At 71.3% G+C, this 56746-nt stretch carries 54 protein-coding genes and 1 riboswitch (2 of these 55 only partly in view); of the genes, 45 read left to right on the top strand and 9 right to left on the bottom strand.

The window, feature by feature from the left end:
• The 10 genes from carB to ACIBW9_RS36205 all read left to right on the top strand — a co-directional run.
• Nucleotides 1-1051 carry the 3' portion of a carbamoyl-phosphate synthase large subunit gene (carB, locus tag ACIBW9_RS36250; protein ID WP_398961326.1) on the top strand. 2258 nt of this gene lie to the left of the window's left edge, so 1051 of the gene's 3309 nt are visible here — the last part of the coding sequence; its start codon lies beyond the left edge, outside the window; it ends in the stop codon at nucleotides 1049-1051.
• A 52-nt stretch (nucleotides 1052-1103) separates the two neighbouring features.
• Complete coding sequence (locus tag ACIBW9_RS36245) at nucleotides 1104-2210, top strand: quinone-dependent dihydroorotate dehydrogenase (RefSeq protein ID WP_398961426.1); 1107 nt, start codon at nucleotides 1104-1106, stop codon at nucleotides 2208-2210.
• Nucleotides 2207-3052, top strand: coding sequence for an orotidine-5'-phosphate decarboxylase (gene pyrF / locus ACIBW9_RS36240; protein ID WP_398961324.1), 846 nt, complete (start codon nucleotides 2207-2209; stop codon nucleotides 3050-3052). The genes ACIBW9_RS36245 and pyrF overlap by 4 nt, the downstream gene beginning before the upstream one ends.
• A 310-nt stretch (nucleotides 3053-3362) precedes the next feature.
• On the top strand, nucleotides 3363-3686 hold the full coding sequence (locus ACIBW9_RS36235) for an integration host factor (protein ID WP_003977346.1): 324 nt from the start codon (nucleotides 3363-3365) through the stop codon (nucleotides 3684-3686).
• A gap of 59 nt (nucleotides 3687-3745) precedes the next feature.
• Nucleotides 3746-4339, top strand: a complete 594-nt coding sequence (gene gmk, locus ACIBW9_RS36230; protein ID WP_266953461.1) for a guanylate kinase — start codon at nucleotides 3746-3748, stop codon at nucleotides 4337-4339.
• Nucleotides 4340-4392: 53 nt separating this feature from the next.
• Nucleotides 4393-4665 carry a DNA-directed RNA polymerase subunit omega gene (gene rpoZ, locus ACIBW9_RS36225; protein WP_003977348.1) on the top strand — a complete coding sequence of 91 codons (273 nt, stop codon included), beginning with the start codon at nucleotides 4393-4395 and terminating at the stop codon, nucleotides 4663-4665.
• Nucleotides 4666-4765: 100 nt separating this feature from the next.
• Entirely contained in the window at nucleotides 4766-5968 is a 1203-nt protein-coding gene (gene coaBC, locus ACIBW9_RS36220; RefSeq protein ID WP_398961322.1) for a bifunctional phosphopantothenoylcysteine decarboxylase/phosphopantothenate--cysteine ligase CoaBC, read from the top strand.
• Between the two features lie 248 nt (nucleotides 5969-6216).
• Nucleotides 6217-7425 (top strand): methionine adenosyltransferase, encoded by a 1209-nt coding sequence (metK, locus tag ACIBW9_RS36215; protein WP_398961321.1) that lies wholly within the window; start codon nucleotides 6217-6219, stop codon nucleotides 7423-7425.
• A 396-nt stretch (nucleotides 7426-7821) separates the two neighbouring features.
• Entirely contained in the window at nucleotides 7822-8394 is a 573-nt protein-coding gene (locus ACIBW9_RS36210) for a GNAT family N-acetyltransferase (protein ID WP_398961319.1), read from the top strand.
• Nucleotides 8395-8614: 220 nt separating this feature from the next.
• A complete protein-coding gene (locus ACIBW9_RS36205) occupies nucleotides 8615-10768 on the top strand; it encodes a primosomal protein N' (protein WP_398961317.1) in 2154 nt (717 codons plus the stop codon).
• Between the two features lie 448 nt (nucleotides 10769-11216).
• On the opposite strand, the gene ACIBW9_RS36200 is transcribed toward ACIBW9_RS36205, so the two are convergent.
• Complete coding sequence (locus ACIBW9_RS36200) at nucleotides 11217-11759, bottom strand: hypothetical protein (RefSeq protein WP_398961316.1); 543 nt, start codon at nucleotides 11757-11759, stop codon at nucleotides 11217-11219.
• A 245-nt stretch (nucleotides 11760-12004) separates the two neighbouring features.
• Here ACIBW9_RS36200 and fmt point away from each other — a divergent pair, with 245 nt between their 5' ends.
• The 14 genes from fmt (at nucleotide 12005) to ACIBW9_RS36130 (ending at nucleotide 27567) form a co-directional block, all read left to right on the top strand.
• Complete coding sequence (fmt, locus tag ACIBW9_RS36195) at nucleotides 12005-12937, top strand: methionyl-tRNA formyltransferase (protein ID WP_398961314.1); 933 nt, start codon at nucleotides 12005-12007, stop codon at nucleotides 12935-12937.
• 56 nt (nucleotides 12938-12993) lie between these two features.
• Nucleotides 12994-14412: an RsmB/NOP family class I SAM-dependent RNA methyltransferase gene (locus tag ACIBW9_RS36190; protein ID WP_398961312.1), complete on the top strand. Its 1419-nt coding sequence runs from the start codon at nucleotides 12994-12996 to the stop codon at nucleotides 14410-14412.
• A 152-nt stretch (nucleotides 14413-14564) separates the two neighbouring features.
• A complete protein-coding gene (gene rpe, locus ACIBW9_RS36185; RefSeq protein ID WP_398961310.1) occupies nucleotides 14565-15251 on the top strand; it encodes a ribulose-phosphate 3-epimerase in 687 nt (228 codons plus the stop codon).
• Between the two features lie 78 nt (nucleotides 15252-15329).
• A complete protein-coding gene (locus ACIBW9_RS36180; protein WP_115909369.1) occupies nucleotides 15330-16373 on the top strand; it encodes a sugar-binding domain-containing protein in 1044 nt (347 codons plus the stop codon).
• A 46-nt stretch (nucleotides 16374-16419) separates the two neighbouring features.
• Nucleotides 16420-16731 (top strand): barstar family protein, encoded by a 312-nt coding sequence (locus ACIBW9_RS36175; protein ID WP_398961308.1) that lies wholly within the window; start codon nucleotides 16420-16422, stop codon nucleotides 16729-16731.
• 131 nt (nucleotides 16732-16862) lie between these two features.
• On the top strand, nucleotides 16863-18305 hold the full coding sequence (locus ACIBW9_RS36170) for a GuaB1 family IMP dehydrogenase-related protein (protein WP_398961424.1): 1443 nt from the start codon (nucleotides 16863-16865) through the stop codon (nucleotides 18303-18305).
• Between the two features lie 72 nt (nucleotides 18306-18377).
• Nucleotides 18378-18872, top strand: a complete 495-nt coding sequence (locus ACIBW9_RS36165) for a GNAT family N-acetyltransferase (RefSeq protein WP_398961306.1) — start codon at nucleotides 18378-18380, stop codon at nucleotides 18870-18872.
• A gap of 216 nt (nucleotides 18873-19088) precedes the next feature.
• Nucleotides 19089-20591: an amino acid permease gene (locus ACIBW9_RS36160; protein WP_398961305.1), complete on the top strand. Its 1503-nt coding sequence runs from the start codon at nucleotides 19089-19091 to the stop codon at nucleotides 20589-20591.
• A gap of 10 nt (nucleotides 20592-20601) precedes the next feature.
• Nucleotides 20602-21054, top strand: coding sequence for an Lrp/AsnC family transcriptional regulator (locus ACIBW9_RS36155; protein WP_030946804.1), 453 nt, complete (start codon nucleotides 20602-20604; stop codon nucleotides 21052-21054).
• Nucleotides 21055-21189: 135 nt separating this feature from the next.
• On the top strand, nucleotides 21190-22398 hold the full coding sequence (locus ACIBW9_RS36150) for an MFS transporter (protein WP_398961304.1): 1209 nt from the start codon (nucleotides 21190-21192) through the stop codon (nucleotides 22396-22398).
• Nucleotides 22399-22455: 57 nt separating this feature from the next.
• A complete protein-coding gene (locus ACIBW9_RS36145) occupies nucleotides 22456-24393 on the top strand; it encodes a nitrate- and nitrite sensing domain-containing protein (RefSeq protein WP_398961302.1) in 1938 nt (645 codons plus the stop codon).
• Complete coding sequence (locus ACIBW9_RS36140) at nucleotides 24390-24767, top strand: DUF742 domain-containing protein (RefSeq protein ID WP_398961300.1); 378 nt, start codon at nucleotides 24390-24392, stop codon at nucleotides 24765-24767. Before ACIBW9_RS36145 ends, ACIBW9_RS36140 begins: the two co-directional genes overlap by 4 nt.
• Before the next feature lie 263 nt (nucleotides 24768-25030).
• A complete protein-coding gene (locus ACIBW9_RS36135) occupies nucleotides 25031-25819 on the top strand; it encodes a carbon-nitrogen hydrolase family protein (RefSeq protein ID WP_398961298.1) in 789 nt (262 codons plus the stop codon).
• Between the two features lie 47 nt (nucleotides 25820-25866).
• Nucleotides 25867-27567: a flavin monoamine oxidase family protein gene (locus tag ACIBW9_RS36130; RefSeq protein WP_398961296.1), complete on the top strand. Its 1701-nt coding sequence runs from the start codon at nucleotides 25867-25869 to the stop codon at nucleotides 27565-27567.
• Here ACIBW9_RS36130 and ACIBW9_RS36125 read toward each other — a convergent pair.
• Together ACIBW9_RS36125 and ACIBW9_RS36120 are read right to left on the bottom strand one after the other, a co-directional pair.
• Nucleotides 27564-28493, bottom strand: a complete 930-nt coding sequence (locus tag ACIBW9_RS36125) for an LLM class F420-dependent oxidoreductase (RefSeq protein ID WP_398961294.1) — start codon at nucleotides 28491-28493, stop codon at nucleotides 27564-27566. The two genes, ACIBW9_RS36130 and ACIBW9_RS36125, sit on opposite strands and share 4 nt — an antisense overlap.
• A gap of 34 nt (nucleotides 28494-28527) precedes the next feature.
• On the bottom strand, nucleotides 28528-29214 hold the full coding sequence (locus tag ACIBW9_RS36120) for a DUF5995 family protein (RefSeq protein ID WP_398961292.1): 687 nt from the start codon (nucleotides 29212-29214) through the stop codon (nucleotides 28528-28530).
• Between the two features lie 162 nt (nucleotides 29215-29376).
• Here ACIBW9_RS36120 and ACIBW9_RS36115 point away from each other — a divergent pair, with 162 nt between their 5' ends.
• The 3 genes from ACIBW9_RS36115 (at nucleotide 29377) to ACIBW9_RS36105 (ending at nucleotide 32477) form a co-directional block, all read left to right on the top strand.
• On the top strand, nucleotides 29377-30492 hold the full coding sequence (locus tag ACIBW9_RS36115; protein ID WP_398961422.1) for a glycoside hydrolase family 6 protein: 1116 nt from the start codon (nucleotides 29377-29379) through the stop codon (nucleotides 30490-30492).
• 168 nt (nucleotides 30493-30660) lie between these two features.
• On the top strand, nucleotides 30661-31920 hold the full coding sequence (locus ACIBW9_RS36110) for an alginate lyase family protein (protein ID WP_398961290.1): 1260 nt from the start codon (nucleotides 30661-30663) through the stop codon (nucleotides 31918-31920).
• A gap of 98 nt (nucleotides 31921-32018) precedes the next feature.
• On the top strand, nucleotides 32019-32477 hold the full coding sequence (locus tag ACIBW9_RS36105; RefSeq protein WP_398961289.1) for an acyl-CoA thioesterase: 459 nt from the start codon (nucleotides 32019-32021) through the stop codon (nucleotides 32475-32477).
• Here the strand turns inward: ACIBW9_RS36105 and ACIBW9_RS36100 are convergent.
• Nucleotides 32437-33648, bottom strand: coding sequence for an MFS transporter (locus ACIBW9_RS36100; RefSeq protein WP_398961288.1), 1212 nt, complete (start codon nucleotides 33646-33648; stop codon nucleotides 32437-32439). The genes ACIBW9_RS36105 and ACIBW9_RS36100 overlap by 41 nt on opposite strands.
• 140 nt (nucleotides 33649-33788) lie before the next feature.
• Here ACIBW9_RS36100 and ACIBW9_RS36095 point away from each other — a divergent pair, with 140 nt between their 5' ends.
• Nucleotides 33789-35396, top strand: a complete 1608-nt coding sequence (locus ACIBW9_RS36095) for an ROK family transcriptional regulator (RefSeq protein WP_398961286.1) — start codon at nucleotides 33789-33791, stop codon at nucleotides 35394-35396.
• A 57-nt stretch (nucleotides 35397-35453) separates the two neighbouring features.
• Here the strand turns inward: ACIBW9_RS36095 and ACIBW9_RS36090 are convergent, their stop codons facing one another.
• Both ACIBW9_RS36090 and ACIBW9_RS36085 read right to left on the bottom strand, forming a co-directional pair.
• A complete protein-coding gene (locus ACIBW9_RS36090; RefSeq protein ID WP_398961284.1) occupies nucleotides 35454-36194 on the bottom strand; it encodes an SDR family oxidoreductase in 741 nt (246 codons plus the stop codon).
• 89 nt (nucleotides 36195-36283) lie between these two features.
• A complete protein-coding gene (locus ACIBW9_RS36085; RefSeq protein ID WP_398961282.1) occupies nucleotides 36284-37174 on the bottom strand; it encodes an RNA polymerase sigma-70 factor in 891 nt (296 codons plus the stop codon).
• A gap of 231 nt (nucleotides 37175-37405) precedes the next feature.
• Nucleotides 37406-37536, top strand: a riboswitch (FMN riboswitch).
• A 152-nt stretch (nucleotides 37537-37688) separates the two neighbouring features.
• Here ACIBW9_RS36085 and ACIBW9_RS36080 point away from each other — a divergent pair.
• The 9 genes from ACIBW9_RS36080 to ACIBW9_RS36040 all read left to right on the top strand — a co-directional run bounded on the left by ACIBW9_RS36080 (nucleotide 37689) and on the right by ACIBW9_RS36040 (nucleotide 45007).
• Nucleotides 37689-38294, top strand: coding sequence for a riboflavin synthase (locus ACIBW9_RS36080; protein ID WP_398961280.1), 606 nt, complete (start codon nucleotides 37689-37691; stop codon nucleotides 38292-38294).
• A complete protein-coding gene (gene pnuC, locus ACIBW9_RS36075) occupies nucleotides 38291-38932 on the top strand; it encodes a nicotinamide riboside transporter PnuC (protein ID WP_398961278.1) in 642 nt (213 codons plus the stop codon). The genes ACIBW9_RS36080 and pnuC overlap by 4 nt, the downstream gene beginning before the upstream one ends.
• Nucleotides 38929-40218, top strand: coding sequence for a bifunctional 3,4-dihydroxy-2-butanone-4-phosphate synthase/GTP cyclohydrolase II (locus ACIBW9_RS36070; protein WP_398961277.1), 1290 nt, complete (start codon nucleotides 38929-38931; stop codon nucleotides 40216-40218). The genes pnuC and ACIBW9_RS36070 overlap by 4 nt, the downstream gene beginning before the upstream one ends.
• Before the next feature lie 30 nt (nucleotides 40219-40248).
• Entirely contained in the window at nucleotides 40249-40734 is a 486-nt protein-coding gene (gene ribH, locus ACIBW9_RS36065) for a 6,7-dimethyl-8-ribityllumazine synthase (RefSeq protein WP_030946752.1), read from the top strand.
• Between the two features lie 34 nt (nucleotides 40735-40768).
• Nucleotides 40769-41041 carry a phosphoribosyl-ATP diphosphatase gene (locus ACIBW9_RS36060; RefSeq protein ID WP_030946750.1) on the top strand — a complete coding sequence of 91 codons (273 nt, stop codon included), beginning with the start codon at nucleotides 40769-40771 and terminating at the stop codon, nucleotides 41039-41041.
• Nucleotides 41042-41105: 64 nt separating this feature from the next.
• Complete coding sequence (hisG, locus tag ACIBW9_RS36055; protein WP_398961275.1) at nucleotides 41106-41954, top strand: ATP phosphoribosyltransferase; 849 nt, start codon at nucleotides 41106-41108, stop codon at nucleotides 41952-41954.
• Nucleotides 41955-41978: 24 nt separating this feature from the next.
• A complete protein-coding gene (locus ACIBW9_RS36050; protein WP_398961273.1) occupies nucleotides 41979-42422 on the top strand; it encodes a PH domain-containing protein in 444 nt (147 codons plus the stop codon).
• A 177-nt stretch (nucleotides 42423-42599) separates the two neighbouring features.
• The gene (locus tag ACIBW9_RS36045) at nucleotides 42600-43925 is read left to right on the top strand and encodes a hemolysin family protein (protein ID WP_351466748.1); all 1326 of its coding nucleotides are present in this window, start codon (nucleotides 42600-42602) and stop codon (nucleotides 43923-43925) included.
• Nucleotides 43922-45007, top strand: a complete 1086-nt coding sequence (locus tag ACIBW9_RS36040; protein WP_398961271.1) for a hemolysin family protein — start codon at nucleotides 43922-43924, stop codon at nucleotides 45005-45007. The genes ACIBW9_RS36045 and ACIBW9_RS36040 overlap by 4 nt, the downstream gene beginning before the upstream one ends.
• A gap of 105 nt (nucleotides 45008-45112) precedes the next feature.
• Here ACIBW9_RS36040 and ACIBW9_RS36035 read toward each other — a convergent pair whose 3' ends face one another.
• Both ACIBW9_RS36035 and ACIBW9_RS36030 read right to left on the bottom strand, forming a co-directional pair.
• The gene (locus tag ACIBW9_RS36035; RefSeq protein ID WP_030946739.1) at nucleotides 45113-46978 is read right to left on the bottom strand and encodes an AAA family ATPase; all 1866 of its coding nucleotides are present in this window, start codon (nucleotides 46976-46978) and stop codon (nucleotides 45113-45115) included.
• Between the two features lie 427 nt (nucleotides 46979-47405).
• Entirely contained in the window at nucleotides 47406-48059 is a 654-nt protein-coding gene (locus ACIBW9_RS36030) for a uridine kinase (protein WP_398961269.1), read from the bottom strand.
• Between the two features lie 219 nt (nucleotides 48060-48278).
• Between ACIBW9_RS36030 and ACIBW9_RS36025 the strand changes: the two genes are divergently transcribed.
• The 6 genes from ACIBW9_RS36025 to ACIBW9_RS36000 all read left to right on the top strand — a co-directional run bounded on the left by ACIBW9_RS36025 (nucleotide 48279) and on the right by ACIBW9_RS36000 (nucleotide 54878).
• The gene (locus tag ACIBW9_RS36025) at nucleotides 48279-49229 is read left to right on the top strand and encodes a hypothetical protein (RefSeq protein WP_398961268.1); all 951 of its coding nucleotides are present in this window, start codon (nucleotides 48279-48281) and stop codon (nucleotides 49227-49229) included.
• 69 nt (nucleotides 49230-49298) lie between these two features.
• Nucleotides 49299-50753 carry an amino acid permease gene (locus tag ACIBW9_RS36020; protein ID WP_398961420.1) on the top strand — a complete coding sequence of 485 codons (1455 nt, stop codon included), beginning with the start codon at nucleotides 49299-49301 and terminating at the stop codon, nucleotides 50751-50753.
• 205 nt (nucleotides 50754-50958) lie between these two features.
• The gene (locus ACIBW9_RS36015) at nucleotides 50959-52332 is read left to right on the top strand and encodes a peptidase C39 family protein (RefSeq protein WP_398961266.1); all 1374 of its coding nucleotides are present in this window, start codon (nucleotides 50959-50961) and stop codon (nucleotides 52330-52332) included.
• Between the two features lie 135 nt (nucleotides 52333-52467).
• The gene (locus ACIBW9_RS36010; protein ID WP_398961265.1) at nucleotides 52468-52608 is read left to right on the top strand and encodes an SCO1431 family membrane protein; all 141 of its coding nucleotides are present in this window, start codon (nucleotides 52468-52470) and stop codon (nucleotides 52606-52608) included.
• Between the two features lie 122 nt (nucleotides 52609-52730).
• Nucleotides 52731-53390: a TetR/AcrR family transcriptional regulator gene (locus ACIBW9_RS36005; RefSeq protein WP_398961263.1), complete on the top strand. Its 660-nt coding sequence runs from the start codon at nucleotides 52731-52733 to the stop codon at nucleotides 53388-53390.
• Between the two features lie 315 nt (nucleotides 53391-53705).
• Entirely contained in the window at nucleotides 53706-54878 is a 1173-nt protein-coding gene (locus ACIBW9_RS36000) for an acyl-CoA dehydrogenase family protein (RefSeq protein ID WP_398961261.1), read from the top strand.
• On the opposite strand, the gene ACIBW9_RS35995 is transcribed toward ACIBW9_RS36000, so the two are convergent.
• Nucleotides 54841-55089 carry a hypothetical protein gene (locus tag ACIBW9_RS35995; RefSeq protein WP_398961259.1) on the bottom strand — a complete coding sequence of 83 codons (249 nt, stop codon included), beginning with the start codon at nucleotides 55087-55089 and terminating at the stop codon, nucleotides 54841-54843. The two genes, ACIBW9_RS36000 and ACIBW9_RS35995, sit on opposite strands and share 38 nt — an antisense overlap.
• A 139-nt stretch (nucleotides 55090-55228) precedes the next feature.
• Here ACIBW9_RS35995 and ACIBW9_RS35990 point away from each other — a divergent pair, with 139 nt between their 5' ends.
• Complete coding sequence (locus ACIBW9_RS35990) at nucleotides 55229-56329, top strand: hypothetical protein (protein ID WP_398961257.1); 1101 nt, start codon at nucleotides 55229-55231, stop codon at nucleotides 56327-56329.
• Between the two features lie 12 nt (nucleotides 56330-56341).
• A protein-coding gene (locus tag ACIBW9_RS35985; RefSeq protein WP_398961255.1) for a phosphotransferase family protein crosses the window boundary here: on the top strand, nucleotides 56342-56746 show its 5' end (the start). The gene runs 693 nt beyond the window's last position; only the first 405 of its 1098 coding nucleotides appear in the window; it begins with the start codon at nucleotides 56342-56344; its stop codon lies off the right edge, out of view.

Genomic DNA, 56746 nt, shown 5'->3' with positions numbered 1-56746 from the left:
CCTCGTCGACCGCTTCCTCGACGACGCCATCGAGATCGACGTCGACGCGCTCTACGACGGCCACGAGCTCTACCTCGGCGGTGTCATGGAGCACATCGAGGAGGCCGGCATCCACTCCGGCGACTCGGCGTGCGCCCTGCCCCCGATCACCCTCGGCGGCTTCGACATCAAGCGGCTGCGCGCCTCCACGGAGGCCATCGCCAAGGGCGTCGGCGTCCGCGGCCTGATCAACATCCAGTTCGCGATGGCCGGGGACATCCTCTACGTCCTCGAGGCCAACCCGCGTGCGTCCCGCACCGTCCCCTTCACCTCGAAGGCGACCGCGGTGCCGCTCGCGAAGGCCGCCGCCCGGATCTCGCTGGGCGCGACCATCGCCGAACTGCGCGCCGAGGGCCTGCTGCCGGCGAACAGCGACGGCGGTGAGCTCCCGCTCGACGCGCCGATCTCCGTCAAGGAGGCCGTCATGCCGTGGTCCCGCTTCCGGGACATCCACGGCCGCGGTGTGGACACCGTCCTCGGCCCGGAGATGCGCTCCACCGGCGAGGTGATGGGCATCGACTCCGTCTTCGGCACGGCGTACGCCAAGTCGCAGGCGGGCGCCTACGGTCCGCTGCCCACCAAGGGCCGCGCGTTCATCTCGGTCGCCAACCGCGACAAGCGCTCGATGATCTTCCCGGCGCGCGAACTCGTCGCCCACGGCTTCGAGCTGCTCGCCACCTCCGGCACCGCCGAGGTCCTCAAGCGCAACGGCATCCACGCCACCGTCGTGCGCAAGCAGTCCGAGGGCACCGGCCCGAACGGCGAGAAGACCATCGTCCAGCACATCCACGACGGCGAGGTCGACCTCATCGTCAACACCCCGTACGGCACCGGCGGCCGCCTCGACGGCTACGAGATCCGTACGGCGGCCGTGGCGCGGTCCGTCCCGTGCCTGACGACGGTCCAGGCGCTCGCCGCAGCCGTCCAGGGCATCGACGCCCTCAACCACGGTGACGTGGGCGTCCGTTCGCTCCAGGAACACGCGGAACACCTGACCGCGGCCCGCGACTAGCAGCCCTGAGGGGGACACCGGAAACGGTGTCCCCCTCTTCGTGAGGACCACCATGTACAAGATCTTCTTCAACCTCGTCTTCAAACGGATGGACCCGGAGCAGGCCCACCACCTGGCCTTCCGCTGGATCCGCATCGCCGTCCGCATCCCCGTGCTGCGCACCTTCGTCGCCGCCGCCCTCGCGCCCCGCTACCAGGAGCTGCGCACGGAGGCCTTCGGGCTGCGGATGCACGGGCCCTTCGGGCTCGCCGCCGGCTTCGACAAGAACGCGGTCGCCATCGACGGCATGTCGATGCTCGGCTTCGACCACGTCGAGATCGGCACGGTCACCGGGGAGGCCCAGCCCGGCAACCCCAAGAAGCGCCTGTTCCGGCTCGTGAAGGACCGTGCGCTGATCAACCGCATGGGCTTCAACAACGAGGGCTCGCTGGCCGTCGCGGCCCGTCTCGCGTCCCGCGAGCCCGTTTTCAGGACCGTCGTGGGCGTCAACATCGGCAAGACCAAGATCGTCCCCGAGGCGGAGGCCGTCGGCGACTACGTGAAGTCGACCGAGCGGCTGGCACCGTACGCCGACTACCTGGTCGTGAACGTCTCCTCCCCGAACACGCCCGGTCTGCGCAACCTGCAGGCCACCGAGGCGCTGCGGCCGCTCCTGAGTGCCGTCCGCGAGGCCGCCGACCGCACGGTGACCTCCCGCCGCGTCCCGCTGCTGGTGAAGATCGCGCCGGACCTCGCCGACGAGGACGTCGACGCCGTGGCCGACCTGGCCGTCGAGCTCGGCCTGGACGGGATAATCGCCACGAACACCACCATCGCGCGCGAGGGTCTCGGTCTGACATCCGAACCCGCCCTGGTGAAGGAGACCGGCGGACTGTCGGGCGCGCCCCTGAAGTCGCGCTCCCTGGAGGTGCTGCGCCGCCTCTACGCGCGCGTGGGCGACCGCATCACGCTCGTGGGCGTCGGTGGCATCTCGAACGCCGAGGACGCCTGGCAGCGCATCCTGGCCGGCGCCACCCTGGTACAGGGCTACAGCGCCTTCGTCTACGAGGGGCCCTTCTGGGGCCGCGCCATCCACAAGGGCCTCGCCGCCCGCCTGGCCACCAGCCCGTACGCCACCCTGGCCGACGCGGTCGGCGCCGACGTGAGGAAGAACGGATGACTGTCCTCGAACCCTTCGGCGCACGGCTCCGCCGCGCCATGGACGAGCGCGGGGCGCTCTGCGTCGGCATCGACCCGCACGCGTCCCTGCTGGCCGAGTGGGGCCTGAACGACGACGTCGCCGGCCTGGAGCGGTTCAGCCGCACGGTCGTCGAGGCGATGGCCGACCGGGTCGCCGTCCTCAAGCCGCAGAGCGCGTTCTTCGAGCGCTTCGGCTCACGCGGCATCGCGGTCCTGGAGAAGTCGGTGGGGGAGGCGCGGGCGGCCGGGGCGCTGGTGGTGATGGACGCCAAGCGCGGTGACATCGGCTCGACCATGGCCGCGTACGCCGAGACCTTCCTGCACAAGGACTCCCCGCTCTTCTCGGACGCGCTCACCGTCTCGCCCTATCTCGGCTACGGCTCGCTCTCCCCGGCCGTCGGGCTCGCCCGCGAGAGCGGCACCGGCCTGTTCGTGCTCGCGCTCACCTCCAACCCGGAGGGCGGCGAGGTGCAGCACGCGGTGCGCGCCGACGGACGGACCATCGGCGCGACGATGCTGGCGCACCTCGCCGCCGAGAACGCGGGGGAGGAGCCCCTGGGGTCCTTCGGGGCCGTCGTCGGCGCCACCCTGGGCGACCTGTCGTCATACGACCTGGACATCAACGGGCCGCTCCTGGCACCCGGCATCGGCGCCCAGGGCGCGACCGCGGCCGACCTTCCCGCCGTCTTCGGCACCGCGGTCCGCAACGTCGTGCCGAACGTCAGCCGCGGGGTGCTGCGGCACGGTCCCGACGCCGGGGCGCTGCGCGCGGCCGCGGAGCGCTTCGCGGAGGAGATCAGGGCCGCCGTGGGAGCCGTATGAGGCTTTCGCGACGGTGGTAGCGGGTGTTCGAGGCGCTCGCTCGAGTCCTCCGATGAGTGCTCGCCGGGCGCTTTCCGGCTCACTTGAGTCTGAATACATCCTCAAATCCGGGGCATTATGTCCTAAATGTCCGGCCTGACAGAGGCTGACCAGGACTTTTCCGCTGTTCTCGCTGACTCTGGCGCGCTCGCCCGCTAGTCTCCGACGAGAGTCAATGGGCAAGCGTGTTGCTCGTGGCTCCCCAGGTGTGGGGCGACTAGGTTCCTCACCGGTCCGTATCCGACAGTTCGACATCCGAGGTGACGTAGGCGTGGCTCTTCCGCCCCTTACCCCTGAACAGCGCGCAGCCGCGCTCGAAAAGGCCGCCGCGGCTCGCCGGGAGCGGGCCGAGGTCAAGAATCGACTCAAGCACTCCGGCGCCTCCCTGCACGAGGTCATCAAGCAGGGCCAGGAGAACGACGTCATCGGCAAGATGAAGGTCTCCGCCCTGCTCGAGTCCCTGCCGGGCGTGGGCAAGGTCCGCGCCAAGCAGATCATGGAGCGTCTGGGCATCTCCGAGAGCCGCCGGGTACGCGGCCTCGGTTCCAACCAGATTGCTTCCCTGGAGCGTGAGTTCGGCAGCACCGGCTCCTGAGTCCGGCCGCTGCGGACCGGGGGTCCCGGGCACTCCGGGATTGCTGGAATAATCGCTGCATGGCTGCAACATTCCGGGGGACGACCCCCGAGCCCCCGGACGTACGTCCGCGGCTGACCGTGCTCTCCGGCCCCTCCGGGGTCGGCAAGAGCACGGTCGTCGCTCATATGCGCAAGGAACACCCCGAGGTCTGGCTCTCGGTGTCGGCGACGACCCGCAAGCCCCGCCCCGGCGAGAAGCACGGAGTCCACTACTTCTTCGTCACCGACGAGGAGATGGACAAGCTGATCGCCAACGGTGAGCTGCTGGAGTGGGCCGAGTTCGCCGGCAACCGCTACGGCACGCCGCGTGCGGCCGTGCTGGAGCACCTGGAGGACGGCGTGCCGGTCCTCCTGGAGATCGACCTCCAGGGCGCCCGGCAGGTCCGCGAGACCATGCCGGACGGCCGGCTGGTGTTCCTGGCTCCGCCCTCCTGGGAGGAACTCGTGCGCAGACTCACCGGCCGGGGGACCGAGCCGCCAGAGGTGATCGAGCGCCGTCTCGACGCGGCCAGGATCGAACTGGCGGCCGAGCCGGAGTTCGACATGACCTTGGTCAACACCTCCGTCGAGGACGTGGCTCGCGAGCTGCTAGCCTTGATGGATGTCCTGTGATCACGAGTGATGTGATCACGACCGATCTTTTCCCATCCATCGGAAGGTAGAGCGTGTCCTCTTCCATCTCCGCGCCCGAGGGCATCATCAACCCGCCGATCGACGAGCTCCTCGAGGCCACCGACTCGAAGTACAGCCTCGTGATCTACGCGGCCAAGCGTGCCCGCCAGATCAACGCGTACTACTCGCAGCTCGGCGAGGGCCTCCTCGAGTACGTCGGTCCGCTCGTCGACACCCACGTGCACGAGAAGCCGCTCTCGATCGCCCTGCGCGAGATCAACGCCGGTCTGCTGACGTCCGAGGCCATCGAGGGCCCGGCGCAGTAGTACTTTCGTATTGCAGTTGGCTTTTCCACAGGCCCGACAGCGCGACTGTCGGGCCTGTGGTGTGTGATGGGGGTGTACGTTGCCGAGCCGGGGAGAGACGGTGGACAAGCCCAAGGTCGTGCTGGGGGTCAGCGGTGGCATCGCCGCCTACAAAGCCTGTGAGCTGCTGCGCAGACTGAGCGAGTCCGGCCATGACGTACGCGTGGTGCCCACCGCCTCCGCGCTGCACTTCGTCGGCGCCGCCACCTGGTCCGCCCTCTCCGGCAACCCCGTCTCCACCGAGGTCTGGGACGACGTCCACGAGGTCCCGCACGTCCGCATCGGACAGCACGCCGACCTCGTCGTCGTCGCCCCGGCGACCGCCGACATCCTCGCCAAGGCCGCCCACGGCCTGGCCGACGACCTGCTCACGAACACGCTCCTGACCGCCCGCTGTCCGGTCGTCTTCGCACCCGCCATGCACACCGAGATGTGGGAACACCCGGCCACCCAGGAGAACGTGGCCACGCTGCGCCGCCGCGGCGCCGTCGTCATCGAACCGGCCGTCGGTCGTCTGACCGGCGTCGACACCGGCAAGGGCCGCCTGCCCGACCCGACGGAGATCTACGCGATCTGCCGCCGCGTGCTGTCCAGAGGCGTCACCGAGCCCGACCTCAGGGGCCGGCACGTCGTCGTCAGCGCCGGCGGCACCCGCGAACCCCTCGACCCGGTGCGCTTCCTCGGCAACCGCTCCTCCGGCAAGCAGGGCTACGCCCTCGCCCGCACCGCCGCCGCGCGCGGCGCCCGCGTCACGCTCATCGCCGCGAACACCGGTCTGCCGGACCCGGCGGGTGTGGACGTCGTCCAGGTGGGCACGGCCGTGCAGCTGCGCGAGGCGGTGCTGAAGGCGACCCCGGAGGCGGACGCCGTCGTCATGGCCGCAGCGGTCGCCGACTTCCGACCGGAGACCTACGCGGCCGGGAAGATCAAGAAGAAGGACGGGCAGGACCCGGACCCCATCGTGCTGGTGCGGAATCCGGACATCCTCGCGGAGATCTCGGCGGAGCGCGCCCGCCCCGGACAGGTGATCGTCGGCTTCGCCGCCGAGACCGACGACGTCCTGGCCAACGGCCGCACCAAGCTGGAGCGCAAGGGCTGCGACCTCCTCGTCGTGAACGAGGTGGGCGAGCGCAAGACCTTCGGCTCCGAGGAGAACGAGGCCGTGGTGCTGGGGGCCGACGGCAGCGAGACCCCCGTGCAGCGCGGGCCGAAGGAATATCTGGCCGAAACTGTCTGGGACCTGGTGGTGGAGCGGCTCGGCTGAATGTTTCATTCGCTTCTCGGGCCCCTCAAACCTCTACAACCTCTGTGACAGGAGCGTGGCAACCCTGGCCAAGAGCGCTCGGAATTGGGCAGAATGCCCGTGCCGCAGGTCACAGCACTCCCGAGGGGCGAGATAGGGGGGCCGGTGGCAGAGCACGACCGATAAACTGTTCTCGGACGACCACGGGCGCAGCCTCCGGGCCGTCCGCCAATGATCAGCCAGCAGCCGCTGCAACCCCAGGGAGCGTTGTGTCCCGTCGCCTGTTCACCTCGGAGTCCGTGACCGAGGGTCACCCCGACAAGATCGCTGACCAGATCAGCGACACCATTCTCGACGCGCTTCTGCGCGAGGACCCGACCTCCCGGGTCGCCGTCGAGACGCTGATCACCACCGGTCTGGTGCACGTCGCCGGTGAAGTCACCACCAAGACCTACGCGGACATCGCGACCCTCGTCCGCAACAAGATCCTCGAGATCGGCTACGACTCCTCGAAGAAGGGCTTCGACGGCGCCTCCTGCGGCGTCTCGGTGTCCATCGGCGCGCAGTCCCCGGACATCGCCCAGGGTGTCGACACGGCATACGAGTCCCGGGTCGAGGGCGACGAGGACGAGCTGGACCGCCAGGGCGCCGGCGACCAGGGCCTGATGTTCGGTTACGCGACCGACGAGACGCCCACCCTGATGCCGCTGCCGATCTTCCTGGCGCACCGGCTGGCGAACCGGCTGTCCGAGGTCCGCAAGAACGGCACCATCCCCTACCTGCGCCCCGACGGCAAGACGCAGGTCACCATCGAGTACGACGGCGACAAGGCCGTCCGCCTCGACACCGTCGTCGTCTCCTCGCAGCACGCGAGCGACATCGACCTGGAGTCGCTCCTCGCCCCCGACATCCGCGAGTTCGTGGTCGAGGCCGAGCTGAAGGCGCTCCTGGACGACGGCATCAAGCTCGACACGGACAACTACCGCCTGCTGGTCAACCCGACCGGCCGCTTCGAGATCGGCGGCCCGATGGGCGACGCCGGCCTCACCGGCCGCAAGATCATCATTGACACGTACGGCGGCATGGCCCGCCACGGCGGCGGTGCCTTCTCCGGCAAGGACCCGTCCAAGGTGGACCGCTCTGCCGCGTACGCGATGCGCTGGGTGGCGAAGAACGTGGTCGCCGCGGGCCTCGCCTCCCGCTGCGAGGTGCAGGTGGCGTACGCCATCGGCAAGGCCGAGCCCGTCGGCCTGTTCGTCGAGACCTTCGGCACCGCAAAGATCGACCACGAGAAGATCGAGAAGGCCATCGACGAGGTCTTCGACCTCCGCCCGGCCGCGATCATCCGTGACCTCGACCTGCTCCGCCCGATCTACGCGCAGACGGCGGCGTACGGCCACTTCGGTCGTGAGCTGCCCGACTTCACCTGGGAGAAGACGGACCGCGTGGACGCGCTGCGCAAGGCGGCGGGGCTGTAGGCTCCGCGGTTCTTCACCGGGCCCGGTTCCCTCGTGGAGCCGGGCCCCGGTGCGTTCGTTCGGGCCGTAAATCGCTCGCCCGCCGTGCCGGTTGCTCCCTACGCTGATCATCTCCCGGTGCGATGGCCGCGGTTCCTTCGGTGGAGTGCGCTTCGTGCGCGCGGTGATTCTGGAAACGTATGCCGCTGCCGAACCGATCTCGGGAGAGCCGACGTGGGGTGGCCCGAGGCAACGGCGCCTGACGGCGGTCGTGATCCGAAACCAGCGGGTTCGCAGAATCTGACGGTTGAAGCGGCGGAACCTGCTGGCGGGGTAGGCATCCAACGCGGCATGGCCGTGGGTTCGGTGCTGGTAATTGCGTTGTCGATCTAGTGAGGCTGAGGCAGCATCCCGGTCATGGGACAGCCTGCTGATGTGCTTCGTTTTGACCAGGTCGAACTGCGCCGGTGGCGTGTCGATGACATCGAGGCCCTGCATCGGGCGATCACCGAGTCACGTGATCACCTGCTGCCGTGGATGCCCTTTGCGGCCACTCACGACCGGAAGCAGGGAGAAGGGTTTCTGAGCCACTCCGAGGAGCAATGGGCCTCGGGGGAGGCATACAACTACGCGATCACCTCGGGTGGAGTGGTCATCGGCAGCTGCGGATTGCATCGCCGGATCGGACCTGGCGGTCTGGAGATCGGGTATTGGCTCCATCACGCGTGGACGGGGAAGGGGCTGGCCACCATGGCCGCGGCTGCCCTCGTGCAGGCGGGACGGGAGCTGCCGGGCATCGATCGCATCGAAATCCACCACGACGAGGCCAATTCCGCGAGTGGCGCCGTCGCCCGCCGCTTGGGCTTCGCTGAGGTTGAGCGCGTGCGGGTGCCGGAGGGGCCGGAAGCCCCCGGCGAGACGGGCGTCCTTGTGGTGTGGCGCCTTCAGATTCGGGCCGAATCTCGGAGTTGGACGGCGGCGACTTCCTGAATCCCGCATAGCCTCGCAAGTTACTGGCCGAACTCCCGAAATCCGCCAGTAACTCGGAGAAGCTGACATGCGCGGGTGACAAGCACGGAGCAGGCCCTGACCTGCTCACTTGCAAGTTTGCTCGCGCCACGGTCCTCGCGGAACCCGCGTGAACTCCAATCGGGGCCGGACTGATCTCGGGCGGCGTCCGTTGTCAGTGGCGTTTGGTAAGAATGCAAGCGTGAGCAGCGAGAACGGGCGGACAGACGGCGGGGCGGAGGGTGCGCCGCCCGAGCAGCTTGCGCTCATCAGGGAGAGCGTGCGCAAGGCCGAGGTGCCCAGGGCCAAGCCGCGGACCTGGCGGGGGGCCGCGCTGGCCAAGGAGCTGCCTGTCGCCCGGGTGCTGGTCGACAAGGGAGTGCTGCACCTCGACCGGTACTTCGACTATGCCGTGCCGGAGGAGCTCGATGCGGATGCCCAGCCCGGGGTGCGGGTGCGGGTGCGGTTCGGGGCCGGGCGGCATCGAGTGCGGGAAGGGCGGCGCGAGGGTGGCGGGCTGATCGACGGGTTCCTCATCGAGAGGCTTGCCGAATCGGACTACTCCGGACCGCTTGCCGCGCTGGCCCAGGTCGTGTCTCCCGAGCGGGTGTTGAGCGAGGAGTTGCTGGGGCTGGCCAGGGCCGTCGCCGACCGGTATGCGGGGAGTCTGGCCGACGTGCTCCAGCTCGCCGTGCCGCCGCGCAGTGCGCGGGCCGAGCAGCGGCCCTCGCCCGAGCCGCTGCCGCCGCCGGCGATGCCGGAGGCGGCGTCCTGGGCGCGGTACGAGCGGGGGGCCGCGTTTCTGGAGTCGCTCGCCTCGGGGGGCGCGCCCCGTGCGGTGTGGAATGCGCTGCCGGGGCCCGAGTGGAGCGACGAGCTGGCACGGGCCGTGGCGGCGACGCTGGTCTCCGGGCGCGGTGCGCTCGTGGTGCTGCCCGACGGTCGGGCGGTCGCCCGGGTCGACGCGGCGCTGACCGCGCTGCTGGGGGAGGGGCGGCATGCGGTGCTCACCGCCGACGCCGGTCCCGAGAAGCGCTATCGGGAGTGGCTCGCGGTGCGGCGGGGAGCCGTCCGGGCGGTCATCGGGACCCGGGCCGCCATGTTCGCCCCGGTTCAGGATCTCGGCCTCGTCGCCATCTGGGACGACGGGGACGACAGCCACAGCGAGCAGCACGCACCCCAGCCGCATGCGAGGGAGGTGCTGCTGCTGCGGGCCGCCCTGGACAAGTGCGCGTTCCTGCTGGGCGGTTGGAGCTGCACCGTGGAGGCGGCGCAGCTGGTCGAGAGCGGCTGGGCCCGGCCGCTCGTCGCCGGGCGGGAGCAGGTGCGGGCGGCCGCGCCGCTGGTGCGGACCGTGGGGGACGGAGACCTCGCGCGGGACGAGGCGGCGCGGGCCGCCCGGTTGCCGACCCTCGCCTGGCAGGCGGTGCGGGAGGGGCTGCGACAGGGGCCGGTGCTGGTGCAGGTGCCCCGGCGGGGTTACGTCCCTCGGATGGCGTGCGCCAACTGCCGGGCACCCGCACGGTGTCGGCACTGCTCCGGCCCCTTGGAGGGGCAGGAGTCCGGGGCCGCGCTGCGCTGCGGGTGGTGCGGGCGTGACGAGAGCGGTTGGCACTGTCCGGAGTGCGGCGGGTTCCGGCTGAGGGCGCAGGTCGTGGGGGCCCGGCGCACCGCCGAGGAGTTGGGGCGGGCGTTTCCCGCCGTTCCGGTGCGGACCTCCGGGCGTGAGCATGTGCTGGACACCGTGCCGGGCGCGCCCGCGCTGGTCGTGAGCACACCGGGGGCCGAGCCCGTCGCCGAGGGCGGCTATGCGGCGGCCCTGCTGCTGGACGGCTGGGCGATGCTGGGCCGCCCCGACCTGCGGGCCGGCGAGGACGCGCTACGGCGCTGGCTCGCGGCCGCCGCGCTCGTCCGGCCGCAGGGTGCCGGCGGCACCGTGGTGGTCGTCGCCGAGCCGACGCTGAGGCCCGTACAGGCGCTGGTGCGGTGGGATCCCGTCGGACATGCGGTGCGGGAGCTCGCCGAGCGGGCCGAGCTGGGTTTTCCCCCGGTCTCGCGGATGGCGGCGGTGTCCGGGGAGGGGGAGGCGGTCGCCGAGTTCCTGCGCACGGCCGAACTGCCCCGGGAGGCCGAGGTGCTGGGACCCGTGCCGCTGCCGGTCACGGCAGCGGGGCGGCCGCGGCGGGTGGGGGCGGCTCCGCCCGGGGAGCACTGGGAGCGGGCACTCGTTCGCGTACCACCCGGGCGCGGAGCCGCACTGGCCTCGGCACTGAAGGCCGCGCAGGCTGCGCGGATGGCACGGGGGGCCGGCGAGGCCCCGGTCCGGGTGCGGATCGATCCGCCTGACATCGGGTGAGGCGGTCGGGCGCCGGGGCGCCAGGGCCGTTGGACGTCGGGTGGAGCGGCCGGGTGCCGTGCGCTGCCGGATGGCGGGTGAACGCGCGTGACGTCGGTGCGGGCGCCGGACGGCGACTGAGCCTGCGTGCTTCGGGTCGCGGATGGCCGTCGGACCTTGGGCGAGGCTGCGGTCGGGCGCCGGGGCGCCAGGGCCGTTGGACGTCGGGTGGAGCGGCCGGGTGCCGTGCGCTGCCGGATGGCGGGTGAACGCGCGTGACGTCGGTGCGGGCGCCGGACGGCGACTGAGCCTGCGTGCTTCGGCTCGCGGATGGCCGTCGGACCTTGGGCGAGGCTGGGGATCTCGGGTGGGACCGCCGCCCGGCCCGCGCGGGGGCGCTTCGCGGAGGCATGTCCCCACGTGCGACTGCCCCCCCGGGTCCGGCCGGGAGGGCAGGGGGAGAGGTGGTTCAGCCGTTGCGGGGGCCGGGGAAGGCTGACGGCCTGGCCTCGTCGCGGAGGGACGGGCTGCCGGCGGTCGGCTGGGTCGGCATGGAGCGCGCGGCGGGGACCGTCGGCACCGTGGGGATGCCGGTGTTCACACTGACCGTCCGGGAGCCCGCCGGTTCGGTGGTCCGCTCGGTCTCGGCGGCCGCCTGGGCCGCGGCGCGACGGGCACCGTAACGGCGGTGCACCGCCTGCTTGGTGACGCCCAGCGCGGAACCCACCGCGTCCCACGAGAAGCCGAGGGAGCGGTCGAAATCGACCGCAGCCGTGACCAGGGTCTCGACACTGTCCCGCAGCTCCTGTGCGAGACGAACCGTCGGGGCGGGAGCGCGTCCGTACACGACGAAGCCCGTGGAGGGGCCGGAGCGGCGCGGGCGGTAGACATTCCCCAACTGCGCGGTGAGCGTGCGCAGTGCGTCCACCTGCCGGCGGACCCGCTCGATGTCCCGCACCAGCAAGTGCAGGCTGGCCCGAGCCTGGGCGTCGTGGGTTGCGTGGTCGGCCATGAACAAGCCTCTCGAACCGGCGTTGAAAAGGATCCGGGCCGCGCGATTGCGGCCCGTTGTGGTCAACTCTTTCTTGACCAACGTGTTTTTGCTTCGAGGGTCACGGTCTGGGGGCGTAGGGGCATATGCGTACGCCCCCCGTGGGGCAGGTGTGCGCCTCGGGCGCGGGCGTCGAGCTCCTCCGGGCGTGGTCATAGACTTGTGCGTTGCCGCAACAGCCCCCGTCCGAGAGGCCCCGCCCACCCATGAAGCTCGTCTTCGCCGGTACCCCCGAGGTCGCCGTCCCCGCTCTGGACGCTCTCATCGCCTCCGGTCGGCACGAGGTGGCCGCCGTCGTCACGCGGCCCGACGCCCCGGCCGGGCGGGGGCGCAGGCTGGTCGCCTCGCCCGTGGCGCAGCGGGCGCAGGCGGCCGGCATCGAGGTGCTGAGGCCGCTCAAGCCGCGGGACCCGGAGTTCCTCGAGCGGCTGCGGGAGATCGGGCCCGACTGCTGTCCCGTCGTCGCCTACGGGGCGCTGCTGCCGCGCGTCGCGCTCGACGTCCCCGCGCACGGCTGGGTCAACCTGCACTTCTCGCTGCTGCCCGCCTGGCGGGGCGCGGCGCCGGTGCAGCACGCCATCATGGCGGGCGACGAGATCACCGGCGCGTCCACCTTCCTCATCGAGGAGGGACTCGACTCCGGGCCCGTCTACGGCACCGTCACCGAGGAGATCCGGCCCACCGACACCAGCGGCGACCTGCTCACCCGGCTCGCCTTCGCCGGCGCCGGGCTGCTCGCCGCGACCATGGACGGCATCGAGGACGGCACGCTGAAGGCCGTACCGCAGCCGAACGAGGGCATCACCCTCGCCCCGAAGATCACCGTCGAGGACGCCCGGGTCGACTGGGCCGCCCCGGCGCTGCGCGTCGACCGGGTGGTGCGCGGCTGCACTCCCGCGCCCGGCGCCTGGACCACCTTCCGTGGTGAGCGGCTCAAGCTCATCCAGGTCACGCCCGCGCCGGACCGGACCGACCTGGCACCCGCGCAGCCGGCCGTCGGCAAGAACAGCGTCCACGTCGGCACCGGTTCGTACGCCGTCGAGCTGCTGTGGGTGCAGCCCCAGGGCAAGAAGCCGATGCGGGCGGCGGACTGGGCACGCGGGGTGCGGATCGCGGACGGGGAGAGGCTCGGCGGGTAGCGGGCGGGACGTACCCTTGGTGCGTATCCACATCAGACATCCGGAGCACCTTTTTCGTGAGCGACACCTCCCGTGGGCCCCGTAAGCCCGGCAAGCCCCACCGTCGGCCCAAGAAGGACCCCGTCCGCATCCTCGCCTTCGAGGCGCTGAGGGCCGTGGACGAGCGGGACGCGTACGCCAACCTCGTGCTGCCGCCGCTCTTGCGCAAGGCACGCGAGAAAGGCGACTTCGACGGGCGGGACGCGGCGCTGGCGACCGAGCTGGTGTACGGGACGCTGCGCCGGCAGGGCACGTACGACGCCGTCATCTCCGCCTGTGTGGACCGGCCGTTGCGCGAGGTCGACCCGCCCGTGCTGGATGTGCTGAGTCTCGGTGTGCACCAGCTGCTCGGGACGCGGATCCCGACCCATGCCGCGGTCTCCGCCTCCGTCGAGCTGGCCCGGGTCGTGCTCGGTGACGGGCGGGCCAAGTTCGTCAACGCCGTGCTGCGGAAGGTCGCGCAGGACGACCTGGACACCTGGATCGAGCGCGTCGCACCGCCCTACGACGAGGACCCCGAGGATCACCTGGCCGTCGTGCACTCGCATCCGCGCTGGGTCGTCTCCGCGCTGTGGGACTCGCTCGGCGGCGGCCGGGCCGGCATCGAGCGGCTGCTGGAGGCGGACAACGGGCGGCCCGAGGTGACCCTGGTAGCGCGCCCCGGGCGGGCCACGACCGAGGAGCTGCTCCGGGAGGAGGCCGCCGTTCCGGGGCGCTGGTCGCCGTATGCCGTGCGGCTCTCCGAGGGCGGTGAGCCCGGCGCGATCGAGGCCGTGCGGGAGGGCCGCGCGGGCGTACAGGACGAGGGCAGTCAGCTCGTGGCGCTGGCGTTGGCCCACGCTCCGCTGGACGGGCCGGACGAGAAGTGGCTCGACGGGTGTGCCGGACCCGGCGGCAAGGCGGCGCTGCTCGGTGCCCTGGCCGCCGAGCGGGGAGCGACCCTGCTCGCCTCCGAGAAGCAGCCGCACCGGGCCGGCCTGGTGGCGAAGGCCCTGCGCGGCAACCCCGGGCCGCACCAGGTCATCGCCGCGGACGGCACCCGCCCGCCGTGGCGGCCCGGCTCCTTCGACCGCGTCCTGATGGACGTGCCCTGCACCGGGCTCGGCGCGCTGCGCCGGCGGCCCGAGGCGCGCTGGCGGCGCCGTCCGGAGGACCTGGACGGCTTCGGGCCGCTGCAGCGCGCCCTGCTGCGCACCGCGTTGGAGGCCGTACGGGTCGGCGGTGTCGTCGGCTACGCCACCTGCTCGCCGCACCTCGCCGAGACCAGGGCCGTCGTCGACGACCTGCTCAAGCAGCATCCCGAGGCCGAGCTGATCGACGCGCGGCCCCTGCTGCCGGGCGTACCGGACCTGGGTGACGGCCCCGACGTACAGCTGTGGCCGCATCTGCACGGAACCGACGCCATGTATCTGGCGCTCATCCGCAGGACCGGCTGACTTCAGCGAGATGGCCGCGGTGGAGACGGCGAGGGCCCGGAACGGTCCCCGTCGGCCCGTGGGCTGCCCGGAGCGCCGTCCTCGACGTCATAGGAACGTCTCAGGTCCGGACCGGCGCGAACAAACGTGCCCGGACATGGCAGGCTTGGGTCATGGCCGTGCAGATCAACCCCAGCATCCTGTCCGCCGACTTCGCCCGCCTCGCGGACGAGGCGAAGGCGGTCGAAGGAGCCGACTGGCTCCACGTCGACGTCATGGACAACCATTTCGTCCCGAACCTCACGCTCGGCGTGCCGGTCGTAGAGTCCCTGGCACGTGCGACGGACACCCCGCTGGACTGCCACCTGATGATCGAGGCCCCCGATCGCTGGGCCCCGCAGTACGTCGAAGCGGGGGCCTCCTCCGTCACCTTCCACGTCGAGGCGGCCGCCGCGCCGGTCCGGCTCGCCCGGGAGATCCGGGCCAAGGGTGCCCGCGCCTCCATGGCCCTGAAGCCGGCCACGCCCATCGAGCCGTACGAGGACCTGCTCCCCGAGCTCGACATGCTGCTGATCATGACGGTTGAGCCGGGGTTCGGCGGGCAGGCGTTCCTCGACATCATGCTTCCCAAGATCCGCCGCACCCGCGAGCTGATCAGCAAGCACGGCCTCGAACTGTGGCTCCAGGTGGACGGCGGGGTCTCCGCCTCCACCATCGAGCGCTGCGCCGAGGCCGGCGCGGACGTCTTCGTCGCGGGTTCGGCGGTGTACGGAGCGGAGGACCCGGCGCAGGCGGTACGTGCACTGCGCACCCAGGCGGAGACGGTGACCGCCAAGGCGAGCTGGGCGTGCGACCACTGAGCCAAGACAACGTGAACGGCGCCCATCAGGGCGGATCAAGTGCGCCGAATCTGCAAGGATGAACGGCGAATCCAGAGTGTGAACAGCAGTGAGGAGATCGCCGTGTCGGGTATGTCGGCGGGCCGGTCAGCAGTGCGGATGGGACCCGCTGAGCTGGTGCAGGCGGCGGCCATGGCCCGCCGCTTCTACCTCGAGGGCAAGTCCAAGATCCAGATCGCGGAGGAGTTCGGCGTCAGCCGCTTCAAGGTGGCCCGGGTCCTGGAGACCGCTCTCGAACGGGATCTCGTACGCATCGAGATCCGCGTCCCGGCCGAGCTGGACGCCGAGCGCTCGGACGCGCTGCGCGCCCGCTACGGCCTCAGGCACGCCGTCGTGGTGGAGTCCCCGGCCGAGGCCGAGGAGACGCCCGACCCGGAGAACCTCGGTGAGGTGGCCGCCGACCTGCTCGGCGAGCTCGTCAACGAGGGCGATGTGCTGGGCCTTGCCTGGGGCCGCTCCACCATCCACATGGCCGCGGCCCTGGACCGGCTGCCGCCGTGCACGGTGGTGCAGCTGACGGGTGTGTACGACGCCGGGACCGCCGAGCGCGGCTCCGTGGAGGCCGTGCGCCGCGCCGCCCAGGTCTCCGGCGGCGACGCCCACCCGATCTACGCGCCGATGCTGCTGCCGGACGCGGCGACCGCGGCCGCGCTGCGCAACCAGACCGGGATCGCCCGGGCCTTCGAGTACTTCGACAAGGTCACGGTCGCCTGTGTCTCCATCGGCTCCTGGGAGCCCGGCATCTCGACGGTGCACGACATGCTCAGCGACGAGGAGCGCGCGCACTACGCCTCGCTCGGTGTCGCCGCCGAGATGTCCGCGCACCTCTTCGACGGCCAGGGCCGCCGGGTCGGCCGGGACCTCGGCGAGCGGTGCATCACCGTCAAGGCCGACCAGCTCCGCCGTATCCCCGAGGTCGTCGCGATCGCGGGCGGGGCGCGCAAGGCGTCCGCCATCGACGCGGTGCTGCGCTCCGGGCTCGTCACCAGCCTGGTGACGGACACATCGGCAGCGGACGTCCTGATGACGGCGGGCCCGACGCCGAAGCCGGCCCTCAACAGGGCCGATCCGGACGGAATCTGACAGGTGGTCAGGGAAAGGGCCAAGACCCGTTCGGAGCGGCGCTGAGATGGCGGAACTCGTGGTCACGCTGGACCTCGACGGGGTCACGGACAAGGCGGGCCTGATGGACCGCTGCGTGGACGCCCTCCAACTGCCCGGTTGGTTCGGCCGCAACTGGGACGCGCTCGCGGACAGCCTCAGCGACACCTCCGTCTGGCCCGGGGAAGCGGGGGACGGGCTGCTCGTGGTCGTACGGAACTGGCAGTCGTACGCGAAGGTGCGCCCCCAGGAGTGGGAGGTCGCGCGCGAGGTGTTCTCCGCGGCCATGGACCGGTTGCCGGCGCTCACCGTGGCACTCGCCCTTGGAGGAACCTCCTAAGGGCCCTGTGACCTGCCTGGATGATCTGTCCGTGTCTCGCGTTCCGGTTGACATGGGACAATGAAGTACGTGCTCTTCCCCCTGGCTGACCTGTCCGGGGGCCACCTCTGATCGACTGGGATGTGCAGCACGTGCGTTTCCTCAACGACATCCAGCCCGCGTACGACCTGACGTACGACGACGTCTTCATGGTCCCGAGCCGCAGTGCGGTCGGCTCGCGGCAGGGTGTGGACCTCAGCTCCCCGGACGGCACGGGCACCACGATCCCGCTGGTCGTCGCCAACATGACCGCCATCGCCGGCCGCCGCATGGCCGAGACGGTGGCCCGGCGCGGTGGCCTCGTCGTCATCCCCCAGGACATTCCGATCGAGGTCGTCACCGAGGTCGTCTCCTGGGTGAAGAGCCGCCACCTCGTCCTGGACACCCCGATCGTGCTGGCCCCGCACCAGACCGTCGCCGACGCGCTGGCGCTGCTGCCCAAACGTGCGCACAACGCCGGAGTGGTCGTGGACGAGGAAGGCCGGCCGGTCGGCGTCGTCACCGACCAGGACCTGACCGGCGTGGACCGCTTCACGCAGCTCGAGGTCGTCATGTCCCGGGATCTGCTGCTCCTGGACGCGGACATCGACCCGCGTGAGGCGTTCAACCGGCTCGACCACGCCAACCGCCGCTACGCGCCCGCCGTCGACAAGGACGGCAGGCTCGCCGGCATCCTCACCCGCAAGGGCGCCCTGCGCGCCACGCTGTACACGCCCGCCACCGACGCGCAGGGCAGGCTGCGCATCGCCGCCGCCGTCGGCATCAACGGCGATGTCGCGGGCAAGGCCAAGCAGCTGCTGGACGCGGGCGTGGACACGCTCGTCATCGACACGGCGCACGGCCACCAGGAGTCGATGATCAGCGCCATCAAGGTCGTGCGCGCCCTCGACCCGCAGGTCCCGATCGTCGCCGGCAACATCGTCGCCGCCGAGGGCGTGCGCGACCTGATCGAGGCGGGCGCGGACATCGTCAAGGTCGGCGTCGGCCCCGGCGCGATGTGCACCACCCGCATGATGACCGGCGTCGGCCGCCCGCAGTTCTCCGCGGTCCTGGAGTGCGCGGCCGAGGCGAGGAAGTACGGCAAGCACGTGTGGGCCGACGGCGGTGTCCGGCACCCGCGTGACGTGGCCATGGCCCTGGCGGCCGGCGCGTCGAACGTGATGATCGGCTCGTGGTTCGCGGGCACCTACGAGTCCCCGGGCGACCTGCAGCAGGACGCGAACGGCCGCCTCTACAAGGAGTCGTTCGGCATGGCCTCCGCGCGTGCGGTCCGCAACCGCACCTCGGAGGAGTCGGCGTACGACCGTGCCCGCAAGGCCCTGTTCGAGGAGGGCATCTCCACCTCGCGGATGTTCCTCGACCCGGCCCGTCCCGGCGTGGAGGACCTGGTCGACTCGATCATCGCGGGCGTCCGCTCCTCCTGCACCTACGCCGGTGCGAACTCCCTGGAGGAGTTCGCCGAGAAGGCCGTCGTCGGCATCCAGAGCGCGGCCGGCTACGCGGAGGGCAAGCCGCTGCACGCCAGCTGGAGCTGACCAAGTCCCATGCCGACGGCCCCCCTTGAAAATCGGGGGCCGTCGGCATGTCCGGGCTCTACCGTCGGGTGCATGGAGATCACCGTCTGCCGGGCCGCCGATGTGGCGCTGCTCGACCAGTACATCCCTTCGCCCGGCGCCACCTCGTTCCACGCCCGCCGCTTCACACGGCAGGAGGCGGGGGAGACCACATACCTCGTCGCCTGGCTGGACGGGCGGCCCGTCGGGCACGCGGAGATGCGCTGGACCGGAAACGACGACCCCGAGGTGCTGGCCGCGAGTACCGGCTGTCCGGAGATCGGCGCGCTGGGTGTCTGGCCCGAGGAACTCCGCTCGCGCGGGATCGGCTCCGCCCTGATCGGCGCGGCGGAGGAACTCGCCCGGGAGCGAGGTCTGTTGGTCGTCGGGGTGGGCGTGGCAGAGGACAACCGGCGCGCGGCCGCCCTCTACACGCGCCTCGGCTACCGGCCTCTGCTCGGCTACATCGCCCGCTGGTCGTACGAGGGTCGCGACGGCGTGATCCACGAGTATGCCGAACCCTGCCTCTTCCTGACCAAGAAGCTGTAGCGGCCCGCTCATGCGCAACGAATGGGCACGCACTCCCGATGAACGCAACGAACTTGCACCAACGCGCAAGGTTGCTGCATTTCGCCTGCGAAGGCATGCCCCGTAGGGTCATGCCCTGTACGTGGCGTGGCAGGGACCCCGCTCGGTGGGTCCCTGCTCGCGCGGGGATGCCGCCGGTCCCCGCCGCCCTGACCGCAGTGACGAAGGAGTCAGCGCGTGCTCGATCAAGGCGCACCCCCGCAGGACCGCTCCACGAACGCTCCACCGTCCCTGGGCGTCGGCGCGCGCCTCATGCGTCGCAAGCCCGTGGAACGCCTGGTCGCAGAGGGCGGCCAGGGAGAGGGAGGGGCCCTGCGCCGCTCCCTCGGGCTCTGGCAGCTCACCATGATCAGTATTGGTGCCACCCTCGGCACCGGTATCTTCGTGGTCCTCGGCCAGGCCGTGCCCAAGGCCGGTCCCGCCGTCACCCTGTCCTTCGTGATCGCCGGTCTGACCGCGCTCTTCTCGGCTCTCTCGTACGCCGAGCTGGCGGGCAGCATCCCGGTCGCCGGGTCCTCGTACTCGTATGCATACGCAACGATGGGTGAGCTGATCGCCTGGATCTGCGGCTGGTGTCTGGTCCTGGAGTACGGCGTCTCGGTCGCTGCCGTGGCCGTCGGCTGGGGCGAGTACCTCAACGAACTGCTCGACGGGACCATAGGGGTCACCATCCCGGACGCGCTGTCCGCCCCGCCCGGCGACGGCGGCATCTTCAACCTGCCCGCGCTGATCGTGGTCCTGCTGGCCATGGCGTTCCTGCTGGGCGGCGCGCGGGAGTCCGCCCGCGCCAACACGATCATGGTCTGTGTGAAGATCGCCGCGCTGGTGCTGTTCTGCGCCATCGGCGTCCAGGGGTTCAGGTCCGGGAACTACGAGCACTTCATGCCGCTCGGCATGGCGGGCGTGAGCGCCGCCGGTGCCACGCTCTTCTTCTCCTACATCGGCTTCGACGCCGCCTCCACCGCGGGTGAAGAGGCCAAGAACGCCCAGCGCGACCTGCCGCGGGCCATCATGCTGTCGCTCGTGATCGTCACCGCGCTCTACGTGCTCGTCGCCGCCGTCGCCGTCGGCGCCAGGCCCTGGCGCCGGTTCAACGACTCGGAGGCCGCACTCGCCGCGATCATGCGCGAGGTCACCGGCCAGTCCTTCTGGGGCACCCTGCTCGCCGCCTGCGCCGTCATCGCCATCGCGAGCGTCGTGCTGACCGTGCTCTACGGCCAGACCCGCATCCTCTTCGCGATGTCCCGGGACGGGCTGGTCCCCAAGGTGTTCGGCAAGGTCCACCCGAAGACCGGCGCGCCCCGCGCGGGCACGGTCATCGTCTCCCTGTTCTGCGGGGTCCTCGCCGCCGCCATCCCGCTCGGCCAGCTCGCCGACGCCACCAGCATCGGCACGCTCTTCGCCTTCGCCCTGGTCAACGTCGCCGTCGTGGTGCTGCGCCGGACCCGGCCCGACATGTCCCGCACCTTCCGGGTGCCGCTCTCCCCGGTCCTGCCCGCCGTGGGCTTCGCCTTCTGCGTCTGGATGATGGGCAGCCTGTCCGCCGTCACCTGGGTGGTCTTCGGGGTCTGGATGGCGGTCGGGCTCGTGTTCTACTTCGGGTACGGCTATCGCCGCTCCCGCCTTGCCACGCGAGAAGAACTCGCGACTCCAGAAGTACTCGCGACTCCAGAGAAGTGAACCACCAGCAGTGCTGAACGATCTCGACGAACGCATCGTGCACGCCCTCGCCGAGGACGCCCGCCGCTCCTACGCGGACATCGGGCAGCTCGTCGGCCTGTCCGCGCCCGCCGTGAAGCGGCGCGTGGACCGGCTGCGCGCCACCGGCGCCATCACCGGCTTCACCGTACGGGTGGACCCGGGGGCGCTCGGCTGGGAGACCGAGGGGTTCGTCGAGATCTACTGCCGGCACAACACCTCGCCGGAGGTCATCCGGCGAGGTCTGGAGCGCTACCAGGAGGTCGTGGCCGCCTCCACGGTCACCGGGGACGCGGACGCGATCGTGCAGGTCTTCGCCTCCGACATGCGCCACTTCGAGCGGGTCCTGGAGCGCATCGCCGGGGAGCCGTTCGTCGAGCGCACCAAGTCCGTGCTGGTGCTGTCGCCGCTGCTGCGCCGCTTCTCGTCGGGGTCACCGACGTAATCACCGGACGGGATCGCCACACGCGCCTACCATCGGTGCCATGACCTGGCGACATTGATCCACCAGCCGTGCCTCCCGAGGACCGCCTCGGACGCCGTACCTCCGGCATCCGATCCGTCCCTGCGGGAAGGCCTCATGACACTCTCACCTGCGCGCGTGCCCGTCACCGCCGGCGTCCGCCGGCTCACGGCCACGCTGTACGGCTACGCGTTCCTCGACGACTTCGTCCTGCTCTACCCGGTGTACGCGCTGCTGTTCAGCGACACCGGTCTGTCCGTCTGGCAGATCTCCTCCCTCTTCGCCCTCTGGTCGCTCACGGGCGTCGTTCTGGAGTTGCCCTCCGGCGCCTGGGCCGACGCCGTCTCCCGGCGGCTGCTGCTCTGGCTCGGCCCGCTGCTCACGGCGGCCGGCTTCACCCTGTGGGTGCTCACCCCGTCGTACTGGGCCTTCGCCCTGGGTTTCGTGCTGTGGGGCGCGCGCGGAGCACTCGGCTCCGGCGCGCTGGAGGCCCTGGTGTACGAGGAACTGGAACGGCGCGGTGAAGCCGATCAGTACGCCAGGATCATGGGCCGGGCACGGGCCGCCGGACATGTCGCGATCATGGCGGCCATGGCGCTCGCCGGACCCGTGTTCGCCTGGGGCGGCTACCCCGCCGTGGGAGCGGCGAGCGTGCTGGCCTGTCTGGCGGGCGCCGCGACGGCGACCCGCTTCCCGGAGGACCGGGCGGTGCCGAAGGGCGACGCGGAGGACTGGGCCACGACCCTGCGGGAGGGGCTCGCCGCGGTCCGCCGCGACCGGTCGCTGCGCGGAGCGCTCCTGCTCGTCCCGGCGGTGGGGGCCGGGTGGGAGGCGCTCGACGAGTACACGCCGCTGCTGGTGCGGGACACCGGCGTGGCGGAGACGGCGGTCCCGTATCTGCTGCTGCTGATCTGGGCGGGAGCGACCGCCGGTGGCCTGCTGGCCGGGCCCTGGGAACGCATGGGCACGGCGGGACTGGCGGCGGCCCTCGCGGTGGCCGCCCTCGCCATGGCCGTGGGCGCCGTTGCCCGCACCCCAGGCGCTCTGGTCCTGCTGGCCCTCGCCTTCGGCGGCTTCCAGCTGGCGACCGTACTGGCCGACGTCCGCCTCCAGCAGCGCATCGACGACTCCCGCAGGGCCACCCTGACCTCGGTCGCGGGCCTGGGCAGCGACCTGGCCACGGTCGCGGCGTACGGCGGCTACGCGGCGATCGAGACGAGAGCCGCGCACAGCACCGCGTTCGCCCTGTTCGCCGTGCCTTATCTGGTGACGGCGATGCTGCTGGTGCTCAAGTGGCCATTGCGGTCCCGGCGGAGCTTCCCGTAGGTTGTGCGGGGTCGTTACCGACGGGTAGCACTGGCGAGTAACTCCGGGGGAGGGAGCATGCGCCGGCTCATCGGCCGTCCCAGCACGGTACGGGCCCGGATCCTCGCGCTCGCGTTCGCTCCCGTGCTGGCGCTGCTGGTGCTGTGGAGCTTCGCCATGGTCTCCGTCACCGGCGAGCTGCGCGCGCTCGCCCGGGTGCAGGGGGTCTACGAGGAGTTCGGCACCCCCGTCGACACGGCGATCGGGCAGATCCAGATCGAACGGCGGCTGTCCGCCGCGTACCTGGGCACGGACAGCCGTACGCCACCCGTCGCCGGCCTCCTGGAACAGCAGCGCCGTACTGACCGATCCGTGGACGCCATGCGCGACGCGATCCGGTCCGGGGACCGCGACGAGCTCTCCGACCGGCAGCGGCAGGCGCTGGACGCCATGGTCACGACCGCCGGCCGGCTGGAGGGGCTGCGGGAGCGGGTGCTGTCCCGGGACATCTCCTGGGACCGGGCGGTGAGCGCGTACAGCGCGCTGGTGGAACCCGGCTTCGACGTCGAGTCGACGCTCACCGCCCTGCAGGCCGGGCAGCTCGCGCGGGAGGCGCAGGTCGTCGTCGAGCTGGTCCGGGTGCGGGAGTTCGTCTCGCGGGAGGACGCCCTGGTCGCCGGAGCGCGGGCCGCCGGGACCCTGACCGACGGGCAGTACGACACGCTCACGGCGACCGTCGAGGACCGCCGGGTCTTCGAGCGGACGTATGTGCCGGACCTGCCGGGCGACTCGCGGGCGCTGTTCGAGGCGTTCCAGCGCGGACAGCTGCACCGACAGCTGGTGGCGAGCGAGGACGCGCTGCTGCGGGCCGGAGCGGCGGGCGCGGGTGACGCCGTCGGCGCCGACTCCTGGCGCTCCACCACCGACCGGGCGGTCAAGCAGTACATGCGGCTGTGCACCCGTTCCGCCGTGAACTCCGCCGGGCGCGGGCGGCAGTTCGCCTACCGGGAGCTGACGAGGGCCGCCGCGGTCGGCGTCGTCGGGCTGGCCGCCGTAGGGCTGTCGCTGTGGTTCGCGGTGCGGGGCGCGCGGCGGATCTCGCGGCGCCTCGAGACGCTGCGGGATGCCGCCGATCTGCTGGCCACCAGCCAACTGCCCGACGTCATGGCCAGGTTGAGTGCAGGCGAGGACGTGGACGCGATCAGCGAGGCGCCGCCGCTCGCGGACGGGGAGGCGGGCGCCGACGAGATCGGCGACGTGGGGCGGTCCTTCAACGCCGCGCGTCTCGCCGCCGTCGAGGCGGCCGTGCAGCAGGCGAACCTGCGCCGTGGGCTCTCCGCGGTGCTGCTCAACATCGCCCGCCGCAACCAGTCGCTCGTGCACCGGCAGCTGAAGCTGGTCGACACCCTGGAGCGGCGCACGGACGACCCGGACGTGCTGGAACAGCTCTTCCGCATCGACCACCTCACCACCCGGATGCGGCGCCACGCCGAGAACCTGATCGTCCTCTCCGGCTCCGCGCCCGGCCGCCGATGGCGGCGCCCGGTGCCCGTCGCCGACGTCGTCGCCTCCGCGGTCGGTGAGATCGAGGCGTACGCCCGGGTCGAGGTGCCGCCGATGCCGGCGGTGGGCGTCGCGGCGGACGCCGTCGCCGATGTCGTCCATCTGATCGCCGAGCTCGTCGAGAACGCCACGGTGTTCTCGCCGCCGGACACCCGCGTGACCATGCGCACCGCCCGGGCCGACGGCGGCTTCGTCCTGCAGATCGACGACCGGGGGCTGGGGTTCGACGCCGGGCAGCTGGCGGAGGCGGAGCGGACGATCAGGAATCCAGGCGGCTTCGATCCGACCCGGCACGACCGGCTCGGGCTGTATGTCGTGGGGCGCCTCGCCGCGCGGCACGGTATCGAGGTGGCGTTCGGCCCGTCGCCGTACGGCGGGACGACGGCGGTGGTGACCCTGCCGGAGGCGGTGCTGGCGGAAGAGGATGTGGCGGCGCGGGCGTCCGTGCCGTGAGCGACGAGCACTGGTACGAGGACGAGACGGGGGCGATGGTTCGGCCGTACACCGTCACGCGGGGGCGGACCCGGCCATCCGAACGACACCCCATCGATCTGATGTCGCAGGTCACCGCCGTGCACGGCGAGCTGCGGCCGGGTGTCGACCATGTCGGTGCCGCCCTGCTCGCGCTCGTGCGCCACGGGCCCCGGCCCGTCGTCGAGCTTGCCGCGGACGCGGATCTGCCGCTGACGGTGGTGCGGGTGCTGTTGGGTGATCTGGCCGAGGCCGGGCTGGTGCGGGTCGATGCGCCGCGGCGCGTGCATGCGGGCGGGCCCGCGGGTGATCCCGCATTGCTGCGGGAGATCATTGAGCGGTTGCGTGGGCTTTAGCGGGGGGCGGGATCGTTGGCTGTCTGCGGGTGCGTCGTGGCTTGTCGCGCAGTTCCCCGCGCCCCTGGGGAAGCTGCAGGACCCGGCGGCTGCAGGGGCGCTCCGGGGCCGGCGACTGACGGGGCGCAACGAATCGCCGTCTGGACGGTGGTGTACGCAACGAACTGCTTACCGGCGCGCAATGGGTTCTTCTTGCTGGGCCCAGCCCCGCGACCGTACCGTCTAAATGGTCCCCGAACCCTCCGTAACGTTGAGGAACACGCATGCGTACCGCCCTGCTCCAGAGTTCCGGTCGTCCCGGGTCCGTCGGTGAGAACCTCAAGGTTCTCGACGCGGCTGCCGGGCGGGCCGCTGCCGCGGGTGCCCTGCTGCTGGCCGCGCCGGAGATGTTCCTGACCGGGTACGCGATCGGCGACGACATCGGCCGGCTCGCCGAGCCCGCCGACGGTGAGTCCGCGGACGCGATCGCCGACATCGCCGGGCGGCACGGGCTCGCGATCGCGTACGGGTACCCGGAGCGGGACGGCGAGACCGTCTTCAACTCGGCGCAGATGATCTCCGCCGAGGGGATCCGCCTCGCGAACTACCGCAAGACCCACCTCTTCGGCTGCTTCGAGCGCGACCACTTCACGCCGGGCGAGCAGCCGGTCGTCCAGGCCGAGCTCGGCGGGCTCACCGTCGGCCTCATGATCTGCTACGACGTCGAGTTCCCGGAGAACGTCCGCGCCCACGCCCTGGCCGGCACCGACCTGCTCGTGGTGCCGACGGCCCAGATGCACCCGTTCCAGTTCGTCGCCGAGTCGATGATCCCGGTCCGGGCCTGGGAGAACCAGCTGTACCTCGCGTACGTCAACCGGGTCGGTCAGGAAGGCGAGTTCGACTTCGTCGGGCTCTCCGCGCTGGCCGGTCCCGACGGCGTCGCCCGCGCCCGCGCCGGGCGCGGCGAGGAGCTGGTCTTCGCGGACGCCGACCCCGCCTTCCTCGCCGCCTCCCGCGAGGCGAACCCGTATCTGAACGACCGCCGGCCCGGCCTCTACGGGTCCCTCGTCTGAACCCCTCACCCCGTACTCGTACTTTCCGTGCAAGGAGTCCGTACCCCATGACGTCCACCGTGCCCAACGCCGTCGAGCACGCAGACGAGCAGCAGTTGCCGCCGATCACCATGTTCGGCCCGGACTTCCCGTACGCGTACGACGACTTCCTCGCCCACCCCGCGGGCCTCGGCCAGATACCGGCGACCGAGCACGGCGCCGAGGTCGCGGTGATCGGCGGCGGACTGTCCGGCATCGTGGCCGCCTACGAGCTGATGAAGATGGGCCTCAAGCCGGTCGTGTACGAGGCCGACCGGATCGGCGGGCGCCTGCGGACCGTGGGGTTCGAGGGCTGCGACCCGTCCCTCACCGCCGAGATGGGCGCGATGCGCTTCCCGCCGTCCTCGACGGCCCTGCAGCACTACATCGACCTGGTGGGACTCGAGACCCGGCCCTTCCCCAACCCCCTTGCGGAGGCCACCCCTTCGACCGTCGTCGACCTCAAGGGTGAGTCGCACTACGCCGAGACGGTCGAGGACCTGCCGCAGGTCTACCGCGATGTCGCCGAGGCCTGGAACAGGTGCCTCGAAGAGGGCGCCGACTTCTCCGACATGAACCGCGCCCTGCGCGAGCGTGACGTGCCGCGCATCCGCGAGATCTGGGGGAAGCTGGTCGAGAAGCTGGACAACCAGACCTTCTACGGCTTCCTCTGCGACTCCGAGGCCTTCAAGTCCTTCCGCCACCGCGAGATCTTCGGCCAGGTCGGCTTCGGGACGGGCGGCTGGGACACCGACTTCCCCAACTCCATCCTGGAGATCCTGCGGGTCGTCTACACCGAGGCCGACGACCACCACCGCGGCATCGTCGGCGGCAGCCAGCAGCTCCCGCTGCGGCTCTGGGAGCGTGAGCCCGAGAAGATCGTCCACTGGCCGTACGGGACGTCCCTGAAGGCCCTGCACATGGACGGCGAGCCCCGCCCGGCCGTGACCCGGCTGCACCGCACGGCGGGCAACCGGATCACCGTGACCGACGCGAACGGCGACATCCGCACCTACCAGGCGGCGATCTTCACCGCCCAGTCCTGGATGCTGCTGTCGAAGATCGCCTGCGACGACTCGCTCTTCCCGATCGACCACTGGACGGCGATCGAGCGCACCCACTACATGGAGAGCTCGAAGCTCTTCGTCCCGGTCGACCGGCCCTTCTGGCTCGACAAGGACGAGGAGACCGGCCGGGACGTCATGTCGATGACGCTCACCGACCGCATGACCCGCGGCACCTACCTGCTGGACGACGGCCCGGACAAGCCCGCCGTCATCTGCCTCTCCTACACCTGGTGCGACGACAGCCTGAAGTGGCTGCCGCTGTCCGCGAACGAGCGGATGGAGGTCATGCTGAAGTCGCTCGGCGAGATCTACCCGAAGGTCGACATCAGGAAGCACATCATCGGCAGCCCGGTGACCGTCTCCTGGGAGAACGAGCCCTACTTCATGGGCGCGTTCAAGGCCAACCTGCCCGGCCACTACCGCTACCAGCGGCGACTGTTCACGCACTTCATGCAGGACCGGCTGCCCGAGGACAAGCGGGGCATCTTCCTCGCGGGCGACGACATCTCCTGGACGGCCGGCTGGGCCGAGGGCGCGATCCAGACCGCGCTGAACGCGGTCTGGGGCGTCATGCACCACTTCGGCGGCAGGACCGACGCGACCAACCCGGGGCCGGGCGACGTGTACGACGAGATCGCGCCGGTCGAGCTGCCGGAGGACTAGAGACCGGCGGCGCGCACGGACTCGTGGAGCTCGGCGGCCACGTCCTTCAGCTCCTGGGCGTCCCGCGCGCCGCCCTGGAGCTCGAAGAAGAACTCGTCGAGGCCGCTTTCGGCATGGGCGGCGAGATCCTCGACGAGCTGGGCGACGCTGCCCTGGAACGGGGAGCGGTCGGCCCCGTCGTACGTCTTGGGCGTGTACCGGGCGTTCACCCGTACCACTGTCTCGATCGGCTCGGTGCGGCCGCGCTCGGCCGCCAGGTCCTGCAACTGACGCCACTGCGCGGCCAGTTGCTCGGCACCCATGGCGATCGGCATCCAGCCGTCGGCGCGGTCGACGAGCCGGGTCATCGCCTTCCTGCTGTTGGTGGGCAGCAGGATCGGGACGGGACGGGCGGGCTTGGGGCCGACCACGGCCGAGGCGATCTTGGTGATCCGGCCCTCGTACGTCACCGGGTCCGGGCCCCACACCGCCCGGCAGACGTCGATGATCTCGTCCAGGACCCGGCCCCGCTCCTCGAAGGGCGCCACGCCCGCGGCCGCGTACTCGTCGAGCGACCAGCCCGTGCCGAGGCCCGCCAGCACCCGGCCGCCGCTCGCCGCGTCCAGCGTGGCGAGCGACTTGGCCAGCTGGAAGGGGTTGTGCAGCGGGGCCACCAGGACGCTTGTGCCGAGCCGGGCCCGCTCCGTCGCCGCGGCCGCCAGGGTCAGCGTCACCAGGGGGTCCGGCACGCCCCGGTACAGGTCGGGCCAGGGCAGGCCCTCGACGCCGTACAGACCCTGGGTCGCGGGTTCGGGGAAGAGGGCACGCTCATAGACCCACAGGCTCTGATAGCCGATCTGTTCGGCGGTGCGTGCCACGTCGGGCACATCGCGTCCGATGTCGTACTGCCGCGCCTGTGGAAGGCTCAGTCCCAGCCGAATGGCCATGCGTCCGCTCCTTTGCGTCGGTTCAACACTCAACCTAACTCGGGAGCGGCGTGAGCAGCATGCGTCCCGCGAAGCCCACCGCCGCGTCGAGGCGCTCGGTGAACTCGCCGGCCACCTCGGGCAGTCCGCGCAGCGCCCACAGCGCCCGTGCCGCGGTCCAGGTGGCGTCCCGGGCGCGCTCCAGGCTCCAGGCACCGAGCAGATGGGTGAGCGGGTCGGCGATCTGGAGGAGGTCGGGGCCCGGCATCAGCTCTTCGCGGATGCGCTCCTCCAGCGAGACGAGGAGGTCGCCCACGCGGTCGAACTCGTCCTCCAGCTCGGCCGGTTCGCAGTCCAACGTACGGCAGCTGTCCACGACGGCGAGCGCCAGGTCGTGCCCGATGTGCGCATTGATGCCCGCAAGCGCGAACTGCAGCGGTCGTACTCCGGGATGGCGGCGCAGCTGGAACAGGGGCCGCCAGCAGGCCGGCGGGTGCCGCTCGGCGGTGACCGCGTCGACGGCGGCGAGATAGCGCTCGGCGAACCGTACGTCCAGCGTCGTCGCCGCCCGCGCGTCCGCGAACCGGTGGGCGTCGATGCTCCGGTCGACGGCCTCGGTGACGGCGAGGTAGACGCGGTTGAAGACCGCGACACCGTCCCGTTCGGGCAGGGTCGCGTCGAGGGCGCGCATGCGGGAGACGACTGCGTCTACAGAAGTGGTGAACTGTTCCAATTGCGCCATGGGGGAAGGGTCCCAGTCCTAGGCTGACGGGGGTGTCGGCGGGCCCGGCGCTTCCCCAGAACGGGGGAACGGAGTGGGGGGAGCAGCACGGTGTCAGGCTTACGCGCGCAGCGGCTTGCCGCACGCAGGGCCGAGCGCAGGCGGGCCAAGCGGCGCGGCGCCATGGCCGTGGCGGCCTGGGTCGTGGTCGCCGTCGGCTCCGTGACCGGCATGATGTCGGCGCTCGATGGCGGACGCGGCGCCGAGCAGGCGAAGCCCGAGGTGGCCAGTTCGCCGCCGCTCGAGCAGCTGCCCGTGGTGCCCTCCGCGTCGGCCACGGCCACCAAGTCCGCGTCTCCGAAGTCGAGTTCCGCCACGAAGGCCCGCCCGTCGCCCACCAGGACGGAGCCCAAGCGGCAGCCCGCCGCGGTGTCCGCCCTCCTCTACCGGCAGCCCGACTCGCACGTGCTCGACTGGGTCCGCGCCCACCCGCACGACCCACGCACCCCGGTCATCGAGTCCCGGATAGCCGACCAGCCGGCCGCCGTGTGGTTCGCCGACTACTCGCCGGCGACCATCGCCTCCCGGGTCCGCGCGGTCACCTCGGACGCCGCGGCGCACGGCCGGGTGCCCGTCGTCGTGCCGTACGCGATACCCGGCCGCGACTGCGGGGGCGCCTCCAGGGGCGGGGCGCCCGACCTCGCCGCGTACGACGCCTGGATCGACAGCTTCGCGGCGGGGCTCGGCTCCGGCGAGGTCGTCGTCGTCCTGGAGCCCGACTCCATAGCCCAGTCCGGCTGCCTCTCCGACCGGGCCCGCGCCGACCGCTTCGCCTCGCTGGCCCGCGCGGGCCGCGTCCTGAAGGGCGCCGACCCGAAGGCGCGGGTCTACTACGACGCCGGGCACTCCGGCTGGAACCCGGCCGCGCAGCAGGCGGCGCTGCTGAAGGAGGCGGGCGCCGCCTCGGCCGCCTCCTCCGACGGGATCTTCAGCAACGTCTCCAACTTCCAGACGACGCCCGACGAGATCGCCTACGACCTCCAGGTCCTCGCCGCCCTCGGCGGCGCCGCGGGTCTGGGCGCCGTCATCGACACCAGCCGCAACGGCAACGGCGCCCCCGCCGATGGCCAGTGGTGCGACCCGGCGGGGCGCAGGCTCGGCCGGGCGCCCACGCTCAGCACCGGCGAGGCGCGCATCGACGCCTATCTGTGGGTGAAGCTGCCGGGCGAGTCGGACGGCTGCAAGGGAGCCCCGGGCGCGTTCAGCCCGTCGTACGCCTACGACTTGGCCTCGTCGTAGGAGGACATGCCCTCGCACGCCGAGAGCCACGGTGGGGTTTCTCTTTCCCTGTGCATGAAGACGGTCCGGACCATTGTCACGGCCACCTGGCGCCTCTACGCTCGCACGGTCCTGCTCATGAACTGCGTTCACATTCCTGACCCTTCGTTCGATGGATCGGAGTGCTCGATGAGTGGAAGATCCCGTGCCGCCGTCCTGTTGGCCGCGGCGGTGACCCTCGCATCCGTCCTCGTCCCCTCCGCGCACGCGGCACCCAGGGCCCCCGACACGGCCGTGCTCGACGGCGCCCGGCTGCAACGGACCAAGCTCCGTCTGGACCAAGGAGATCCACAACTCAGGCTCGGGCTGAAGGAGTTGACCGCCCGCGCCGACAACTGGCTGATCCAGGGCCCCTGGACGGTCGTCGACAAGCCCAGACCGGCACCCGGCGGCGATGTCCACGACTATCTGAGCCAGGCCCCCTACTGGTGGCCCACCCAGGAACCGACGGCCGACAACCCGTGGGGCTGCCCGTATGTCCAGCGGGACGGACAGCGCAACCCCGAGGTCGACTCCGGCACCGACCGCCAGGACGTCGAGAAGGTCTTCGACTCGACCTACGACCTGTCCCTGGCCTGGTACTACACCGGCAAGCGCGCCTACGCCGAAAAGGCCGCCCAGGTCCTGCGCACCTGGTTCCTCGCCCCGGCCACACGCATGAACCCCGACCTCGACCACGCCCAGTTCATCCCCTGCAGGTACGACGGCCGGGCCATCGGCATCATCGACTTCTCGCAGTCGTACACCAGCGTCGTCGACGCCCTCGCGATCCTCGGCACGGGCGCCCCGGGCTGGACGAGGGCAGACCGGACGGGGATGGCGCAGTGGAACGCCGACTTCCTCGACTGGCTGAAGAACAGCACGTTCGGCAAGGAGGAGGGTGCGGCGGCCAACAACCACGGCACCTTCTACGACATGCAGCTCGCCGCCCTCGCCTACGCGACCGGCGACCGGGCGCTGGCCCGGCGAACCGTCTCCGACGCGCGCACCAAACGCATCGACCCGCAGATCGCCGCCGACGGCAGCCAGCCGCAGGAGCTCGCCCGGACGCGCAGCTGGCACTACTCGACCTTCGACCTGGTCGCCCACACCCGGCTCGCGGCGATCGGCCGGCACGTCGGTGTGGACCTGTGGGCCTATCAAGGCCCGGGCGGGCAGGGCCTGTTCAAGGCCGTCGACTACCTCCTGCCCACAGCGACCGGCTCCACCGCATGGCCCCACCCGGAGCTGGAGTTCCACCGCTACGCGGCGAGCGACGTCGTGCACGCGGCGGCGGACGCGGGCGACAAGGCGGCGCGGCAGGCCGTCCCCAAGCTGGAGACACCACCTGGCGGCGACCTCTGGGCGCTCCGCCCCGCGGCCGAGCAGCTGGATTCGATAGCGGGCTGACCAGGGCCTTTCCGGCGGCCCTCCCGGCCGGGGCTCCTGAGCGTCCGCTTAGGATGGGGCGTCCCCACCGCTTCGTCCCCTGCTCAGGAGCCCCACCCGTGACCGCCGAAGCCACGATCGCCCCCGCCCTGTCCCACGGCCGGCTGATCCCCGTCACCGTCCACTTCGACGACCTGGACGCCCTCGGCCTGCTTCACAACGCCCGCTACCCGCTGATGGTCGAACGGGCCTGGGCCGAGCTGTTCCAGGAGTACGGCTTCAGCTTCGAGGGCGACTGGGCCGCTGCGGGGGACGCCTGCAACGCGGTCAAGGAACTCCGGATCAGCTACGAGGCCCCGGTCACCCGGCCCGGCACCTACGCCGTCCACCTCTGGCTGGAACGGCTCGGCACCACCGGACTGACCTACGGCTTCCGGTTCTGCTCCACTGACGGCTCGGTGACCTACGCGCACGGCATCCGGGTGCTGGTCCGGCTGGACCCGGAGACGATGCGCCCCGCACCATGGAGCGAGCGGTTCAGGGCCGCGGGCCGGGAACTGCTGCGCTCGGACGGCTGACCTCCGGGCGGCTGCGGTCGCCGGTGCGCAGAACGCCCGCGAAGGCCGCAAGACCGCAGGCCAGGGCCGTCACCAGCACGAACGACACCACCAGGCTCGTCGCCTGCGCGACCCCGCCGATCAGGCCGGGTGCGATCAGGCCCGAGGTGTACGTGATGGTCGCGACGCCCGCGATGGCCTGACTCGGGTTCGGGCCGCTGCGACCGGCTGCCGCGAAGCACAGCGGCACGACGACCGCGATGCCGAGGCCGAGCAGCGCGAAACCTCCCATCGCCACGGCCGGATGGCCCGCGACGACGATGAGCAGCCCGCCCAGGACCGCCAGTGCGCCGCCCGCCCGCACGGTGCGGACCGCGCCGAAGCGGTCGACCACCACGTCGCCCACGAGCCGGGCCACCGCCATGGTCAGCATGAAACCGGTCGTGCACGCGGCCGCCAGGCCCGCCGACGTGTCGAGCTGGTCGCGCAGATAGACCGCCGACCAGTCGAGACTGGCGCCCTCGGCGAACACCGCGCAGAAGCCGACGGTGCCGATCAGCAGCGCGGACTTCGGCGGCAGCGCGAACCGCGGCGGCGGCTCCTCGTCCTCGGCGGCCTGCACATCGAGCACCCAGCGGCAGGCCAGCACGCCGAGCAGGGTGAGGGTGGCCGCGGCCAGCGCGAAGTGCACACGTGCGTCCGACCCGAGGTGCGCGGCGAGTGTGCCCGCCGCCGAGCCGATCAGGGCCCCCGCGCTCCACATGCCGTGCAAGCTCGACATGATCGACCTGTCGAGCAGCCGCTCCACCTCGACACCGAGCGCGTTCATCGCAACGTCGGCCATACCCGCGCTCGCCCCGTAGGTGAACATCGCCAGACACAGCGTGAGCATGTTCGGCGCGAGCGACGGCAGGACGAGCGCCAGCGTCCACAGCGCGATCAGGCCGCGCAGCGCCGTACGGCTGCCGAAGCGGTGACTGATCCGCCCGGCCAGCGGCATGGAGCAGGACGCGCCGAAGGCCGTGAAGGCGAGGGCGAAGCCGAGCTGTCCCGCACTCAGCGAGGCATGGTCCTGGACCCATGGCACGCGCGTCGCGAACGAGCCGGTGACGGCCCCGTGCACGGCGAACACGGCGGCCACGGCGTGCCGGCTCCGCCTCACCTCGCGCAGGTCGTAGACCACGTCGCCCATTCTCGGCCCCACCCCTCTCCCGCACGGTTCTCATCGGCGTCGTAAACTATCAGGAACCCTGCCTGATAGATAGGGGATTTACGGCCGCCGGGGCGCAGGCTCGCCCCGGTCGCGTCCCGCCGATCTGGAAGGATCCCGGCATGCCCGCATCCCCCAGCACCGCCCGGGCCATCAACGACCGGCTCGCCCTGCGTCTGCTGCAGCAGGAGGGCCCGTTGACGGCAGGCCAGTTGAAGCAGCTGACCGGCCTGTCCCGGCCGACGGTCGCCGATCTGGTGGAGCGCCTCACCGCGTCCGGCCTGATCACCGTGGTCGGGGAGGCGGGGGAGCAGCGACGCGGACCGAACGCGAAGCTGTACGGGATCGTCGCGGACCGCGCGCATCTCGCCGCCCTGGACGTCCGTACCGAGGGCGTGTCCGTGGTCGTCTCCGACCTGCTCGGCCGGGTGCTCGCCGAGGCGTCGCTGCCGATCGGCGGCGACACGGGGACGGGCCCGGCGGTGGAGCAGGCGGTCGCGCTGGTCGAACGCGTGGCGAAGGAGGCCGGCGCCGACCGCCTCCACACCGTCGGGATCGGCGCCCCCGGCCTGATCGACCCGTCCACCGGCGAACTCCGCGACTCCTCGGGCCTGCCCGAGTGGCACCGCCGCCTGGTCGCCGCGCTCCAGGAGCGCCTCCCCGAGGCCCGCGTCAGCGTCGAGAACGAGACCAACCTCGCCGCCCTCGCCGAACAGCGCGACGGCGCGGCCCGGGACCGCGACACCTTCGTCCTGCTGTGGCTGGGCCACGGCACCGGCGCGGCCGTGGTCCTGGACGGCACCCTGCGCCGCGGCGCCTCCGGCGGCACCGGGGAGATCGGCTTCCTGCCCGTACCGGGCACGCCCACCTTCCCTTCGGCGACGGACTGCGAGGGGGGCTTCCACTCCCTGGCGGGTTCGGCAGCCATCGCGGACCTGGCCCGCGAACACGGCCTGACGGCGGAGGACCCGGGACATGAGCCGGTTGCCGCGGGGGTGGTGCGGGGGGCGGTCGCGCTGGTCTCGGGGGACGGCGGGGTGGCAGCGCTGCCTGGGCGATCACGCGGGAGTGCCGGGGTGGGGGTGCGTGGTGGTGAGGTGGAGATTGGCAGGTCGGTGGAGGCTGAGGATGAGCGGGCGGCGTGTGGAGAGGCAGCCGCCGGGGTGGGCGCGTCTGGGCCTGGGCAATCGCGAGGCAGCGCGGGGGCGGGGGTGCGTGGTGATGAGGCGGAAAGTGGCGGGTCGGTAGCGGCTGGGGATGCGCCGACGGAGTTGCTTGGCGGTGAACCCCGGGCGGGTGGGGCTGCACCGGAGGGGACCGCTGCGGTGCCGGCACGCGGCGGGGAGGCAGGGACGGCCGGGTTCGCGTCGACCGGAGGCGTCGAGCGCGCCGGGGAGACTGGTGACACCGCGCCGACGCGTGACGGTCTGCGCGTCCCCGATGCCCGGTCCGCCGACCGTTTCCTCGACGCCCTCGCCGATCGGCTGACCGTAGGCGTCGCCTCCGTGGTGGCGATCCTCGACCCCGGCTGCCTGGTCCTCGGCGGTGAGGTCGGCCAGGCCGGCGGCGACGAACTCGCCGCCCGCGTGGCCGAACGGGTACGCCGTATGTCCCCGCTCCCCACCGAGGTCCGGGCCAGCTCCCTCGGCGGCAGTGCCGTACTCCGCGGAGCCCTGCTCACCGCCCGCGACCGTGCCCAGGACGAGTTGTTCGCGCCACCCGGGCGGTAGCGGGCGCTGAGCGGGCGGTGTGCGGATCCGGAGGCCCGCGGAGCCCGTCGCGGCTGCTCAGCCGCGTGCCCCGGCGAGGTACTCCTCGAACGTGCCCTTGCCGACGGCGTGTTCGGGCGCGAGGTGTCCACCGTTGCGGAACGCCCGGTACGCCCTGCCCCGGAGCGGCACGTTCACCACCGCCCGCCGCCGCCCGGTGGCCTTCAGATACGCCCGCGCCAGCGACTCGAACGTCCGGATCTCCGGCCCGCCCATGTCCTCGACCCGTCCGGCGGGGGCACCGGCGGCCAGTTCGGCCAGCCGCGCCGCCACCTCGGCCACCTCGACCGGCTGGTCGCTCACACCCGCCGGCAGCAGCATGACCGGCAGCTTGGCCAGCGCCTTGAACACCATCACGAGCAGGTCGTGGAACTGGGTCGTGCGCAGCACGGTCCAGCCGAGCCCCGATTCCTCGATCAGCTTCTCGACGGCGAACTTGGTCCGGTAGTACGGATACGGCACCCGGTCGACGCCGACGATCGAGATGTAGAGCAGGTGCTCCACCCCGGCCCGCCGCGCCGCCGCGACGAGGTTCCCGGCCGCCTTGTCGTCACCGCCGGTCTGCGTCGTCGCACAGTGCACGATCGTGTCCACGCCCGCGACCGCCGCGTCCAGCGCGGCACCGCCCTCGCGCAGATCGACGGCGTACGGCCGGCTGTGACGGCTGAGCACCCGCACCTCGTGCCCGTCCGCGCGCAGCCGCTCGGTGACGAGCCGGCCGAGGGTTCCGGTGCCGCCGGTCACCAGGATCGTCGTCATGCTGTTCAGCCCCTTCGGACGCCGGGCGCTCCCGGGTGGAGCGCCCTGACGTCAGCTGGGACCGAGCAGCCGCATGGAATGTGACACCGCTAGGCCGCCCGCGTGAGCTGCCGCCGGACGAAGCCCAGCTTGTCCGGGTTCACCACGACCCGGATATGGGCGATCAGACCGTCCCGCACCTCGAACGCCACCATGCCGACCAGCGTGTCGCCCGCCCACGCGGCCAGCCCCGTCTCGCCGTTGACCTCGGCCGCCGTGAAGTCCAGTCCGGCCGCGAACCGCTCGGCGCCGCCCACCGAGAGCCGCGCCACCTTGTCCAGCCCCTCGACCGGCCGCCGTGCCGCACTGACCTTGCCGCCGCCGTCGCTGGACCAGACCACGTCCGCGGTCAGCAGCTTCTCCAGCCCGGCCAGATCACCGTCCCGGGCCGCCGTGAGGAACGACACGACGAGCTCCTCCTGCCGCTCGGGCACCGCCTCGAAACGGGACCGGTCCTCGCCCACCCGCTGTACCGCCCTCCGGTACAGCTGCCGGCAGTTGGCCTCGCTCAGGTCCAGTACGCCGGCGATCTCGCGGTGGCCGTACCCGAACGCCTCCCGCAGTACGTACACCGCGCGCTCGGTCGGAGTGAGCCGCTCCAGCAGGATCAGCATCGCCATCGACACGGCATCGCGCTGCTCGGCGGACTCCAGCGGCCCGAGCGTGCCGTCCGAGGTGATCACGGGCTCCGGCAGCCAGGTTCCGACGTAGTGCTCGCGCCGGGCGCGGGCCGAGGTCAGACGGGTCAGGCAGAGGTTGGTGACGACCTTGGCCAGCCAGGCCGCCGGGTACTCGATGCCCGTGCGGTCGGCCCCGCTGAAACGCAGATAGGCGTCCTGCACCGCGTCCTCCGCCTCCTCGGCCGAGCCCAGCATGCGGTAGGCGAGGCCGAACAGCCGCGGGCGGTGCGTCTCGAACTCGTCGGCGGTCGCGCTGCTCATGCGGACCAGCCTGCCAGAGGCCGTGCACGGGGGAGTGGTGAGGCCCGGCGGTGGGCAAGGGCCGTCGTCACCACCGCCGGGCCGGTCTCCGAAGATCCGGAAAGGACTAGACCAAAGGGTCCACCAACTCGGCCGGGTTGAGAAGTCCATCGACAGCGCCTGTGAGCCAACCCACACCGTGCACCCGTATGGACCTCGATCAGGCGTGGCACACTGACCCTGTACCAGAAGCAGCGCACTCCGGGGTCGGTGAAAGTCCGAACCGGCGGTTACAGTCCGCGACCCGACCGCTTCCAGCGGCCGGTTGACCAGGTGAAATTCCTGGACCGACGGTTAAAGTCCGGATGGGAGGCAGTGCGCGGCGGGCGGGCATCCACGTATGCGCGCCGCCGTATCTGGACTCGTCCTCGGGGCGGGTCCCGTCCGGCGTCGCCCCCGGTGTCCTCGCTCGTTCATTCTGTCGTCATCGACAGGCCCCGGAGTCCGTGCCCGAAGAGGCAGGAGGACCCGGGAAGTGTTCACCGGAATCGTCGAAGAGCTGGGCGAGATCACGGCCGTCGAGAACCTCGGCGACGCCTCCCGCTTCCGGCTGCGCGGCCCCGTCGTCACCGAGGGCGCGAAGCACGGCGACTCCATCGCCGTGAACGGTGTCTGTCTCACCGTCGTCGAGCACGAGGGCGACGAGTTCACCGCCGACGTCATGGCGGAGACCCTCGACCGCTCCAGCCTCGGCGCCCTCGCTGTCGGCTCCCGCGTCAACCTGGAACGCCCCATGGCCGTGGGCGCCCGCCTCGGCGGCCACATCGTCCAGGGCCATGTCGACGGCACGGGCCAGGTGCTGGAGCGCAAGCCCTCCGAGCACTGGGAGATCATCAAGATCTCCCTCCCCGCGGAGCTGACCCGCTACGTCGTGGAGAAGGGCTCCATCACGGTCGACGGCATCAGCCTCACCGTGGTCGAGGCCGGCCCGGACTACTTCACGGTCAGCCTCATCCCCACCACCCTCGCCCTGACCACGCTCGGCATCAAGCAGCCCGGCGACCCGGTCAACCTCGAGGTCGACGTCGTCGCCAAGTACGTCGAGCGCCTGCTCGGGGCCGGTCAGGGGGCGGACCGGTGAACTGGCTGAACTCGCAGGCGTTCACCCTCCTCGGCCAGCACATCATCTGGTCGGACATGATCGGGAACATACTCGGCCTGATCACCCTGGCCCTCGGCTGGCGCCGCTCCCTGCTGACCTGGCCGGTCCAGTTCCTCTCCGGCCTCGTCCTGTTCATCGCCTTCTACGGCCACCTCGCCGGCAGCGCCGGCAAGCAGGTCGTCGTCATGGTCGTGGCGGTGTACGGCTGGTGGCAGTGGAACCGCAACAAGGGGCAGGCGGCGGACGGCCACATAGCCCCGCGCTTCGCCACCTGGCGTGAGCGCGGCGCGATGATCGCCGCCGCGGCCGTCGGCACGGTCGCCGTCGCCCTGCTCTTCAAGGCCTACCCGTCCCTGTCCTGGGACCCCTGGCCGGACGCCTACATCTTCGTCGGCACCATCGTCGCCATGTACGCCCAGGCCCGCGGCATGACCGAGTTCTGGATCGCCTGGCTCCTCGTCGACCTGGTCGGCGTCCCCCTCAACTTCGCCAACGGCTACGCCTTCTCCGGCTTCGTCTACGTCATCTACGGCGCACTCGTCCTGTGGGGCATGCGCGACTGGTGGCTGCGCTCCCGTCAGGCGTCGCAGCCCGTCCTGGAAGGAGCGCCCGCATGACCACGGCACCGATTCTCTACAGCACCGACGGCATCGAGGACTGGTCGCTCGACCCGGTGGAGCAGGCCATCGCCGACATCGCGGCCGGCCGTCCGGTCGTGGTCGTCGACGACGAGGACCGCGAGAACGAGGGCGATCTCGTCATCGCCGCCGAGAAGGCCACCCCCGAGCTCGTCGCCTTCATGATGAGCGAGTGCCGCGGCCTGATCTGCGCGCCCATGGAGGCCGAGGAGCTGGAACGGCTGAGGCTCCCGCAGATGGTCGAGGACAACACCGAGTCGATGAAGACCGCGTTCACGGTCTCCGTGGACGCCTCCGCCGCGCACGGCGTGACCACCGGCATCTCCGCCTCCGACCGCGCCACCACCCTCCAGCTGCTGGCCAGCGGAGAGACCCACGCCGACGACTTCGTCCGCCCGGGCCACATCTTCCCGCTGCGCGCCAGGTCCGGCGGTGTGCTCGTGCGCAACGGCCACACCGAGGCCGCCGTGGACCTCGCCCGCCTCGCGGGGCTGCGCCCGGCCGGCGCGATCGTCGAGATCGCCGGCGAGGACGGCCGCATGCTGCGCCTGCCCGAGCTGATCCCCTTCGCCCGCAAGCACGGCCTGACGATCATCTCCATCGAGGACCTGATCGCCTACCGCCGCAGCTCCGAGCCCACCGTCCGCCGTGAGGCCGAGACCCAACTGCCCACGGCTCACGGCGAGTTCACGGCCTACGGCTACCGCTCCACCGTCGACGGCGTCGAGCACGTCGCCCTCGTCCACGGCGAGATCGGCGACGGCGAGGACGTCCTGGTCCGCGTCCACTCCGAATGCCTGACCGGCGACATCTTCTCCTCCCTGCGCTGCGACTGCGGCCCCCAGCTGGACGCCTCCCTGGAGCGCATCCAGGCCGAGGGCAGGGGAGTGGTGGTCTATCTGCGCGGCCACGAGGGGCGCGGCATCGGCCTGCTGTCCAAGCTGCGGGCGTACGAGCTCCAGGAGCGCGGCCGCGACACCCTCGACGCCAACCTGGAACTCGGCCTGCCCGCCGACGCCCGGGACTACGGGGCGGGAGCACAGATCCTGGAGGACCTCGGGGTCCGCAGCGTGCGCCTGATGACCAACAACCCCGACAAGACCGACGCGCTCGTCCGCCACGGCCTCAAGGTCACCGGCCGCGAGCCGATGCCCGTACAGGCGGGTGAGCACAACCTCCGCTACCTGCGCACCAAGCGGGACCGGATGGGACACGACCTGCCCTGGCTGGACACGGCCCCCGTGTCCACCTGCAGCAACCAGTAAGACCAGAGCACACCGAGGAGACAAGAGAACGTGAGCGGCAAGGGCGCACCGGAACTGTCCGTACGCAATGTGGGTGACCTGCGGGTCGCCGTCATCGCGGCGCAGTGGCACGAAAAGGTGATGGACGGCCTGGTGGACGGCGCCCTGCGCGCCCTGCACGACCTCGGCATCGACGAGCCGACCCTGCTCAGGGTCCCCGGCAGCTGGGAGCTCCCGGTGGTCGCCAAGGTCCTCGCCGGCCGCGGCTACGACGCGATCGTCGCCCTCGGTGTCGTCATCCGCGGCGGCACCCCGCACTTCGAGTACGTGTGCCAGGGCGTGACCCAGGGCCTCACCCAGGTCTCCGTCGAGACCGGCGTCCCCGTCGGCTTCGGCGTCCTGACCTGCGACACCGAGGAGCAGGCCCTGGACCGGGCCGGCATCGAGGGCTCCAACGAGGACAAGGGGCACGAGGCGGTGACCGCGGCGGTGGCGACCGCGGCGACGCTCCGCTCAGTATCTGAACCGTGGCACTGACGTATACGGGGTTTGGCATAGGCTGAGCGTCACCATGTCCAATAAGACGTTCGAGGAGCTCTTCACCGAGCTCCAGCACAAGGCCGCCCACGGCGACCCCGCCACTTCCCGCACCGCAGAACTGGTCGGCAAGGGCGTCCATGCCATCGGCAAGAAGGTCGTCGAGGAGGCCGCCGAGGTGTGGATGGCCGCCGAGTACGAGGGCAAGGAAGCGGCCGCCGAGGAGATCTCGCAGCTGCTGTACCACGTCCAGGTGATGATGGTCGCCCGCGGCATCTCCCTGGACGACGTCTACGCCCACCTCTGAGCCGTCACAGCCGCAAGAGACCCCGCACACATCCCCGTACGCACGAACAAAGGAAGCCGACCTCATGCTGCGCATCGCCGTCCCCAACAAGGGTTCCCTGTCAGGCCCTGCGGCGGAGATGCTGCATGAGGCCGGCTACCAGCAGCGCCGGGAGTCCAAGGAACTGCGGATCGTCGACCCGTCCAACGAGGTCGAGTTCTTCTACCTGCGCCCGCGCGACATCGCGATCTACGTCTCCTCCGGCCGCCTCGACATCGGCATCACCGGCCGCGACCTGCTGATCGACTCCGGTGCCAACGCCGAGGAGATCCTCCCGCTCGGCTTCGCCCGCTCCACCTTCCGCTACGCCACCAAGCCGGGCACGGCGAACGGCGTGGAGGACCTCAGCGGCATGACGGTCGCCACCTCCTACGAGGGCATCGTCGCCAAGCACCTCGCCGACAACGGGGTCGACGCCTCCGTGGTGCACCTCGACGGCGCCGTCGAGACCGCCATCGAGCTGGGCGTGGCCGAGGTCATCGCGGACGTCGTCGAGACCGGCACCAGCCTGCGCAACGCCGGCCTGGAGGTCATCGGCGAGCCGATCATGAAGTCCGAGGCCGTCGTCATCCGCCGCACCGGCGAGAACGGCGAGGAGCCCAAGGTCCAGCAGTTCCTGCGCCGGCTGCAGGGCGTCCTGGTGGCGCGGACGTACGTGATGATGGACTACGACTGCCGCGCCGAGCACCTGGAAGAGGCGGTCGCCATCACCCCCGGCCTGGAAGGGCCGACCGTCTCACCGCTGCACAACGAGGGCTGGGTCGCCGTCCGCGCCATGGTGCCCGCCAAGGACGCCCAGCGGATCATGGACGACCTGTACGCGATCGGTGCCCGGGCCATCCTGACCACGGCCATCCACGCCTGCCGTCTCTGAGAGCACAAGAAGAGGCACACAGAGATGTCCGACCTGCCCGCTCTTCCCGTCACCTTCCGGCCGGGCCGCACCCGGGCCGTGCTGCTCACCTCCGGTGCGGTGATCTTCGCGGTGATCACGACCGTCGCGCTGCTCTTGGAGCAGCTCGGCCCCGGCGAGAAGCTCAGCTTCGTCCTCACCGGAGCGGTCCTCTTCGGTGTCCTCGCGCTGCTCGCCCGGGTGAAGGTCGTCGCCGACGAGACAGGCGTCACCGTCGTCAACATCGCCAGCAGGCGGCACCTGGAGTGGGCCGAGATCCTCCATGTGAACCTGCGCCCGGGCGACCCCTGGGTCTTCCTCAACCTCAGCGACGGCACCAGTCTGCCCGCGCTCGGCATCCAGCCGGGCATCGCCAAGGAGCGCGCCATCGCCGACGCGCGCACCCTGCGGGCACTCGCCGAGGCCCGCTCGACAAGGGATCTGCCGTAACGGCCCCTGTCTTGATTAATCTGTTGGCGGAGGCGTTTTCGTTGCGCCTCCGCCACTGAAGTTCCCGCCGGGCTTCAGAGGCCCCCTGCAACCCGAGGAGTGACTCCCTCCAGCGATGGACGGATCGTCCTGTAGTACCTGCGCCGCCCCCTCACGACATCCCGAGGCGGCGGCATCATGACCACCCCCCTGCTGCTCCTCGGAGCGGCCCTCCTGCTGATCCTGGCCAACGGCTTCTTCGTGGCCGCCGAGTTCGGCCTGGTCACGGTCGAGTCGACGGACGCCGAGAAGGCCGCCGCCGAAGGCGACAAACGGGCCCGACGGGTCGCCGAGTCGCTCAGGGAGCTGTCCTTCCAGCTCTCCGGCACCCAGCTCGGCATCACCATCACCTCCCTCGTCGTCGGCATGCTCGCCGAGCCCGCGCTCGCGGAGCTGCTGCACGGCCCGTTCACCGCGATCGGCATCCCCGAAGGCGCCGTCTCCGGTGTCGCGGTGGTCGTCGGCATGCTGCTGGCCTCCGCCGTGCAGATGGTGATCGGCGAGCTGGTGCCCAAGAACTGGGCGGTGTCCAAGCCGATGCAGGTCGCGCGCTTCGTCGCCGGCCCGCAGCACAGGTTCGCCCGCCTGTTCCGCCCGGTCATCGCCGCCCTCAACGCGGTGGCCAACCGCCTCGTCCGCGCCCTGGGCGTCGAGCCCGCCGAGGAGCTGGCCTCCGCCCGCACCCCCGGCGAACTGGTGTCCCTGGCCAGGCACTCCGCGCAGGCGGGTGCCCTGGAACAGGACACGGCCGACCTCTTCGTCCGGACCCTGTCGCTCGCCGAGCTGACCGCGCAGCACGTCATGACCCCGCGGGTGAAGGTGAGCGCCCTGCAGTCGACGGCGACCGCCGAGGACGTGGTGAACCTGACCCGCGCCACCGGCCTGTCCCGCTTCCCCGTCTACAAGGAGCGGATCGACGAAATCGTCGGCATGGTCCATCTGAAGGACGCCCTGGCGGTCCCGGCGCACGAGCGTCTGCGCACCCCCGTCGGCCGCATCGCCCGTCCCGCGCTGCTCGTCCCCGAGACCCTGCCGGTGCAGCCGCTCCTCGCCCAGCTGCGCAGCGAGCAGCCGATCGCCGTCGTCGTCGACGAGTACGGCGGCACGGCGGGCGTCGTGACGCTGGAGGACATCGTCGAGGAGATCGTCGGCGAGGTCCGCGACGAGCACGACGGGCAGGATGTGCCCGAGCTCGCCGCCGCCCCGCCGGAGGACGGCAGGCCCGCCTGGGACGCCGACGGCAGCTGCCGCGTCGACATCCTGCAGCGCATAGGACTCGACGTGCCCGAGGGGCCGTACGAGACCGTCGCCGGCCTGGTCGCCGACCGCCTGGGCCGGATCCCGGCCGTCGGCGACAAGGCCGAACTGCCCGGCTGGCGGCTGACCGTGCGCCGCGTCGGCCACTACCGCGCCGAGCGGGTCCGCCTGGTGCGGACCGGCCTGGTCGTGGAGGTCGCCCGATGAGCGTGCTCCAACTCCTCTTCGCCGGCCTGCTCGTGCTCGCCAACGGCTTCTTCGTCGGCGCCGAGTTCGCCCTCGTGTCCGTACGCCGCAGCCAGATCGAACCGCTCGGCACGGCCCGCGCCCGCCAGGTCCTCTACGGTCTGGAGCGGCTGCCGCAGATGATGGCCGCGGCCCAGTTCGGCATCACCGTCTGCTCGCTGACCCTGGGCGCGGTCGCCGAACCCACCGTCGCGCACCTGCTGGAGCCGGTCTTCGAGTGGATCCACCTCCCGGACGGGATGATCCACCCGCTGGGTTACGTCATCGCGCTCGCCGCCGTGGTCTTCTTCCACCTCGTCATCGGCGAGATGGTCCCGAAGAACCTTGCGATGGCGGCCCCGGAGAAGGCCGCGCTGTGGCTCGCCCCGGGCCTGGTCGCCTTCGCCCGCCTGTGCAAGCCGATCACCGTCGCCCTCGGCGCCGTCGCCCAGGCGATCCTGCGGCTCTTCCGGGTCGAGCCCAAGGACGAGGTCGAGGCCGTCTTCACCAGCGAGCAGCTCAACCGCCTGGTGGAGGACTCCGGCCAGGCGGGCCTGCTCGACCCTGAGGAGCAGGAACGCCTCGAGGACGCCCTGGAACTGGGCTCCCGCCCGGTGACGGACGTGCTGCTGCGGCGTGAGTCCCTGGTGACGGTGCCCCCGTCGGTCACCCCGGGCCGCATCGTCGAACTCACCGCGCGCACCGGGTACTCCCGCTTCCCCATAGCCGCGGAGAACGGCGCCTTCATGGGCTATCTGCATGTCAAGGACGTACTGGACCTGGAGGACTCGGAGCGGGCGGTGCCGCAGCAGCTGTGGCGCCCGATGACGACACTGCGCTCCGAACTCCCCCTGGACGACGCCCTGACGGTGATGCGCCGCGCCGCCACCCACCTGGCCCAGGTCGCCGACGCCTCCGGCAAGGTCCTTGGCCTGGTGGCGCTGGAGGACGTACTGGAACTCCTGGTCGGCGAGGTCACGGACCCGGCCCACCGGGAAGCGCCGGAGGTACGGGTGACGGAGCCGAGGGCAAGCGGCGAGCCGGAACAGGCCCTGGCAGGCTAGCGCCGGGTCCCCGCGCCCCCCTCAGGGGCGCGGGGAACTGCGCGATCAACCACAGAGATCCTTCAGCCGCACGACCTCAGAAGCGACCGAGCCAGTGGGCGCAGCTCACAACCCCGAAGGGTCTTGCGGCCCCCGCCCCGAGAGCACCTCCCCATACGCCTGCATCAGATCGGGCAACCGCAATGTCGACAAGTCGTCCCTCGACAAAGCCCCGGGATACGTAGACAGCCGCAGATCCCGATAGGCGCAGCTCTTCTCATACAGCGTCCGCAGGAACCGCCCGTTCCCCAGCTCGTCGATCCACCCCTGATCCACCACATGCCCAGCAATGGACCGCAGCTCGTCCAACGCCTCCTCGTCCCACACGTCGCCGTTCTCGGCAGCCAGCACCTCCCCGATCGAGGTGAGTTCCAGCGGCCGGTACGAGGGAAAGTCGACGCGGGTGGTGAAGCGGGACGACAGGCCGGGGTTGGCGGCAAGGAGGCGGTCCATGCCCTCCGGGTAGCCGGCCAGGATGACCACGAGGTGGTCGCGGTTGTCCTCGGCCCGCTTCAGCAGCACCTGCAGCGCCTCGTCGCCGTACGCGTCGCCCTTGCCGTACCCGGAGTTGGACAGCGAGTAGGCCTCGTCGACGAAGAGCACACCGCCGATCGCGGAGTCGATCAGTTCGTTGGCCTTCACCGCCGTCTGGCCCAGGTACTCGCCCACCAGGTCGGCCCGCTGTGCCTCGACGAGGTGGTCGCCGCCGAGCAGTCCGAGGGCGTAGAAGACGCGGCCGAGGATGCGGGCGACCGTGGTCTTGCCGGTGCCGGAGGGGCCGGAGAAGACGAAGTGCCGCTTCGGCGGCTGCACCGGCAGGCCCTGACCGGCGCGCAGCCGCGCCATGTTCAACTGGGCGGACAGCGCCTTGACCTGTCGCTTGACCGGCTCCAGGCCGACCATGCGCTCCAGCTCGGCGAGCGCCTCCTCGAGCAGTGCCGGGTCGGTGGGCCCCGCGGGCAGCGGGGACCCCGGCGGGCCGACGGTCTTCTCGCGCACCGTCGGGTCGATCGAGGACGGCAGCGGGCCCACCGGCGGGAGGTCGGACTCGGAGAGCCTCAGGTCCCGGCCCTCGGTGCCGAAGAGCGGGTCCAGGGTGTCGGGCCCCTCCAGGGCGTCCTGGCCGCCGGAGAGCGTGATCGCGGCGAGGTCGGTGGCCTCGTCGTACCCGTCGCCCTCGGCGATCGCCGCGAGCCGGGCCGAGGTGTCCATGAAGGCGGGGTCGACGCGGTGCACGGCCCGGTAGAGGGGGAGGGCGGCGGCCGAGCGGCCGGTGCCCTCGTGGGCGCGCGCCAGCCAGTAGCGCAGCTCCTTGCGCTGCGGCTGCTCGCTGCGGCAGCGCATCAGAGCCGACGAGAGCAGCGGCTCGGCCTGTCCGTACATCTCCAGTCGGACCCTCGCCATACCGCCGAACAGGCCCGCTTCGATACCGAGCAGGGCGTCGTCGATCAGCGGGTCGGTGTGGCGGACGAGCTGGTCCCAGTCCTTGACGAGATAGGCGCGGCAGGCGTGCAGAAAGCGGACCTGTGGGTCGGTGTCCACGGGTGGCAGACCTGCGAGTGCCCGGTCCAGCTCCGGGACATGGCGGCCGTCCAGCCAGTGGGAGGCGTGCGCGAGCAGCAGGTCGCGCGGGCTCTCCAGCACGGGCTGCACCCACCAGCCGAGCCAGTACCAGGAGTTGAGGGAGCGGCGGTGCCGGGCGCGCTGTTCGCCGAAGCGGTCGCGGTGCCGGAACATCCGTAACAGCGCGGTCGTCGTGTCGACGCGCAGCGCGTGCAGCCCCAGCCAGCCGTCGGCCATCCCGGGATCCATCCGGACCGCGGCCCGGAACTCCTCCTCCGCCTGCGGATAGGCGCCCATCGTGTAGGCATCCACACCTCGCAGCCAGGCGAGGTCGGCCGGGGCCTCGGGGCCCTGCGTGCCGAAATCCATCACGTCCCCCACAAACCGTGCCCCCGTCGGTTGACCGCCGGACCGATGTCCGCCGGCCGCCTTGATCGAACCGCCGTACCGCGGACCGGAGTTGCGGTGCGCGCAGCCGTCCGTCAGGTCGCACCGAGGGCATCGTACCTGCGGGGGTGGCACCCGCCGAAGGGTGCCGCAGGGGCCGTTCGGCGAGGTGGGAGCAGACGGGGCGCACTTGGGACGGTAACGGTGTGTGAGCGAAATGTGCCGCGGAGCGTCCGGAAAACGGGGTGCGGGCAGAACGAAGCCCCCGATCACGGGGGAACAACCGGGGGCTTCGCGACTCTGGGCGGCTTCGAATGGCCGCACATTGAGAACGTAAGTCCTGTACGGCCCCCCGGTCAAGCGGAGTTGAGGCACTCCGGGAAGTTCTCCGGGAGGCGTCTTCACAAGTTCAGCACACTGCCGATGGTCCGTCACCGTGCGTGAGTGTCTGGTCCGGTCCAATACTCTTCACCGGCCCCGGGAGCACCTCGTACCCCTTCTCCGACTGCCGTATCAGAAGGTCGGCGAACGGCCTCGAAGGATCCTCGGCGAAGTGCCGTCGCTCCGCCGCGACCCAGCCGGCCCAGAACTCCCGCTGCTCCTCCCCGTCCCGCTGTCGTCCGCGCGTCCAGGACTCCTCGTGCGGCAACTCCATCCACAGCAGTGCCGCGAGGTGCGGGCGCAGTGCGCGGCGGCCGGCGCCGACGCCCTCGACGAGGACCACCGGGGCCGGCGGCAGCGGGCGGGGCGGTCCGAAACGGCGGGCGTGCCAGTCGTAGGGGGCGTAGCGGGCGCTCTCGCCGCGGCTCAGCGGTTCGATCACCTGGGCCAGCAGCCGCCCGGTCCACTCGAACAGCTCGTCATGGCTGGAGATGTCGTCGAGGTGCAGCACGGGCGCCCCGTCCAGGGCCCGGGCCAACCGTCCGGCGAACGTGGACTTTCCGGAGCCGGCGTGTCCGTCGACGCCGATCAGGCGGACCGGGCCGCAGGACGGTGGCAGACGGCGGAGCCGGGAGACGAGGTCGTGAATGGCTGTTCCTTGGCCGGCTGGGGAGTTGGGCATATTCGACAGGAACATTCTAGTGGTGGGTGAAACCGGGGCGAATGGGCGGGTAGGAAAATGGTGTCGCTTTGAACCAGTCGTTGGCTGGCCGCGAGCCAGTGTTAATCCCGTCCCGAGACCTCGTACCACCATCTCGAAAACCGCGTTCCGGTTGCGCTCTTCGCTGAGTAAGGTGCTGGGTGCACAACTGCGAGGCGTCGTACGGGGAGACAGGAGCAGATGGCCGCTGGGTTATTCGAAGGGCAGTATGTGTGGCATCCGGCGGCCGACGACCGCTTGCTCGCGAGCGTATGCGTCGACGTACGGGCCGGCCGATACCGGAGCGCCCATGAAGCCCTCGCCGAAGCACATGGCGACTTCGGGCTGCGCGCCCACCGCTCCCTGGTCCTCGCCTCCGAGGCCGCCGACTCCGACCTGGCCGAGCGCTGGCTGGCCGAGGAACCGACCTCCGAGGCGGCGCTGCTGTGGGCGCGGGTCGCCGTGCTGCGGGCCGTGCGCGCCGCCGACGCGAGGGACGACCGGGCCGAGGCGCTGGAGCGGATCGCGCTGACCGCCTGCGACCGGGCGGCGGCGATGAACCCGGCCGATCCCACGCCCTGGGCGGCCCGGCTGGCCATGGCCCGGCTGCACCGGCTGACCGACCCCGCCCCGCGCGGGCTGCTCACCGCGCCGCCCGGCCCCTGGCGGCTGTTCGCCCATGTCCTCTCCCTCGATCCCTGGCACCGCGAGGCCCACCACCGCTTCCTGGCCTGCTTCTTCACCCGCCACGGCGGCTCCGTGAACGCGGCCTGGGACGTCGCCGCCTTCCTCGGCCAGCGCGCACCCGCCGACTCCCCGCTGCGCCTGCTGCCCCTCGTCGCCCTCGTCGAGAGCTACAACCCGACCCAGCTGCTCGCCGACCGGGTCTGGGAGCAGCCGCAGTGGCGCTCCACCGCCCTCGCGATCTACCAGAACTGGCTGCCCACGATGCCCGGTTACCGCTTCACGCCGGTGCTCGACCTGGCCTATCTGGCGCACGCGCTGGTCATGGGCAAGCGCGAGTTCGAGGCCCGGGCGGTCTTCGCGGCCATGGGGCCGTACGCCTCCCGTATGCCCTGGTCCGCCTTCGGGGAGCCGGCCGACCAGCTGTCCCGCGCCCGCCGCGCCTGCGGCCTCCCCGTCCCTCCCTAGACCCCTCGCCGAGAGGAAGGCCGAACTGTGCCCGAACGGATATCGGACGACGACGCCGTACTTCATGAGATGGGGTACCCGAGAAAACTCACCCGTCGCTTTCAGGCGTTCGACAATTTCGCCATCTCATTCACCATCATCAACATCATCTCGGGAATCTTCTCCAGCTTCGGATTCGGGCTGAACGCCGGAGGCCCCCGCATTCTCGTCTTCGGCTGGATCGGCGTCTCCGTCATGGTGCTCTTCGTCGGTCTCGCCATGGCGGAAGTCGCCTCCGCCTATCCGACGAGCGGCGCCCTGTATTTCTCCGCCGGGAAACTCGCAAGACGGCACAAGGGGGCCTGGTCCTGGTACACCGGCTGGCTCAACTTCGTGGGCCAGATCGGCGGCACCGCCGCGACCGGCTACGCGGCCGCCACCTTCATCCAGGCCTTCATCGCCCTGCAGTGGCCCTCCTATGTGCCGACCACCCACCAGACGGTGCTGATCACAGCACTGCTCATCGTGCTCCAGGGGCTGGCCAACACGTACACCGTCCAGCTGGTCGCGCTCCTCAACCGGATCTCCGTGTGGTGGCTGCTCATCGGTCTCGTGGTGATCGTGGGCGCCCTGATCGTCGGACCCGACCGGCACCAGTCCGCGTCGTTCGTCACGCATTTCGCGAACAACACCGGTTTCACGAACGGGCTTTACGGCGGGATGCTCGGCCTGCTCGTGACCAGCTGGACCTTCACCGGCTTCGACGGCAGCTTCCACATGTCCGAGGAAACGGTCCAGGCCACGGTCAACGCCCCGAAGGGGATCACACGGGCGATCGGCTACTCGGCGATCACCGGTCTGATCCTGATGCTTGCACTGGTCTACAGCATTCACGACTACGACCATGTGGCGAGCGCCTCCGCTCCGCCCGTCCAGATTCTCATCGACGGTCTCGGCCTGACCACCGCCAAGGTGCTTCTGCTGATCGTGATCGGCGCGATGCTCTTCTGCGGCCTCGCCAATCTCACCAGCAACACCCGGCAGATCTTCGCCTTCTCCCGCGACGGCGCCATGCCCGGCTCCCGGCTGTGGCACTCGGTCTCGCCGCGCACCCGCACCCCCGTGAAGGCCGTCTGGCTCGCGGTCGCCTGCTCGCTGGCCCTCGTCCTGCCCGGCTGGTGGTCCCACACGGCGTTCACCGCCATCGTCAGCGTCAACGTCGTCGGGCTCTTCCTCGCCTACGCCGTGCCGATCCTGCTCCGGCTGAGCCTCGGCGACGAGTTCCAGCGGGGGCCGTGGCACCTGGGGCGCTGGAGCAAGCCCGTCGGCGTGATCGCGGTGGCCTGGGTCCTGCTCAGCAGCGTCCTGTTCATGCTCCCGCAGGCCTCGCCGATCACCGTCGACTCCTTCAACTACGCGCCGATCGCCCTCGTCGTGGTCCTGGTCGTCGCCACCGTCTGGTGGTTCGCCACCGCCCGCCGCCGCTTCCAGGGTCCGGTCAGCTACGGCCGCCCCGACGAGGTCGCCGCGATGGACCTGATCTGAGCCGCGCGCCCGGCGCGCGCCCGCGTGCGCCGGGCCGGGCCGGCCCGGCAGGTCATGCCAGTGGTCCAGGCCAATATTGGTGGGCGTGGCATGGGCCGAAGTGCTGGCAGCGGGTGCCCCCCGCGGCCATAGTTGGCGCACAACCATGCAGCGCAACCGCGCATCTGGACCTGCCCGACTCGGACACCTGGGGGTCGTTCCACCCATGAGCAGAGCCGAACAGCCGTCCCGCAGAACCGTCCTCGCCGCCGCGGTGGCCGCCGCGGTGGTGGGCCCCGCCGTCACCGCCGACGTGGCCCACGCCGAGGAGTCCGCCGTGGCCCCGAACCGCCCCCACCCCGCGGGGACCCCTACGGTCGACTACCGTTCCTGGACCTCCTCCCGGGACTGGCACGCCGGCGCCACGCAGGGCACCCGTCCGGTGGCGGGCGCCCGCCCCGGCGTGGTGATCGCCACTCCGGCCGGTACCACCGACTACACCGACCCGCACACCGGTACGACCGCGAGCTGGGAGTACGCGACCTGGACGTCCCCGGTGCACCGGCTCCGCGTCCCCGCCACCGAGGTGATCGCCTCCTGGAACGCGCACACCCCGGCCGGCACCTGGCTCCAGGTCGAACTGCACGGCACGTACTCCGACGGCGCCGAGACCCCCTGGTACGTGATGGGCCGCTGGGCGGCCGGCGACCAGGACATCAAGCGGACCTCGGTGGACGACCAGAAGGACGGCAAGAGCGCCATCTGGACGGACACCTTCGCCATCGACGACGCCACGACCGGACTGCGCCTGGTCTCGTACCGCCTCCGCCTCACGCTCTACCGCAAGCCCGGCACCAAGCTCACCCCCACCGTGTGGCGGCTCGGCGCGATGGGCTCGGACATCCCGGACCGCTTCACCGTCCCGGCCTCCACGCCCGGCCTCGCAAAGGAACTGATCGTCCCGCGCTACTCGCAGGAGATCCACAAGGGCCAGTACCCCGAGTACGACAACGGCGGCGAGGCCTGGTGCAGCCCCACCTCCTCGCAGATGATCATCGAGTACTGGGGAGGCCGGCTCACCCCGGAGCAACTCGCCTGGGTGGACCCGAGCTACGCCGACCCGCAGGTCGACCACGCGGCCCGCTTCACCTACGACTACCAGTACCAGGGCTGCGGCAACTGGCCCTTCAATGCCGCCTACGCGGCCACGTACAAGGAGCTGCAGGGCGTGGTCACCCGGCTCCGCTCACTCACCGACCTGGAGACCCTCATCGCGGCCGGCATCCCGGCCATAACGTCCCAGTCGTTCCTCAAGGAGGAGCTGACGGGGGCGGGTTACGGCACCGCGGGCCACCTGATGACCGTCATCGGCTTCACCGCCGACGGCGATGTGATCGCCAACGACCCGTTCTCGCCGAGCGACGAGGCCGTGCGCCGTGTCTACAAGCGGCGCGAGTGGGAGAACGTCTGGCTCAGGACCAAGCGGTACAACGCCTCCGGCAAGGTCGTCTCCGGCACCGGCGGCGTCTGCTACCTGTACTTCCCGGCCCGGCCCACACCCCGCCAGCGCAAAGCGCTCGCGACGGTCGGCGTGCGCTGAACCCCAGGCGGAAGGCCCGGGGAACCGGGCCTTCCGCCTGTGACCGATGTCTCCGCCGCACATGCCCCTCCCGATGGCAAGGTGGACGGAACCCCTGGGGGGAGTCCACCGCACACCCGACCTCAGCGAGACGCCATGACCGCACATTCGGCCGGCGCCGCCCGCACCCGCACCGGCGGCCCGGAGAACGACGGCCCGAAGCTCCTCGAGCACGTCATGGGTTGGACCCTCGTCATGGTCGTCGCGATGCTCGTCACCCAACTCGGCCTGCTGTGATCTGACGCAAGCAGAGCCGCGCGCTTCCCGGCGGTCACACGTCGACCGGACTCGAACGAGTGGACGTGGTTGTTCTGACATACTGCGGATGTCCCGCAGCCTGCCCGAGACCAGGGTCGAAATTGAAGATCAGCGAACAGAGAGACGCCACCCGACCCCGGGCGCGCGGCACCGAGCGCTCGCTGGCGCGCCGAGCCGAACTGATCGCCATCGGGCGGAAGTTGTTCGCCGACAGGTCGTACGACGCGCTCTCGATGGACGACATCGCACGGCAGGCGCATGTCGCCAAGGGGCTGATCTACTACTACTTCCAGTCCAAGCGCGGCTACTACCTGGCGATCATCAACGATTCGGTCGCCGACCTGGTCACCTTCGCGGCGAGCGAGGTCGAACTGGAGCAGCTGGACCGGGTCCGTCGCACGATGGAGGGCTATCTGCGCTACGCCGAGCACAACCAGGCCGCCTTCCGTGCGATCGTCAGCGGCGGCGTCGGCTTCGACGCCGAGGTGCACGCCATCCGGGACGGAGTGCGTGAGGCGATAGTGGCGACCGTCGCCGAAGGGGCTTACGGCCGCACGGACATCGCCCCGCTGGCCCGCATGGGCCTGTTCGCCTGGGTGTGCGGCGTGGAGGGTGCCACCCTCGACTGGATCGACCGCCCCCAGCTGTCCCGCGAACAGCTGCGCGAACTCCTGGTCAAGCAGCTCGGCGGCGCCCTGCGCGCCATCGAGGAACTGGACCCGGCCTATCCCGCTCCGGCCCCGGCCCGCCGCGACGCCTGAGCGAGGGGCGAAGACTCCCGCACGCCCAGCCGGTTTTTCCACGTCACTTTCGCCGGGCCGAGTCCCAGGCGCATCCCGTCACGTTCCGCTGGACCTCGCATGCCGTCGGTGACCGCGATATTCTTGAAGTAAGCGGTCGTTAACTGGTGACGGGATGCCTGCGATCGGGCATACTCACAGCGCACAGCCGCTGGTCAGCAGCTTCCGAGACCCGGGAGAGCGGAGCATCGGCCGGCCCGAGGAAGACCCGGCGGAGCCGCCCACACCCAAGGCGCACGTCGGCCGATGTGCCCGAACAGGGAGGAGAGCGTCGCCATGCCCGACCGCGCCCCGCAGCCGGTGGACCGTCAACTGCCCACGGACGAGGCCCGGGATCTGATCTCGCTCGTCCGCGACATCGCCCAGCGCGAGATCGCCCCGAAGGCGGCCGAGGAGGAGGACGCCGGACGCTTCCCGCGCGAGGTCTTCACGCTGCTGTCCCAGTCGGGACTGCTCGGCCTGCCGTACGACTCCGAGTACGGCGGCGGCGACCAGCCCTACGAGGTCTATCTCCAGGTCCTCGAGGAACTCGCCGCGGCCCGTCTCACCGTCGGGCTCGGCGTCAGCGTGCACACGCTCGCCTCCTACGCGCTCGCCGCCTACGGCAGCAAGGAACAGCAGGTCGAGCACCTGCCCGCGATGCTGGGCGGCGGCCTGCTGGGCGCCTACTGCTTGTCCGAGCCGTCGTCCGGATCCGATGCCGCCTCTCTTCGTACGAAGGCGGTGCGCGACGGTGAGGACTGGGTGATCACCGGCACGAAGGCCTGGATCACCCACGGCGGGATCGCCGACTTCTACACGGTCATGGCCCGCACGGGGGAGGAGGGGCCGCGCGGCATCACCGCCTTCCTGGTCCCGGGCGACGCCGAGGGCCTGAGCGGCGCGGTGCCCGAGAAGAAGATGGGGATGAAGGGCTCACCCACCGCGCAGGTGCACCTCGACGGGGTCCGTGTCCCGGACGAGCGGCGCATCGGCGAGGAGGGCCAGGGCTTCGCCATCGCCCTGTCCGCGCTCGACTCCGGGCGGCTCGGCATCGCCGCCTGTGCGATCGGCCTCGCCCAGGCGGCGCTGGACGAGGCGGTCGCTTACGCCACCGGGAGGCAGCAGTTCGGGCGGCCCATCGCCGACTTCCAGGGGCTGCGCTTCATGCTCGCCGACATGGCGACCCAGATCGAGGCGGGCCGGGCCCTGTATCTGGCGGCGGCACGCCTGCGCGACGCGGGGCGGCCGTTCGCCAAGCAGGCGGCCATGGCCAAGCTGCACTGCACGGACACCGCGATGAAGGTGACCACGGACGCCGTCCAGGTCCTCGGCGGGTACGGCTACACCTCGGACTTCCCGGTGGAGCGCTATATGCGCGAGGCCAAGGTGCTGCAGATCGTCGAGGGCACCAACCAGATCCAGCGCATGGTCATCGCCCGTCACCTTGCGGGTCCTGAAACGCGCTGAACTGCCCTCTGGTGACCTGCGGGGCCGCCAGCCTGATCCACTCCGGGTCGTGGCGGCCCGGCAGGGTGCGGCCCCGGTCGGCCCAGGCGCGCATCAGAGCGCGGTAGATCGGCGGGTCCTGCAGATGTGGCGGCACCGGCGCAACCGTTCCTGCGGGCGGCGGAACGAACACGCGGCGCTGACGCCCGATCACGGAATAGGTGGGGGTCATACCAGGGCAACGCGGAGGTAGGCGGACAGGTCACCCATCCGCAGAATCGAGCGTGAGTTCCCGGACGTCCGGCTCCCTCTCTGGCCTCCGCCAGCTGTCTGACGTACCGTCAGACCAGCCGTCTCCAGGGAGGTTTGGCGTGGCCGACGACCGCCCCGTACCGCTCGACGAGTACCCCGTGCACCAGGTCCCGTTGTCCATGAAGCACGTGGCGACCGGGGACCGCAACGCCTATGACCGCTGTATCTTCCACGTCCTCGACCACGAGGGGCGCGCCCTGCTCATCGTGGGCCTCGGGGTCTACCCCAACCTCGGCGTGATCGACGCGTACGCGACCCTGCGGACCGGGGACACCCTGCACGCCGTGCGCGCCTCCGACGCCCTTGGCGAGGACCGCATGCGGCTCGCCGTCGGCCCGCTCAGGATCGAGGTCGCGGAGCCGCTGCGGCGGCTGCGGCTGGTGGGTGACGACGACCTGTTGTCGTACGACCTCACCTGGACCGCCGGCTTCCCCGCCCTGTGGGAACCCCACCACCTCCAGCGCCGCGGCGAGCGGCTCACCCTCGAAGGGCGCCGCTTCGTCCAGGCCGGCGGCGTCGAGGGCGTGATCCGTGCCGCGGGTGAGGAGTTCCGGGTCACCGCCGCCGGGTGGACCGGCACCCGCGACCGCAGCTGGGGCGTGCGGCCCATACCGGGGGAGGAGGGCGGCCGTCTCGCGGAGGAGCACCCGGCCGAGGGCTTCCACTGGCTGTGGTGCCCGGTGCGGTTCGAGGACCGCTTCCTCATGGTCATCGTCCAGGAGGACGCCGACGGCTACCGCTCCCTGAACGACGCCACCCTCGTCCGCCCCGGCCACCGCGACCGCCAACTCGGCTGGCCCCAGCCCGAGATCGGCTACCGCTCCGGCACCCGCCACCCGGACCGCGCCCTCATCCACCTCGGCGACCTGCGCAAACCGCAGGAGCTCGAGGTCGAGATCCTCACCTCCTCGCCACTGGCGATCGGCGCCGGCTACCCGCCCGCCGACGACTGGCAGCACGGCACCTGGCGCGGCCGCGGCTGGACGGACCGCCGTACCTACGACCTGACGCAGCCGCACGCCCTGGCCGCCTACGGGGTCACCGACCACGCCGCCCGCTTCCGGCTGGACGGCCGGATCGGCCACGGCATCTTCGAGCACGGCTCGTTCGGGCGGCACGATCCGAGCGGGTTCACGGACTTCACTTCGGTCGCGCCGTAGGGGGTATGTGACATGGCACCCACCGCACCCCGTCCCCGCACCAGCACCCGCGACCCGGAGGAGCTCGCCCGCCGCCTCACCGCCTGGCTCTCCACCCGGCTGCCCGGCGCCAAGGCGGCCGGCGTCACCGTCCCCGAGTCCAACGGCATGTCCAGCGAGACCCTGCTCTTCGACATCGAGCACCCCGAACCGCCCGTGCGCCGCTGCGCGTTGAGACTCGCGGCGGACCCGGCGGCGTACACCGTCTTCCCGGTGTACGACATGCCGCGCCAGTACCGCACGATGCGCGTCGTGGCGGAGCACTCGGACCTGCCCGTGCCGAAGGTGCTGTGGCTGGAGGAGGACCCCGGACCGCTCGGGGCGCCCTTCTTCGTGATGGAGCGCGTCGACGGCCGCGTGCCGCCCGACGTCATGCCC

The organism is Streptomyces sp. NPDC049541 (assembly GCF_044465725.1).
Lineage (GTDB): Bacteria > Actinomycetota > Actinomycetes > Streptomycetales > Streptomycetaceae > Streptomyces.
Note: the sequence above shows the minus strand (reverse complement) of the source record. Positions and strands in the feature narration are given on the sequence as shown.

Bases quoted from the DNA above. Each gene is read 5' to 3' on its own strand.
- ACIBW9_RS36245 (WP_398961426.1), top strand. From the start codon at position 1,104: ATGTACAAGATCTTCTTCAACCTCGTCTTCAAACGGATGGACCCGGAG.
- pyrF (WP_398961324.1), top strand. From the start codon at position 2,207: ATGACTGTCCTCGAACCCTTCGGCGCACGGCTCCGCCGCGCCATGGAC.
- gmk (WP_266953461.1), top strand. From the start codon at position 3,746: ATGGCTGCAACATTCCGGGGGACGACCCCCGAGCCCCCGGACGTACGT.
- ACIBW9_RS36210 (WP_398961319.1), top strand. From the start codon at position 7,822: ATGGGACAGCCTGCTGATGTGCTTCGTTTTGACCAGGTCGAACTGCGC.
- ACIBW9_RS36200 (WP_398961316.1), bottom strand. From the start codon at position 11,759: ATGGCCGACCACGCAACCCACGACGCCCAGGCTCGGGCCAGCCTGCAC.
- fmt (WP_398961314.1), top strand. From the start codon at position 12,005: ATGAAGCTCGTCTTCGCCGGTACCCCCGAGGTCGCCGTCCCCGCTCTG.
- rpe (WP_398961310.1), top strand. From the start codon at position 14,565: ATGGCCGTGCAGATCAACCCCAGCATCCTGTCCGCCGACTTCGCCCGC.
- ACIBW9_RS36175 (WP_398961308.1), top strand. From the start codon at position 16,420: ATGGCGGAACTCGTGGTCACGCTGGACCTCGACGGGGTCACGGACAAG.
- ACIBW9_RS36165 (WP_398961306.1), top strand. From the start codon at position 18,378: ATGGAGATCACCGTCTGCCGGGCCGCCGATGTGGCGCTGCTCGACCAG.
- ACIBW9_RS36150 (WP_398961304.1), top strand. From the start codon at position 21,190: ATGACACTCTCACCTGCGCGCGTGCCCGTCACCGCCGGCGTCCGCCGG.
- ACIBW9_RS36145 (WP_398961302.1), top strand. From the start codon at position 22,456: ATGCGCCGGCTCATCGGCCGTCCCAGCACGGTACGGGCCCGGATCCTC.
- ACIBW9_RS36135 (WP_398961298.1), top strand. From the start codon at position 25,031: ATGCGTACCGCCCTGCTCCAGAGTTCCGGTCGTCCCGGGTCCGTCGGT.
- ACIBW9_RS36130 (WP_398961296.1), top strand. From the start codon at position 25,867: ATGACGTCCACCGTGCCCAACGCCGTCGAGCACGCAGACGAGCAGCAG.
- ACIBW9_RS36125 (WP_398961294.1), bottom strand. From the start codon at position 28,493: ATGGCCATTCGGCTGGGACTGAGCCTTCCACAGGCGCGGCAGTACGAC.
- ACIBW9_RS36120 (WP_398961292.1), bottom strand. From the start codon at position 29,214: ATGGCGCAATTGGAACAGTTCACCACTTCTGTAGACGCAGTCGTCTCC.
- ACIBW9_RS36115 (WP_398961422.1), top strand. From the start codon at position 29,377: ATGGCCGTGGCGGCCTGGGTCGTGGTCGCCGTCGGCTCCGTGACCGGC.
- ACIBW9_RS36110 (WP_398961290.1), top strand. From the start codon at position 30,661: ATGAGTGGAAGATCCCGTGCCGCCGTCCTGTTGGCCGCGGCGGTGACC.
- ACIBW9_RS36100 (WP_398961288.1), bottom strand. From the start codon at position 33,648: ATGGGCGACGTGGTCTACGACCTGCGCGAGGTGAGGCGGAGCCGGCAC.
- ACIBW9_RS36095 (WP_398961286.1), top strand. From the start codon at position 33,789: ATGCCCGCATCCCCCAGCACCGCCCGGGCCATCAACGACCGGCTCGCC.
- ACIBW9_RS36090 (WP_398961284.1), bottom strand. From the start codon at position 36,194: ATGACGACGATCCTGGTGACCGGCGGCACCGGAACCCTCGGCCGGCTC.
- ACIBW9_RS36085 (WP_398961282.1), bottom strand. From the start codon at position 37,174: ATGAGCAGCGCGACCGCCGACGAGTTCGAGACGCACCGCCCGCGGCTG.
- ACIBW9_RS36070 (WP_398961277.1), top strand. From the start codon at position 38,929: ATGACCACGGCACCGATTCTCTACAGCACCGACGGCATCGAGGACTGG.
- ACIBW9_RS36060 (WP_030946750.1), top strand. From the start codon at position 40,769: ATGTCCAATAAGACGTTCGAGGAGCTCTTCACCGAGCTCCAGCACAAG.
- hisG (WP_398961275.1), top strand. From the start codon at position 41,106: ATGCTGCGCATCGCCGTCCCCAACAAGGGTTCCCTGTCAGGCCCTGCG.
- ACIBW9_RS36050 (WP_398961273.1), top strand. From the start codon at position 41,979: ATGTCCGACCTGCCCGCTCTTCCCGTCACCTTCCGGCCGGGCCGCACC.
- ACIBW9_RS36045 (WP_351466748.1), top strand. From the start codon at position 42,600: ATGACCACCCCCCTGCTGCTCCTCGGAGCGGCCCTCCTGCTGATCCTG.
- ACIBW9_RS36040 (WP_398961271.1), top strand. From the start codon at position 43,922: ATGAGCGTGCTCCAACTCCTCTTCGCCGGCCTGCTCGTGCTCGCCAAC.
- ACIBW9_RS36035 (WP_030946739.1), bottom strand. From the start codon at position 46,978: ATGGATTTCGGCACGCAGGGCCCCGAGGCCCCGGCCGACCTCGCCTGG.
- ACIBW9_RS36030 (WP_398961269.1), bottom strand. From the start codon at position 48,059: ATGCCCAACTCCCCAGCCGGCCAAGGAACAGCCATTCACGACCTCGTC.
- ACIBW9_RS36025 (WP_398961268.1), top strand. From the start codon at position 48,279: ATGGCCGCTGGGTTATTCGAAGGGCAGTATGTGTGGCATCCGGCGGCC.
- ACIBW9_RS36020 (WP_398961420.1), top strand. From the start codon at position 49,299: ATGGGGTACCCGAGAAAACTCACCCGTCGCTTTCAGGCGTTCGACAAT.
- ACIBW9_RS36015 (WP_398961266.1), top strand. From the start codon at position 50,959: ATGAGCAGAGCCGAACAGCCGTCCCGCAGAACCGTCCTCGCCGCCGCG.
- ACIBW9_RS36010 (WP_398961265.1), top strand. From the start codon at position 52,468: ATGACCGCACATTCGGCCGGCGCCGCCCGCACCCGCACCGGCGGCCCG.
- ACIBW9_RS36000 (WP_398961261.1), top strand. From the start codon at position 53,706: ATGCCCGACCGCGCCCCGCAGCCGGTGGACCGTCAACTGCCCACGGAC.
- ACIBW9_RS35995 (WP_398961259.1), bottom strand. From the start codon at position 55,089: ATGACCCCCACCTATTCCGTGATCGGGCGTCAGCGCCGCGTGTTCGTT.